Origin of the sequence: Geobacillus sp. BK01 (genome assembly GCF_052220245.1) — a bacterium.
Lineage (GTDB): Bacteria > Bacillota > Bacilli > Bacillales > Anoxybacillaceae > Geobacillus.
This window is the reverse complement of record NZ_JBQPTH010000008.1, coordinates 1-53,337: the sequence shown is the minus strand read 5'-3', so window position 1 is coordinate 53,337 and position 53,337 is coordinate 1. Positions and strand designations below refer to the sequence as shown.

Genomic DNA, 53,337 nt, shown 5'->3' with positions numbered 1-53,337 from the left:
ATTGATTGGGTGCAGTGCATCAGGTATGATGGAAATGGAAAGGCGAGGTGAGAGCGGTGATTTGCATTAACAATCATTGTTACGAACTCGTTGAAAACGTCAAAAACGCCTTTAACGAGGAAGTATTTCGCGCCCGGTACGCCGATATTTTAGGGAAGTACGACTACATTGTCGGCGATTGGGGATACAATCAGCTTCGCCTGCGCGGGTTTTTCGATGACCATAACCAAAAGGCGACATACGACACGAAAATCAGTACGCTGTCCGAGTATTTGTACGAATACTGCAATTTCGGCTGCGCCTATTTTGTATTGCGCAAAGTGAAGCGGTAAAGGCGGCAGCCGCCCGCTGCCGGGCGGCTGCACATCATTCGCTTTCATTGTACGGAAACTGTTCGCTTGCGCGCGGATCGTCGTGCGGCGGGTGGGAGGCCGGGTCGCGCCTTGGGATGTTTTGGTGGAATGACTTGAATTCATAGTTAAAGGCGCTGTAATGCCGCTGCCCTTCTTCCCACGGCGTGCTTTTGTTTTCGACCGGGGCGTCGTCGCGGCGCGGCGAGCCGTACGGCCCTTCCGGGAATTCTTCGGCGGTTAAAAAGTTGCGCTGTTTTTCGACGACGGAAAAGTCGGCATATTGTTCCCGTTCCGCCATTCGTCTCACCTTCCTTGCTGCCGGGGTGTTTCATAAGATGCCCAAAACCGCGGAAGGTTATGAAAGACATTCGTCCAAAAAGGCGCGCAAATCGTCGGCGTCTTGTCCGTCGAGCGCATAGGCGTGTTCGATATAGCCCGGTTCCTCCAAATCGTCGCGGCCGAGAATGGCAAAGCGGTTGCTTTGCAAATCGAGCACCAAATATTTTCCGTAAAAGCGGTCGGTTTCAATTAACGCCAAATCGAACCGCTGCCGTCCGCCGACAAAGCTGACAAACCGGACCGCCGCTTCGACCGTGTCATCGTATAAGTAAAACCGTTCACCCATATGCATTCCTCCTCTGTTTTTCGTCTATGTCCATCATAGCAGACGAACGGCCAAAAAGGGAGGAAATATGGGGGAGAAAAAAGGAGGAGACGCCATGTATTTTGTCGACCGAAACAAAATGGAAGAGCGGCTTCGCTGCATGGAGCAACTGATGGTGCACTGCAAAGCGCAGCACCGCTGGGACGGCGCGCTCGAGCGGCTGGCGCTTGAGCGGATCGCCCACGTCCTCATCGAGGCGGTGCTCGATGTCGGCAACGCGATGATTGACGGCTTTATTATGCGCGACCCGGGAAGTTATAACGACATTATTGACATTTTGGTTGACGAGCGGGTGATTGCGGCCGAGGACGGCGAGCGGCTGAAAGCGTTCATCGCCCACCGGAAAGCGCTTGTCCACGACTATACGAATATTGATCATGCGAGCCTGCTCGCCGATTTGAATGCGCATTGGCCGGCGCTTGAGGCGTATCCGAAGGCGGTGCGCCATTACTTGGAAAGCGAGCTCGGCCCGGTGTCGGCGTTTGGCAATGAATCGATGGCCGGAAAGGAGAAGGACAACCGTTGAAACGATACAAAGGCTATTTGCTCGACTTGGACGGGACGATGTACCGCGGCACGGAATGCATCGCCGAGGCGCGCGAGTTTGTCAATGAGCTGTACCGCCGCGGACTCCCGTATTTATTTGTGACCAACAACTCGTCGCGCACGCCGGCGCAAGTGGCGGAAAAATTGCGCTCGTTCGGCGTGCCGGCCGATGAGAAGCACGTCTTTACGACGAGCCAGGCGACGGCCAACTACATTTTTGAACAAAAGCCCGACGCGTCTGTTTATGTCATCGGTGAGGAAGGGATCCGCACCGCATTGGCGGAAAAAGGATTCCGCTTCGCCGGAGAGGATGCAGACGTGGTGGTCATCGGCATCGACCGGCAGCTGACGTACGAGAAGCTCGCCGTCGCGTGCCTTGCCGTCCGCAACGGGGCGATGTTCATTTCGACAAACGGCGACATCGCCTTGCCGACCGAGCGCGGGCTGCTGCCGGGCAACGGCGCCATCACGTCGGTTGTCGCCGTCTCGACGCAAGTGAAGCCGACATTTATCGGCAAGCCGGAAAACATCATTATGGAACAGGCGCTCAAAGTGCTCGGCATCCCGAAAGAGGACGTACTCATGGTCGGCGATTATTACGAAACGGACATTTTAGCCGGCATGAACGCGGGCATCGATACGCTGCTCGTCCATACGGGCGTCACGACAAAAGAGATGCTCGCCCGCTACGAACGGCAGCCGACCTATACGGCCGATTCGCTCCGCGAATGGATGGAGCGCCTGTAACGAAACGCCGCCCCCTTTTTCACAGGGCGGCGTTTTGTATGGGATGACTGGCGTTTGTTAGACGGGCGTTGCGGATGGCGGAACGGGCCGCGTCTGGCATGGGCGTCTGCCGCTTCGCGCTTTCTCGCGATAGCCGCTCGGCCGCCGCTCACTCGGCGTTGGCGGCCCGGTGTGCGAGGCGGCTGGACGCCGCCGCGGCGATGGCGCCGACGATGTCGTCCAAAAACGTGTTGCACTTGCCGTTCGATTTGTCATTTAAATATTGCAAAATGCCTGGTTTTTGCTTGTCGATATAACCGTAGTTCGTAAACCCGATCGATCCGTATACGTTGACGATCGAAAGGGCCAAAATTTCATCGACCCCGTACAGTCCTTCATCGCGGCGGATGATCGATTGCAGCGGCTCGTCAAGCCGGCCGTCCTCGGCGAGCCTGTCGAGCTGAATGCCGGTCAAAATGGCGTTTTGCACTTCGCGTTTCGAGATGACGCGGTTGACGTTTTCGGTGCATTCGTCCATCGTTAAATCCGGGTGGTATTTTGATTGCAAATAATACACAAGCTCTGCAATTTTTTCCACCGTCACCCCCCGCTCCTCGAGCCAACGGCGGGCCGTCTGTTCCAAATTATTCATAATGAATTCGCTCATAACAGTCACCTGTTTCTTTGAAAAAGTCGTTTTTTATATATATGTATCATGTCATAAAACAGTCCGTCATATAAAGAAAAATGCTCATCGGCTTTTTTGGCGCCCGCTGTCATATATAAACAATAGCCGCTCTTGTCGCGGCGCGGGCTCGGGAATCGGCGCACAAACGTCCGTTCCCGCCCGGGCGGCATCGGGGCGGCGCCAACATGGCGGGCTGAAGAAGGCAGGCCAAAAAGACGAAGGAGGCGCGGCCATGGAAACGTGGGTGTATGACCAATATAACATGCGCATCGGGCGAATGGAACAGCGGGGGGCATCGACGGTCGTTTGGTGTGAGCAGGAGCGGTTTCTCATCGTGCCGGCGGACGGGCGGAGCGAGGCGGAGTTGGAAGAGCGCCAACAAATGAGCCGCTATTTGCGGGCAAAAGGGGTGGACGGCGTCGGGGAGCTGGTCAAAACGAAACATGGGACGTATATCGCTATGGATCGCGGCCAGCCGTTCGTTTTCATCCGCGCGCCGCTTCCGGCCGCCCGCCTTCGTTCGCTTGGCCGCGAGTTGGCGCTCATGCATGAATACGGGCGCTCTTGCCCGCTGCCGATCACATCTTGCCGGCGCATCGGGCAATGGCGCGAACTATGGGCGAAGCGAATCGACCAAATGGAGGCGTTTTGGGCGAACATGCTGGCAGCGGGGCCGGCGTCGCCGTTTGACCGCCTGTTTCTTGAATCGTTTCCGTATTATTTAGGATTGGCGGAAAACGCGGTGCAATATGTGGCCGACACAGAGCTTGATGACGAACCGCTCCGTGTCGATTATGCGGCGTTTTGCCATGAGCGGCTGCCGCAAGCCGGCTGGGTTGAAGGAACGGAGGCGAAGCTGCCGCTCGATTGGGTGTACGACCATGGCGCCCGCGATTTGGCCGAGTGGGTGCGTCATTTGTATCAGCGGCACGGGAAACGGTGCCAACGGGCGGTGCGCCAGTTTCTCCAAGATTACGGGCATTTGGCGCCGCTGTCGCCGTTTGCCTGGCGGCTAGTTTATGCGCGCCTGCTGTTTCCGCTTCCGTATTTTGAATGCGTCGAGGCGTATTATACGGCGGCGGACCGCAAAGAACAGGCGAAACAGGAGCGCGCGCTGCGGCAGCTGCTTGACGCGTCGCGCGAGTATGAACAGTTTTTGGCGTCATTTGCCGAGATCGCCGGCATCGCCAACCGTATCCGGCTGCCGGCCGTTGAATGGCTGCCGCCGGCGCGATGAACGGGGAGGTGACTTCCCGTTTTTTCAGCCGAAGCGGGCGGGGGGTGGTTTTCTTTCACCGGAAAGGAAACACCCCGTTTTTTTAGCCAAAGTGGGCGCTCGTTTCCATTCGAGGGAAAGGGGAACAGTTCATTTTGTCAGCCGAAACAGGTGCTCGTGTCCTTGCGAGGGCAAAGGGTTTTCGTTTTTTCAGCCGAAGCGGGTGGGCGCTCGTTTTCTTTCGGTGACAGGAGCTTTTTTTCGTTCGTAACGGACGAGCCTAGTTTCCCGGTCGATGGTATGGACAACTTTCCGTTTTTTTTCAGCCGGAGTTGTGATAAGATTTAGAAAAAATGGGATGGAGGGCTGTTTCATGACGAAACCGTACGTCTTTGTGACGCGAAAGCTGCCGGACGATGTGCTCGCCCCGCTCGCCGCCGTCGCCGAGGTCGGCGTGTGGCCGCATGACGACGTGGCCGTGCCGCGCGAGGTGCTGGTGGAAGAGGCGAAAAAGGCGGCGGCTCTTTTGCCGATGGTGTCCGACCCGATCGATGAAGACGTGCTGGCGGCCGGTTCAGGGCTTAAAGTCGTCGCCAACATGGGCGTCGGCTATGACAACATTGACGTGCCGGCGGCGACGAAGCGCGGCGTTCTTGTGTGCAACACGCCGGACGTGCTGACCGATACGACCGCCGATCTGACGTTTGCGCTTTTATTGGCGACAGCCCGCCGCCTTGTCGAAGCGGCCGAATTTTTGAAAGAAGGAAAATGGAAAAGCTGGAGCCCGTTTTTGCTGGCGGGCGCCGATGTCCATCATAAAACGGTCGGCATCGTCGGCATGGGCAACATCGGTCAAGCGGTGGCGAAGCGGGCGAAAGGGTTTGATATGAACGTGCTGTATCACAACCGCTCGCGCCGTCCGGAGGCGGAAGAGAAGCTGGGCGCCGTCTACCGCCCGTTCGCCGATTTGCTTGCGGAGAGCGATTTTGTCGTCTGCTTGACGCCGCTGACCCGCGAGACGCGCCATTTGTTCAACCGTGAGGCGTTTCGGCACATGAAAACGTCGGCGATTTTCATTAATGCGGCGCGCGGCGCGGTCGTTGACGAACAGGCGCTGTATGAGGCGCTCACCCAAGGGGAGATTGCCGCCGCCGGGCTTGACGTGTTTGAACAAGAGCCGGTCGCCGCCGATCATCCGCTCGTGTCGCTGCCGAACGTCGTTGCCTTGCCGCATATCGGCAGCGCTACATACGAAACGCGGCGGGCGATGATGACGTTGGCGCGCGACAACATTATCGCCGTCTTGGAAGGCCGGCCGCCGTTGACGCCGGTCAACCGGCCGTCGTAAAAATTTTCATTGCCAAACGGCCGATCGTCTTTTATAATGTCTACTATAAAAATACAAATGTCTACGGTGAGTAAACAGAAGGGGCGGGAAGGATGGAAAAACCAATTTTCGTTGGACTGCTAGGATTAGGAACGGTCGGAAGCGGTGTCGTCAAAATTATTGAAAACCACCAAGAAAAACTGATGCACCAAGTCGGCTGCCCGGTGAAGGTGAAAAAAATTCTCGTCCGCGACGTACATAAGCCGCGCGACGTCGCCGTCGACCCCGCGTTGTTGACGACAAGCGCCGCCGACGTGCTCGACGATCCGGACATCGATGTCATCATCGAAGTGATGGGCGGCGTCGAAGAGACGAAAGCGTGGCTGCTGCGCGCGCTCCGCCAAGGGAAGCACGTTGTGACGGCGAACAAAGACTTAATGGCCGTCTACGGATCTGAATTGCTGCGGGTGGCGGCGGAGCACCGCTGCGATTTGTTTTATGAAGCGAGCGTCGCCGGCGGCATTCCGATTTTGCGCAGCTTGGTGGACGGGCTGGCGTCCGACCGGATCACCAAGCTCATGGGCATCGTAAACGGGACGACGAACTACATTTTGACGAACATGTCGCAAAACGGCGCTTCGTATGAAGACGTGCTGGCGGAAGCGCAGGCGCTCGGGTTCGCCGAAGCCGATCCGACGTCAGACGTGGAAGGACTCGATGCGGCGCGGAAAATGGCGATTTTGGCCCGCCTCGGCTTTTCGATGGACATCGATTTGGACGATGTGCAAGTGAAAGGAATTACGGAAGTGACGGAGGAAGATTTGAACTACGGGAAGCGGCTCGGCTATACGATGAAATTGATCGGCATCGCCCAACGCGACGGACAGAAGGTCGAAGTGAGCGTTCAGCCGACGTTTTTGCCGGATTCGCACCCGCTTGCGTCGGTGCATAACGAATACAACGCCGTCTATGTGTACGGCGAAGCGGTCGGGGAGACGATGTTTTACGGGCCGGGGGCGGGCAGCCTGCCGACGGCGACGGCCGTTGTGTCCGACCTGGTCGCGGTGATGAAAAACATGCGCCTTGGCGTCAACGGCCACTACGCGGTCGTCCCGCAATATGAAAAACAGTTGAAAGCGCCGGCGGAAATTTTTTCGAAATACTTTTTGCGCATTCATGTGAAAGACCAAGTCGGTGCGTTTGCCAAGATTACAACACTGTTCTCGGAGCGCGGGGTAAGCTTTGAGAAAATTTTGCAGCTGCCGCTGAAAGAAAACGGCTTGGCGGAAATCGTGATCGTGACGCACGATGCGTCGCAGCAAGACTATGAAGACATTTTGCAGCAGCTGGGCGATTTGGAAATCGTCGAGCGCGTCCAAAGTTCGTATCGGGTGGAAGGGGAGAAACGGTAATGGCATGGAACGGGCTGCTTGACGCCTACGGCGAGTTTTTGCCGCTCACGGCGGCGACGCCGAGGCTGTCGCTTTGCGAAGGGAATACGCCGCTCATCCCGCTGCCGCGCCTGTCGGAAGAGCTCGGGATCACCTTGTATGTCAAAGTCGAGGGGGCGAACCCGACCGGTTCGTTTAAAGACCGCGGCATGGTGATGGCGGTGGCGAAAGCGAAAGAGGAAGGAAGCCATACGATCATTTGCGCCTCAACCGGCAATACGTCGGCGTCGGCGGCCGCCTATGCGGCGCGTGCCGGCATGCGCTGCCTCGTCGTCATTCCAAACGGGAAAATCGCGCTTGGCAAACTGGCGCAAGCGGCGATGTACGGGGCGGACATTTTCGCCATTGACGGCAACTTTGACGAAGCGCTGAAAATGGTGCGCCGCCTGAGCGAAACGGCGCCGATTACGCTTGTGAATTCGGTCAACCCGTACCGGATCGAAGGGCAGAAAACGGCGGCGTTTGAAGTGTGCGACCAGCTCGGCCGCGCGCCGGACGTGCTCGCCATTCCGGTCGGCAACGCCGGCAACATCACCGCCTATTGGAAAGGGTTTAAAGAGTACCACGCGGCCAAAGGGACAGGATTGCCGCAAATGCGCGGCTTTGAAGCGGAAGGAGCGGCGGCGATCGTCCGCAACCGGGTGATCGAACAGCCGGAAACGGTGGCGACGGCGATCCGCATCGGCAATCCGGCCAGCTGGGAAAAAGCGGTCGAGGCCGCCAACGAATCGCGCGGGAAAATTGATGAGGTGAGCGATGCCGACATTTTGGCCGCCTACAAGCGGCTCGCCCGGACGGAAGGCGTTTTTGCTGAACCGGCGTCATGCGCGGCCATCGCCGGCGTCATCAAACAGCGCGAACGAAACGAAATCGAACGCGGCAGCCTCGTCGTGGCGGTCTTGACCGGCAACGGCTTAAAAGACCCGGCCGTCGCGCTGGAGACGGCGGCGATTGAGCCGGTCGTGCTGCCAAATGATGAACAAGTCGTCTTGGAACATTTGCAAGGGGTTGTCCGCACATGAAGGAAGACGAGATGTTGAAAATCGTCGTGCCGGGAAGCACGGCGAATTTAGGGCCCGGCTTTGATTCGGTCGGGCTCGCCGTCAACCGTTACTTGACGCTTGACGTCCGGTTGGCGGACGAGTGGTCGTTTGCGCCCAAAACAGCGGAGGTGCGCGGCATTCCGCGCGGGACGGACAATTTGGTGTACCAAGTGGCGGACGAGGTGGCGGATGCGCACGGCCGGCAGCTGCCGGGCTGTGCGGTCGACGTGTACAGCGACATTCCGTTTACGCGCGGGTTGGGGAGCAGCGCGGCGGCGGTCGTCGCCGGCATTGAGCTCGCCGATGCGCTGCTTGGGCTAGGCTTGTCGCGCGAACAGAAGATGGAATGGGCGACCCGCTATGAAGGCCATCCCGACAATGTCGGCGCCTCGCTGTACGGGGGGCTGGTCATCGGCTGCTACCGCGAAGCGGGGGTGGATGTCGTCCATGTGCCGGAACTGAGTGTGGAGCTCGTCGCCATTATCCCCAGTTACGAGCTGGAAACGAAAAAAGCGCGCGGACGGCTGCCGGAACAATGGCCGCGGCAGCGGGCGGTCGAGGCGAGCGCCGTCAGCAACGTCCTTGTCGCCGCCTTGCTCACGAAAAACTGGAAGCTCGCCGGCCGGATGATGGCGGCCGATTTGTTCCACCAACCGTATCGGAAACCGCTCGTTCCAGAACTCGAGCGGGCCGAGGCGCTCGCTGCGGAATACGGGGCGATCGGCGCGGTGCTGAGCGGAGCGGGGCCGACGGTGCTCGTCGTTGCCGAGCCGGGGGCAGGCGGGCGTCTCGAACGGCAGCTGCGCCCGCATTTCCCGGCGTGTGAAGTCGCAAGGCTCGCGGTCGAGCCGCACGGCAGCCGCGTCTACAAGCTGGCGCTCGAGGCATAAAAAAATCCGAACAGCCCATCGCTGTTCGGATTTTTATGGGATTAAAACACTTGTTCGACTTCCACGACGCCCGGCACTTCTTCGAACAAGGCGCGCTCGATTCCCGCTTTTAACGTGATCGTCGAGCTCGGGCAGCTGCCGCACGCGCCGAGAAGGCGGAGTTTGACGACGCCTTCTTCAACATCGACAAGTTCGCAGTCGCCGCCGTCGCGAAGCAGGAACGGGCGGAGTTTATCTAAAACTTCTTGCACTTGTTCTTTGATTTCTTGATCCGTCATTTCCATCGACTCCTTTCCTTACTTTTTATTATAATCATGGTGACAGAAAAAATCTAATGATAAATTTTGTTTTTGAAAAGGGTGACAATGATGACGTTGAAGCCGATTGAAATTTGTGTGTATGGAGCGGATGTCATTTGCTCGTCATGCGTGCAGCTGCCGTCGTCGAAAGAGACGTACGAATGGCTTGAGGCCGCGCTGCGCCGCAAATATCCCGATCAGCCGTTTCGGATCACGTACGTCGACATTTTCGCGCCGCCGGCTGACGATGAGGCAAAGCGGAAACTGGCGCAGACGATCGTCGAGGAAGATTGGGTGTACCCGGTCGTGGTCGTGGAAGAGGAAGTCGTGGCTGAAGGCAATCCGCGGCTGAAGGCCATTTATGCGGAAATGGAGAAACACGGCTACCGTTCGTCGTAGCAGCGAGGACGCAGGGCGGAAAAACGAACGGGCGGCGGGGGATTCCCGCCGCCTTCCCGGTTTGCCGGCTGTCCGGATGGCTTAATAGCCGTTATGGTATTTATACATCCAAAGAACACCGGACTTTAAAAGGCGCGGCACCCGGCCGGTGAGCGGGCGGTCGGCGACGAGACCAAAGCCGTGTTTTTTGCCGAGCGAGCCGAGAATGCCTTTGAGCTTGATCGGCGGGAATTCGCTCGGCGGCTCTTCGCCGTTCCAACGCTTTTGCAGCACTTGAACGATTTGCTCCGCCTGCCCCTCGGCGAGCTGGGCGCTCGGCGAATGCGGCAAGCTCGCACAGTCGCCGACAACGTATGCGTTTTCATAGCCGGGGATGTGGTGTCGCTTTGTCAAGACGACGCGGCCTTGTTTATCTTTTTCTACGTTCAGCTCGCGGACGACGCGGTTCGGTTGAATGCCGGCCGTCCAGACGATGACATCGCATGTGATCGGCTCGTCATGGTTGTACAAGACGCCCGGCTCAACTTTCGTGACGTTCGAATGGCGGACGATTTCAACGCCATGTTCGACAAACCATCCTTCGACATAATCGCTCAGCCGTTTCGGAAACATCGGCAAAATGCGCTCGCCGCGGTCAAACAGCTTAATGTGCAAATCCGGGCGGCTTTCCGCCAATTCGCTTGCCAGCTCGACGCCGCTCAACCCTGCGCCGACGATGCCGACCGTCGCGTTGGGCGGCAAGTTGTTCAGCGCCTCATACGCGGCGCGCGCTTTGTCGATCGACTGAATGCTGTACGTGTAGGCATCAGCGCCCGGCACCCCGTGGTATTTGTCTTCGCAGCCAAGTCCGATGACAAGATCGTCATAACGGACACTGCCTCCGTCTTTCAGATGGACGAGCCGCTTGTCCAAATCGATCGAGACGACTTCGCCGAACTGGTATGTGAACTGCGGATGATCCGGAAACGGGACGCGAATATGGTGATCGCTGATCGTCCCTGCCGCTAACGCGTAATATTCCGTTTTTAAACAATGGTATGGAACGCGATCAATGAGGATAATATGAATGTCGTTGGGCAATGCGTCCGGGAGGAGGCGCTGCAAAATGCGCATGTTGCCGTATCCTCCGCCAAGCAGTACAAGTTGTCTCATCGCAAAAAATCCCCTTTTGTCCAGTTTCTTAAGCCGCCAATGCCATAAAAAAGTATAGCGAAATTGTGACAAAAGAACAACAATTTTTCTGCCCGGCTTTCACGTGAGCATGTTCGTTGACGCCGCGCCGCAAAACGGCTACGATGGGAAGCAGGAAGGTGAACAGGCGATGATGTTGCCGATCATTGAATTTTGCATCAGCAACTTGGCGAGCGGATCGCACAAGGCGATGGAAATGCTCGAAAAAGATCCGAATTTGGATATCATCGAATACAGCTGTTTAAGTTATTGCACGCGCTGTGCGGAAACGTTGTTTGCGCTCGTCAACGGCGAATTTGTCAGCGGCGAGACGCCGGAGCAGCTCGTGGAAAATATTTATAAACATCTGGAAGAAAATCCGATGTTTTGACCGAAAAAAGGAGGATGCCTGCAAGCGGCATCCTCTTCAATGTATATGAAAAAACGGGGGATATTCCCATTGTGTCCAAGGACCGGTATCGTTATACATAAGAAAGCTGAAAATTTTTCAGGAGGGATCTCGCGTGTGCTCATTTTCGTTCACCAAAATGCATGGGTTGGGAAATAGTTACATATATGTCGATATGTTTCGTGAAACGCTTCCGGAAGACGAGCTGCCGGCGATCGCCCGCCGCGTTTCGGATGTCAACACCGGCATCGGTTCGGACGGGTTGATTCTCATTTGCCCGTCGGATGAGGCGCCGGTGAAAATGCGCATTTTTAACAGCGACGGCTCGGAAGGGAAAAACTGCGGGAACGGCTTGCGCTGCGTCGCGAAATATGCGTATGAGCACGGCCTCGTCGGCGACCGCTCGTTTTTGATTGAAACGCTCTCCGGGCTTGTCGAGGCGGAAGTGACGGTCGAACATGGCAAGGTGACGAGCGTGACCGTCGATATGGGCGAGCCGCGCCTCGCGCGAAGCGCCATTCCGATGACCGGACCGGAAGCGGCGCAAGTGGTCGCCGAGCCGTTTGCCGTAAACGGGCGGGACTATGCGATTACCGCCGTTTCAATGGGCAACCCGCACGTCATTTTTTATGTTGAGGATATTGAAACAGCGCCGGTGACAACGCTCGGCCCGCTCGTCGAAAAAGACCCGCGCTTTCCGGAAGGGGTGAACGTCGAATTTGTCGAAGTCGTCAATGAGCGCGAGCTGCATTTCCGCGTCTGGGAGCGCGGCTCGGGCGTGACGCAGGCGTGCGGAACCGGGGCGTGCGCGGCCGTCGTCGCTTCGGTGTTGAACGGCAAAACGGCGCGCGGGGCGGAAACGGTCGTCCATTTGGCCGGCGGGGATTTACAAATCGTCTGGGGGCACGACGGACGCGTGCGGATGACCGGACCGGCGGAGACGGTGTGCACCGGCGTGTACTATTATCAAAACAGGCAGAACGGTTGAGCATTCGGAAGATAAAACAGTATACTATAAGTAAGGTGGAAATGAAACAAAACGAACGAGCTTCCGGGAAACCGGAAAGAAAGGAGAGAGTGCCATGACTGAAACGATCGTGACGTTGACGGAAGCGGCGGCGTTTCAAATTAAAGACATGATGAAGGAGCAGGAAGAAGAACACGCCTACTTGCGCGTCGGCGTTCATGGCGGCGGCTGCAGCGGGCTGTCGTACGGCATGGGCTTTGAGCATGAGCGGGGCGAGGATGACATTGAATTGGAACAGCACGGGATTAAAATATTGATCGACCGCGACAGCGCCCCGATTTTGCAGGGCACGGTCATCGATTACAAACAGTCGCTTCTTGGCGGCGGGTTTACGATCAACAACCCGAACGCCATCGCGACATGCGGCTGCGGTTCGTCGTTCCGCACGGCGACGAACGCCGGCACGCCGGAGCAATGTTAGCGGAATGGCATGAAAATGCGCTGTTCAACGCATCCATCGTTTCCGGCACGCCGGGGCCATGCCGGGCGAACGGATGGCCATTTCGGGCGGCGGACGAACGGCTGAAGACGCCCGCCGCCGATGGCTGTTTCTACACAGCCGACAAGGGGAGGGAAGATCGCCCATGAAAGGACAGTTGAATTTGTTGCTGGCGCTCGCGTTGGCGCTCGTCGTCGCGCTGCTGGCGGTGGCGAACGTCGAGCAGGTGACGGTCCGTTACTTCATCGGCGAGACCCGCCTGCCGCTTATTATCGTCATTTTCGGGTCGGCTATTGTTGGCGGCCTTGTCGTCGGCATGCTCGGCTGGGTGCGCTTGTTCAGCTTGCAGCGGCAGTTGAAGGCGGCGGAAAAGAAAAAGGAGGAGCTGGCGGCGCTTTTGGAGCAAACAGAGCGGCCGGAGACGGCGGCTGCGAAAGAATAGCGCGATCAAAAACGCGCCCTGCCGCGAGCCGGGCGGCGGTTTCCGCCTGGGCTTGGCAGGGCGCATTTTTGGCGTCTGCCGTTTCGTCCCGTCGTCGTCCGCGCGGGCTGTTGTTTTGGCAGACGCTGTTTTTGCGTTCGCGATATAGGCGGCTCCGTTTCGGCGGCCGCCGCTTTGTTGCCGCTTAAAAGAGCGACGACGAGTGCGCCGGCTGCATCCGCGCCGTCGGGTCGATGTACGTTTTTGCGCTGCTGATGGCGATCGGCGCTTCGCCGAAGCCGCAGGCGATCAGCTTGATTTTGCCGTCGTACGTGCAAATGTCGCCGGCCGCATATACGCCGGGGATGTTCGTTTCCATGCGCGAATTGACTTTGATCGAATTTTTTTCGATCTCAAGCCCCCAGTTTTTGATCGGGCCGAGCGACGAAATAAAGCCGTAGTTGACCACGACGGCATCGACATCGACCGTTTCTTTCGCGCCTTCTTTCACATGCTCAAGAACAACTTGGCGGATGCCTTGTTCATCGCCGATGAGCTCGACCGGCACAAACGGCGTTTTCACGTGCACGCTTGATTTCATCAGCTGTTCGACGCTATGTTCATGGGCGCGGAATTTGTCGCGGCGGTGAACAATCATGACGCTTGCGGCGATCGGTTCGAGCATGAGCGACCAGTCGACGGCCGAGTCGCCGCCGCCGCAGACGAGCACGCGCTTGCCGGCAAACTGTTCTAAGTCGCTAATAAAGTAATGCAAGTTTTTCCCTTCGTATTGGGAAGCGCTCTCAAGTTCGAGCCGACGCGGCTGGAAGGCGCCGTTTCCGGCGGTGATGATCACCGTCTTCGAATAATGCACTTCTTGATCGGTCACCAATTTGAGCGTCCCGTCGTCTTGTTTTTCCAACATTTCAACCGACTGATTTAAGCAGACGGTGGGTGAAAACATGCTCAGCTGTTCTTTCAGCTGATTCACGAGTTCTTGGGCGCGCACTTTCGGGAATCCAGCGATGTCGTATATGTATTTTTCCGGATATAAAGCGGCCAGCTGTCCGCCTAGCTGCGGAAGGCTTTCGATGATTTTCACCTTCATTTGCCGCAAGCCGCCATAAAACGCAACAAACATCCCGGTCGGCCCGCCGCCGATCACCGTTACATCATACACGTTTTGATCTTCTCTCACCGATATTCCTCCCCGCATATAAATAAATCATGACACTACAAGTTTATCTTACCATAAATGTGCGCCGTTATAACGGCGAATTTTTGCCGAGCCGGCGGAAAAAAGGGCTTGAAAAGAGGCCAAAAAAGAACTAATATGGTTGTGGAGAGATTGTTAATTTTTTGTGACAGTCTGTCAACATTTTTTTGGAGGTTAACGTGAATAGTTTCACAAACTTCGCTCAATAAAAACGGGGGCAGCAGCAAAAGCTATAAGAAACGTGTGGGAAAAAATTAAAAAGGGTGGAAGTGATTCAGGTGAGAAAACCAAACATCGTCATTTTAGGGGCTGGTTATGGCGGGCTCATGACGACCGTCCGCCTGCAAAAACTCGTCGGGGTGAACGAGGCGAACATTACGTTAGTGAATAAGCATGACTATCATTATGAGACAACTTGGCTTCATGAAGCGTCGGCCGGCACGTTGCACCATGACCGTGTCCGCTATCCGATCCGCGATGTCATCGACCGGAATAAAGTAAAATTTATCCAGGACACTGTCACCAAAATCGTTCCGAATGAAAAGAAAGTGCTGCTCGAAAATGGCGAATTGGCGTACGATTACCTTGTCATTGCCCTCGGGTTTGAATCGGAGACGTTTGGCATTAAAGGATTGAAAGAATACGCGTTTTCGATCGCCAACGTCAACGCGGCGCGGCAAATCCGTGAGCATATTGAATATCAGTTTGCGACGTACAACACGGAAGAGGAAAAGAAAGACGAGCGGCTGACGATCGTGGTCGGCGGGGCCGGGTTCACCGGCATCGAGTTTTTGGGCGAGCTCGCCAACCGCATTCCGGAGCTGTGCCGCGAGTATGACATCGATCCGCACAAAGTGCGCATCATTTGTGTCGAAGCGGCGCCGACCGCGCTGCCGGGCTTCGATCCGGAGCTTGTCGAATACGCGGTGAGCCAGCTTGAGCGCAAAGGGGTCGAATTTAAAATCGGCACCGCCATTAAAGAATGCACGCCGGACGGCATCATTGTGGCGAAAGGCGACGATGTCGAGGAAATCAAAGCCGGCACAGTCGTGTGGGCGGCGGGCGTGCGCGGCAGCAGCGTCCTTGAAGAATCCGGCTTTGAAACGATGCGCTCGCGCATTAAAGTCGACCCGTTCTTGCGCGTGCCGGGGTATGAAGACATTTTCGTCGTCGGCGACTGTTCGCTTGTCATAAATGAGGAAACGAACCGTCCGTATCCGCCGACGGCGCAAATCGCGATGCAAGAAGGCCAACTGTGCGCGAAAAACTTGGCGGTGCTCATCCGCGGGCAAGGGGAGCTTGAGCCGTTTCAAGCCGATATTAAAGGGACCGTTTGCTCGCTCGGCCATGACGATGCCATCGGCGTTGTATTCGGCAAAAAATTGTGGGGAACGAAAGCGAGCTTCATGAAAAAAGTGATCGACAACCGCGCCTTGTATTTGATCGGCGGCTCGTCGCTCGTCATGAAAAAAGGGAAATTCAAGTTTTTCTGATGAAGACCGAAAGCTTCCGCGCCGGCGGAAGCTTTTTTGTATGGCGGCTGACAGGGAACGGCCGCTTTTTTGTCGAAATACAAACAAGGATAACAACGGGAAAAGGATGAGGACGATGAACCACAAACGCGGAAACGTATGGATTGCGGCGGCCGGGCTTGTCATCAATGAAGCAGGCGAATGGCTCGTCGTCAAGAAAAACTACAGCGGGCTGAAAGGCAAATGGTCGCTGCCGGCCGGGTTCGTCAAGCCGGGGGAGATGCTCGACGAAGCCGCTGTTCGCGAAGTGAAGGAAGAAACGGGGATCGAGGCGGAACCGGTCGCGTTTCTCGGCTTGCGCACCGGGGTCATCGACGGAAACATCAGCGACAATATGGCCATTTTTCTCCTTCGGCCGCGGTCGCAAGCGATTACCGTGCAGGAAGATGAGCTGCATGCGGCCGCGTTTTTAAGCAAAGCGGCGCTCCGCGACGATCCGGCCACATCGGGGCTGCTTCGTCATTTGTTGGCGCTTGAACCGTTGGCTTCCCTCCCCCCGTACGATGGCTTCAACCCGGGCGACCCGTTCGGATATACGAAGTACCGCCTTTATTTCAAATCGTCAAAATTGTAAGAATGATTGAGAAAATGAACGGAAGCGCTCGATGTATTCGCTTACACGGGCGAAAATACGGAACAACCGCCGTTTGTTTTTTACAGAAAATTTTGATATATTAACAAAAAAGAAGTGGAGGGGAATACAGATGGCACAAACGGCGACGACGACCGCTTGCTCGTACTGCGGCGGGAACGGATACGTCCAGCTTTTGCTCGGCGGCTCGGAAACGTGCTACGGCTGCCAAGGGACGGGAAGCGAGCAGGAAGAAGACGGCGAGCATTGACTGTCATCCGCCCATCCAGTACACTGAAAAAGGGTGTAAGGGAGGTTGAGGGCGGATGCAAATGAGTTTGCCGGTCGTACTCATTTCGATGCTTTTATTTTTCGTCTTATTTTTCGGCATCGGGTTTTTGTTAAATATGTTGCTGCGCATGACATGGATTATGGCGGTTTGTTTTCCGGTCATTGCGGTGTTCATTATTGATGACGTGCCATGGACGCAATATTTGACCGAACCGTCGGCCTCGTTTTCGGCGCTTGGCCGGAAAATCGCTTCATTGGCGGCCGCCGACTTGTTGATTTTGGCGAGCGGCTTTGCGGGCGCCCTTTGCGCCGGCTGGACGATTCGGACGTTGCGGGCAAAAGGATATCAAATGTTCTAAGGCGTCCCGGATCGATCGCGTTGCTCAATCGGTTGTATGTTTCGCGAAAGGGCATCAAAGGTGGTAAAGCGCCTCCGCGCAAGCGGGGGCGTTTTTTTTGTTTTCCGTGCCTATGCGCCTTGGCTTGCCCCCTTCGCGCCCGGTGGAGACGAGGACCGGCCTATGGATCTTTTCGGTGAACAGGCGCGCGCCTTGAGTTTCTAGTTTTAGGACAGACGGGAAGCTGGCTCATGGACGTGTTTGGGCAAACAGGTTTTTTCGTTTTTTTGTCTCTTTGGCAATGAATATTTCGATTTTGGATGGAGATAAATAGAGGTGTGAGAGGAGTTGAGATCATTGAACAGGTTCAGGCAGTTCATGCGCCGGACCGCGATGACGATATTGTTTCTTCTCGCGTTCATCGCGACCTTTCAATCCGTTTCCGGGGTCGAGGCGAAAACGGTCCTCCGTCCCTTTTCAAGCGCGTTATGGCTCGAGCATGAGCCGAATGACGGGACAAACGGCCGAGCCAAAAACAGCAGCCGCTCCGCTCCGCGGCTTGAGGATCAGTTTGACTGGTCGAAATACCCGTCCGTCGAAGTGGTGGCGACCGGCTATACGGCTGGCGTCGAATCGACCGGGAAAACGCCCGATCATCCGGAGTATGGCATTACGTACTCCGGCGTGCGCGTAAAGCGCGATCTTTACTCGACGATTGCCGCCGATTTAACCATTTTTCCGATCGGCACGATTTTGTTCATCCCCGGGTACGGATTTGGCGTCGTCGCTGACAAAGGCGGGGCGATCAAAGGCCATCGCATTGATTTATACTATGAAACGGTCGAAGATGTCTATAAATATTGGGGAAAAAAGAAAGTGCAAGTGTATGTTATCCAAAAAGGAGATGGCACGCTGTCGGAAGAGGAGTTGACGCGGCTGAACGAAGATGAAACGATGCAAGTGTTCCGGCAGCAATATTTGGAATCGAAAAGCTGAAAAAGGGCTCCCGCCCGTCAGCGGCCAAGAAGCGGGTCGCTGCCGTCAGCGGGAGGAAACAGCGCCGGATGCAAAAGCGGCGCCAATTTTTTTAATCCGACTAAAAGGCGCGGCGACGGCCGGCAGTAGAGCGCTTCTTCCAACACGTGGATGCGCCCGGTGCGGACCGCCTCGGTCTTGTCGGCGTGCGGGCGCGCGATGACGGCGTTGGCGTTCATGTTGTTCGTCTGCACGCCGACCCAAACGAGCAGCACGTGCGACGGGTTGCGGCTGACGACGTCTTCCCATTCCGTCTGGACGCTCGCTTCCGGACGGTCGGCGAACACGTTGCGCCCGCCGGCGAGTTCGCTTAGTTCGCTCAGCCAGTTCGCCCCGCCCGGCGTGAACACGGGCCGCGGCCACCATTCCCAATAGAGGCGGGCCGGCTCCGCCACCGTTGCGGCCCGTTCGCGGTATTCGCCGAGAAATGCGCGGTAGCGGCGGACGAGTTCGGCCGCTTTTTTCGTTTCGCCGAGCGCCTCGCCAAGTTGAAGGAGATCATTGGCAATATCCTCGAGCGAATTCGGCGCCAGGACGAGATGCGGGAGCCCGCGCCGTTTGAGCTCCTCGACGTTGCGCTCCATGCCGGGCACGCTTAAAGAGGCGACGACAAGATCGGGCTTGAGCGCCTCGACGCGGTCCATATCGATGCGCAAATCCGGCCCGACGTTCGGCAGCCGCTTCACCTCGGGCGGCCAGTCGGACGAGTCATCGACGGCGACGACATCGTCAAGGCGGCCGAGATAGGCGAGCAGCTCGGTGTTGCTTGGACATAAGGAAACGAGTTTCAACGGCATCGCTCCTTTCTGCATCGGGATATCGTTATCCATTCGCCCCGTCTTGCCTTTTTCCTTCTTTCATCCCTTTGTTTTGAAATATGGCGAACCCATCCATTAGATGATCGAAATAATTTGCTTGTTTCGCTATAATGAAAAGCGGAAAGGCATAATCATAGAAAGGATGAGACAATGTTTACGGTAAAGCCATTGCCGTCTGTCGAAACGACCGAGGAAGCGCTGGTCATCGGCTTGTTTGAAGGGGGGAAGCCGTTTGCCGGCCTCGCCGGCGAGTATGACACCCGCCTTGGCGGACAGCTGTCCGGGCTGTGGAAAGAAGGCGACATTTCCGCAAAACGGGGGCGCATCGCCGTGGTTCATCCGTTTTTGCCGTCCGGGGCGAAACGGCTCTATTTTGTCGGCCTCGGCAAAAAAGAGGAGCTGACGTTTGCGCGCTTGCGCGAGGCGTTCGGCAAGCTGTTCGGCGCGCTCAAGCAGGCGAAGCGGACAGAGGCGTCCATCGTGCTTGATGCGTTCACCGCCGGGGACGTCGATGAAAACGAAGCCGCGCACGCGCTTGCCGAAGCGTATTATTTGGCGACGTATGAGTTTTCGGGATACAAGCAAAACAAGCGGGAGCGCGACTATGAGATGAAATCGCTCACCGTTTATACGGCGGCGGACGCGGCGGACATCGAGGCGAATTTGTTCGTCGGTTCGGTGTACGGAAAGGCGACGAATTCGGCGCGCACGCTCGTCAACACGCCGGGGAATTTGCTGACGGCGTCCGATTTGGCGGATTATGCGGCAACGCTCGCCAACCGGTTTGATTTCGACTATGAAATTTTAGAGAAAGAAGACATGGAGCGGCTCGGCATGGGGGCGCTGCTCGCCGTCAACCAAGGGTCGAAGCAGCCGCCGAAATTGATCGTGTTGAAATATCAAGGGAAAGAAAAATGGGAAGGCGTCATCGCTTTGGTCGGCAAAGGGGTGACGTTTGATACGGGCGGCTACTGCCTGAAGCCGCGCGACAGCATGCTTGACATGAAAACGGACATGGCCGGCGCGGCGGCCGTGCTCGGAGCGATGGAAGCGATCGGCGAGCTGCGGCCGGAACAAAACGTGCTCGCCGTCATCCCGGCGACCGACAATATGATCAGCGGTGAGGCGTTCAAACCGGACGACGTCATCACGTCGCTGTCCGGAAAAACGATCGAAGTCCGCAACACGGACGCCGAAGGGCGGCTCATTTTGGCCGATGCGGTGACGTACGCGAAACAATGCGGCGCGAATTGCATCATCGATGTCGCCACGCTGACAGGCGGGGTGATCGTCGCCCTTGGCACGGACAAAACAGGGGCGATGACGAACAACGAGGCGCTGTTTGAGCAGCTGCTTGAAGCGTCCGCCGAAACCGGGGAATTCATTTGGCGGCTGCCGATCACCGAACACGACCGCGAGCGGGTGCGAAGCAGCAAAATCGCCGATTTGAACAACTCCCCGGGGCGCGAAGGGCACGCCATTATGGGCGGGGCGTTTATCGGCGAGTTCGCCGAAGACACCCCGTGGGTGCACTTGGACATTGCCGGCACGGCGACCGCAAAGAAAGACGGCGACCTCGGCCCGGCCGGGGCGACGGGCGTCATGGTGCGGACGCTCACCGCGTTTGTCGAACGGTTTGAATAAGCAAGACGCAAGCGGCCGCCGCGCTCCGGATAGAGCAGGCGGCCGCGCGCTGTCGAACGGGGGAGCCGAAGCAAACATGCATAGCTTCGGCTTTTTTTGGCACGCTACATAGTAGGAAACGCGAACAAAATGTAAAGACAATGTAAATTTCGTGTAAAGTTTATCTTTTTTTATTGTAAATAAAGGGTAAATTGCTACAATAAATAGCGGTGATTTTTGATTCCAATGATGGAGGGTGTCCGGTATGATTTTTTCACCGAAAAAGGACGTTTTCTTCGATATGTTGTTTACCATTTCGGAAAATGTGAAGGAAGCGGCCCAATATTTTGTCGAGTATAAAATCCAAAGTGTGAGCGACTTGAAAGAATTCGCCCGCGTCATGAAAGAGTATGAACGGAAAGGCGATTCGTTCATCCATGAGCTGGTCGTCCAATTGAACAAAACGTTCATTACGCCGATTGAACGGGAAGACATCCATCAGCTGGCGATGAAAATGGACGATGTGCTCGACGGATTTGAACAATGTTCGGCCCGGTTTGAAATGTTCTCGTTCACCGACATTGACGAACATATGGTGAAGTTTTTCGACTATATTTACCAAAGCACGATCGAAATCGTTCATGCGCTCGAACTGCTGTCGCACAAAAAGCTGCTCGACATGCGCCAGCACGCCATTAAAATCAAGGACTACGAAACGAAATGCGACGAAATTTTGCGCGCCTCGATCAAAAACTTGTTTGTGACGCAAAAAGACCCGATTAAGCTCATCCAATACAAAGAGCTTTACGAAATGCTCGAGGAAATCGCCGACAGCTGTGAAGATGTCGCCAATACGTTAGAGACGATCATCATGCGCAACGCATAAGAGGGGACGTTGTTTTTATGGATATGATTTTAGTTTTGACGATATGCATTGTGATTTTCGCGCTGGCGTTTGACTTTATTAACGGGTTCCACGATACAGCGAACGCCATCGCGACGTCGGTGTCGACGAGGGCGCTGACGCCGCGCAAAGCCATTATTCTCGCGGCGACGATGAACTTTATCGGCGCGCTCACCTTCACCGGTGTCGCCAAAACGATTACGAAAGACATCGTCGACCCGTTCGCGCTCGAAAACGGGCCGGTCATCATTTTGGCGGCGCTCACGTCGGCGATCGCCTGGAACTTGATTACGTGGTATTACGGCATCCCGAGCAGCTCTTCGCACGCGTTGATCGGTTCGATCGCCGGAGCGGCGATTTCCGCAGCCGGGGTCGGGATTTTGAACTATGGCGGCTTTTTAAAAATTTTGGAATCCCTCATTCTTTCTCCGTTTTTGGCGTTAGGGGTCGGCTTTGTCATTATGAGTCTTTTTCGTTTGATCTTTAAAAACGCCAACTTGTACAGCACAACGCGGGGATTCCGCCTGTTTCAAATCGTAACTGCGGCATTGCAGTCGTATACACATGGAACGAACGACGCCCAAAAGGCGATGGGGATTATTACGATGGCGCTCATTGCCGGCGGGTATCATGCGACGACCGATATTCCGGAGTGGGTGCGCATTTCCGCCGCCTTGGCCATGGGGCTTGGAACGGCGGTCGGCGGTTGGAAAATCATCAAAACGGTCGGCGGGAAGATTATGAAAATCCGCCCGATCAACGGCGCGGCGGCCGACTTATCGTCCGCGCTCGTCATTTTCACGGCGACGACGTTCCATTTGCCGGTCAGCACGACGCACGTCATTTCGTCGGCGATCATGGGGGTCGGCGCCGCCCAGCGCGTGAAAGGCGTCAAATGGGGTGTCGCCCGCCGCATTGTGCTCACTTGGATCATCACCTTGCCGATTTCGGCGTTAATGGCCGGTTTTCTGTACCAGCTGTTCAATTTGTTTTTGTAATGCCAAAAGGGTGTCCCAAACGGTTCGGGACACCCTTTCTTATGGCTGTATGCCGCAAGTTTCAGAGGCGCTCCCTTTTTGGGCCGGCCCCTTTCGGTCAGGCCGCCGGCCGGCCGGCGGCCGAGGAGCGTTGAATCGCCCGGCAAAGCTTTGGCGCGATCACGCCGGCGACGATCGACAGAACGATGTCTTTTGGCAGCGGCGCGAGCATCCAGCCCCATACCATTCCGTACGACAAGCCTTGCGGCGCCTCCGCCCACAGTTTGTACGCCATGTACATCCAGTTCGTGCCGATGACATAGTTGAGGATCATGCCGACAAGCGCGGCGGTGACGAAACGGGCGGTTGACGCCGGCTGCGGGCCGCGGTTGATCAGCCAGCCGGTCGCATACGCGGCAACGATAAACGAAAGAATGAAGCCAAACGTCGGCTGGAAAATGATCGACAATCCGCCGCTCAGTTTCGCAAACACCGGCACGCCGGCAAGCCCGACGAGCATGTAGACGATCATGGCGACCGCGCCAAGCCGCCGCCCTAATACGGCCCCGGCCAGGACGCAGAAAAACGTCTGCAGCGTAATCGGCACGCCGCCGACGACCAAAAACGGCACCCATGACGTAATGTTGGCGCCGATCGCCATCAAGGCGACGAACATGGCGGCAAGCGTCATGTCGAGCGGGCGGAGGGCGGTGCGTTGTCGTTTCATATGTAAACCACCTCTTTTTATTTGTTGACAAAATCGTACCGAACAACCGCCGGGCTGTCAATCCTCTTTTTTCGGCGGATGATCAAGCGGCTTTGGGGAATGATAAAGGAAAAACCGCCGCCTCCCTCTCTTCATGGCGCGAAGAGAGGAGACGGGCCAATGCAAGAGGCGGAAGCGCGAAAGGAGGATGGCGATGGAACGGTTTTTTCCGGATGAGGAGCTGAAGCGGGCGAGCAAAATGGGGGCGAACGAAGACATCATCCACACAAGCAAAAACGACGACGGCTACGATTTGCGCACCCCGGCGGAAATCGGGAAGCGGCAGCCGGTGGATGAAAACGGCCATGCGTGAAAGAAGGGCGCGGATGGACGGGAAAAAACGTCTTGGATAGCTTCGCGCCGCGAGAAGGCCGGTGATGGATGAAAACGGATATCAGCCATTCATTGCGTGGCCAGTCGGGGATTTTGTCATGCCGATAATATGCGGCCGGCTCGGATGCCGCGCTCGTTTTTCACCGGCTTTTTCGAAGTGCTGCGCTTTTTAGACTACAAGGCGGTCAAGCTGACGATGTTGATTTCGTTGATCACGATCATAGTCGGGGATGTCATTTATCGACGCACGTGAGCGGATGCGCAATGTAAACGAAAGAGGCCGGCGGGCGACGGCGGCTGGTGAGTTCGCCCGGATATTGGACGGCGATGGGGCGATCGCCGTCTTTTTTCGTTCGCAAAATTCGGCGGCAAGAACCGTTTTGATGTGAAAGGAGCTGCTTTCGCGGCAAGGCGAAAACGATCATGCCGCTTCCAGCGCCATGACAGTCTGGAAGCGGCGTTGGCATGCCGCCCGACAGTTGATTCAATGCCCGGCAGGGGATGAAGTGGTAAAGACAAGGGACGAAGGGAAAGGGCTACCCGCTAACAGGCGGAAACACGTTCCAGCGCAAGCCGACGACGAGCTGGCAGCACGGGAACGCGCCGGGGGGCGGCGACAGCGTCAGGCGGATGCCGTCAGGGTTGAAGTACACATCGGTTTTCGAGCGGATGCCGAGCGAGCGGATGAGGCGCTTCACTTCTTCCGTTTTTCCTTCTTGGGCGGCCGACATGACTGTGGCGGCAAACGAGCGCGATTCGGCGAGCCGTTTTAAAATGACCCCGGCATCGTTCATGAGCGTCTGGGCGGTGGCGGCGGATTGGGAGAAGATGGCGGGATCGACCGGCGGATACGGTCTTGCCCATGACGAAGGCTGCGGGAAATAAACCATTTGTTCGTCCCCTCCTTTTCTGCGGATTACTACTTACTATACTCGCTTCGTCTGAAGGCGGTGCAACAGGACCGATGCCTTTTGCCCTTGTCAGTCGAAAGCGAAACTGTTCCGGAATGTTGCCCGTATATACGTATGCAGCGGAAGTCCGCCTCGATCCCGGTCAAACAGTTGTGCCGACAGAGGCGGAAGTTTATGATACAATACGAAGTAGGATAAGCGGGGCGATGTAGGAAAAAAAGAGGCGACATGGCAGTTGGTTGGTCAGGGAAGGAGGATGGTTGATGTTAAATTGGGCGATTGTCTCACCATTGATCGCGGCTTTATTTGTTCCGTTTTTGTCTAAATATGTCCGTTCGATCCATACCGGGTGGTTTGTACTGCCGATTCCGGTCTTATTATTCTCATATTTCATTCAACATCTCCCCCTTAAACCCTACGGGCAAACGATCCCATGGATTCCGTCGCTCGGAATGGATTTTCAAGTGTATATGGACGGGTTAGGCTTGCTCTTTTCGCTTTTAATCACCGGGATCGGGTCTCTTGTCGTGTTGTACTCCATTTACTATTTGCCAAAGGAAAAGGAAAAGCTCGGCCATTTTTATGTGTACTTGCTTTTGTTTATGGGAGCGATGCTCGGCGTCGTTCTTTCCGATAATGCCATCGTGCTTTATTTGTTTTGGGAGTTGACATCGTTTTCATCGTTTCTGCTGATCGGCTATTGGAATGAGCGCGACCGCTCCCGGTACGGGGCGCAAAAATCGATGCTCATTACCGTCTTTGGCGGGTTGTCGCTGCTTGGCGGCTTTTTATTGCTTTCGATCATGAGCGGGGGGACATACAGCATTCGCGGCTGGATCGATATGGCCGGCGCATGGCCGGAGCACCCGTTGTTTTTGCCGGCGATGCTCCTGATTTTGCTTGGGGCGTTTACGAAGTCAGCCCAGTTTCCGTTTTACATTTGGCTTCCGGATGCGATGGAAGCGCCGACGCCGGTTAGCGCGTACTTGCATTCGGCGACCATGGTGAAAGCCGGCATTTACATAGTGGCCCGCTTCACCCCGATTTTTGCCGTCTCTCCGCTATGGGTTTGGCTCGTGATGGGGGTCGGGATGGCAACGCTCTGTTGGGCGTCGTTTCACGCCGCCCGCCAGACCGATTTGAAAGGGCTGCTCGCGTATTCGACCGTAAGCCAGCTCGGGCTCATCATGTCGCTGCTCGGCGCGGGGGCGCTGGCTTTTCATGGGGATTTGTCCGACCGCCGTTTGTATACGGCGGCGGTCATCGCGGCCGTATTTCATTTAATCAATCACGCTACATTTAAGGGAAGTTTGTTTATGGCGGCCGGCATTGTCGACCATGAGACCGGGACGAGAGACATCCGGCGCCTTGGCGGGCTGCTTGGCATCATGCCGGTCACGTTTACCGTCGCGGTCATCGGTTCGTTATCGATGGCGGGCATTCCCCCGTTTAACGGGTTTTTAAGCAAAGAAATGTTTTTTGCCGCGATGGTGCAAGTGGCCAACGCCGACTGGCTTTCGCTCGAGGTCTGGGGCGCTTTATTCCCGGTGTTGGCTTGGGTTGGAAGCGTGTTTACCTTTTTATACAGCGTTTTGTTTGTCGGAAAAACGTTTTTCGGTGCGCCGAAGCCGTCCGCATGGCCGAAACAGCCGCATGAAGCCCCGGCGGGGATGCTCGTGGCGCCCGTTGTTTTGGCTGTTCTGGTCATCGGATTTGGGCTGTTTCCGAATGTGCTGTCCGAGACGGTGATTGCGCCGGCGGCGGATGCGGTCGTCAACGGTCTGCTTCGCGGCGAAGGCCTTTCGGTGCATATCAGCCATTGGCACGGCTGGACGACGGAAGTGTGGATGACGATCGGGGTCATTGCGGTTGGCGCCTTGTTGTATAAAACGTTTCCTTCGTGGAAGCGCGTTTACGGCGCTTTTCCGGAACAGCTTTCCTTAAACCGGCTGTATGACGCATCCGTCCGTCATATGGAAGAGCAGTCTTACCGTTTGACGAGCGCGTATATGACCGGGTATGTCCGGACGTATTTCGTTTATATTTTTTCTGCGATGATGGCGCTCTTGATTGCGACGATCGCCCTGAAAGTGGATTGGGGGCTTTCGTTCCGCCATGTAGCAGAAGTAGGCGTTCATGAATTGATTTTGGTGTTGGCGGCCTTAGCCGGGACGGTGACGACCGTAGCGGCAAAATCGCGCCTTGTCGCCATTATCGCTTTAGGTTCGGTCGGGTATACGGTTTCCCTCTTCTTTGTGTTGTTCCGGGCGCCTGACTTGGCATTGACCCAGCTCGTCATTGAAACGATTTCCGTTTCGCTGTTTTTGCTTTGCTTCTATCATTTGCCAAAGCTCAGCCGCCATGAGAAAGGCGTCCGTTTCCGCCTTGGGAACGCCATTCTTTCGCTCGGAGTCGGGGCGTTGGTGAGCGTGATCGCCCTTTTGGCGTACAGCGAGAAAAACTTCGCGTCCATTGCGCAATACCATATTGAAAATGCCTATGAAAAAGCGGCCGGAAAAAATATCGTCAACGTCATTTTGGTGGATTTCCGCGGATTTGATACGCTGTTTGAAATTTGCGTGCTGGCGATCGCGGCGCTCGGCATTTATGCGTTAGTGAAGCTGAAAGCTCCGAAAGGGGAGAGCGGCAAATATGAATGAACTGATTTTGCGGACGGTGACGGCCGTTGTCACGTTTATCATTATTTTGTTTGGCATCCAGCTTTTTTTCGCCGGCCATTATTATCCGGGCGGCGGATTTATCGCCGGCCTTGTCACCGCCGGCGCCCTCGTTTTGTTATTGTTGGCGTTCGATATTCAAACGGTGAAGACGATGGTTCCGGTCAATTATCGAATGCTGATTGGCGTCGGGCTGCTGTTTGCCTTAGGGACAGGGCTTGGCGGCGTTGTCTTCGATGTGCCGTTTTTAACGCACGCTCACGGCCATGTCATGTTGCCGGTGCTTGGCGATGTCTCGCTCCATACCGCTGTTTTGTTTGATTTGGGCGTGTATTTGGTCGTTGTCGGGGTCACCATGACCATTATCGAAACGATAGGAGAGGAAGAATAGATGGAAATCGTCATGATTGTCGTCATCGGCTGTTTGTTTGCCGGTGCCACGTACTTGATTTTAAGCAAAAGTTTGCTTCGGATCATTATCGGCACGGGGCTGTTGAGCCATGGGGCGCACTTGCTTTTGTTGACGATGGGCGGATTGAAAAAAGGGGCGCCGCCGCTGCTCGGCGTGCAGGCGGAACAATATGTCGACCCCGTTCCGCAGGCGCTCATTTTAACGGCCATTGTCATTAGTTTCGGTGTGACGGCGTTTTTGCTCGTTTTGGCGTACCGGTCTTATCAGGAGATTGGAACGGACAACATTGAACGGATGAGGGGAAAGGAAGACCATGACTAATGCCGTAATTTTTCCAATTGCCATTCCGCTGACGACGGCCGTTATATTGATTTTTTGTGTGCAATCATGGAAAGCGCAAAAGGCGGTTTCCGTCGTTTCGGCTAGTTTGCTGATCGCCGCCTCCCTTTGGCTCGTCCGCCTTGTTCATCATGAAGGGGTGCAGAAGCTCGATGTCGGCAACTGGCCGGCGCCGTTTGGGATTACGCTCGTCTCCGACATGCTTTCGGCGCTGTTGGTGTTGACCACCAGTGTGATTGCGCTTGCCTGCCTGCTGTATTCCTTTTTTACGATCGGCGCAAAGCAGGCGTCCATGTACTACTACGTGTTTTTTCAGTTTCTGATCGTCGGGGTGAACGGGGCGTTTACGACAGGCGATATTTTTAACTTGTTCGTGTTTTACGAAGTGATGCTCATGTCGTCGTATGCGCTGCTCGTGCACGGCGGCACGAAAATCCAGCTGCAGGAAACGATGAAATATATGGTGATCAATGTGTTTTCGTCGGCGCTGTTTGTGATTGCCGTCGGCTACTTGTACGCTGTGACCGGCACGTTGAATATGGCGCACTTGGCGGTGCGGATTCCGCAAATGGAAAATACAGCCGTATTGACGGTCATTTCTTTGCTTTTTCTCATTGTTTTTGCCCTGAAGGGAGCGCTGTTTCCGTTTTATGTCTGGATGCCGGGGGCGTATGCCGCTCCGCCGGCGGCCGTGCTTGCGTTGTTCGGGGGCCTGCTGACGAAAGTCGGGGTGTATTCGATTTTGCGCACCTTTTCGCTTCTGTTCCGCCAGGATATCGGCTACACCCATACGATTTTGGCATGGCTGGCGGTCGCGACCGTTGTGTTTGGCGTCATCGGCGCCGTCGCCTACCGCGATATGCGGCAAATCGCCATTTATAATATTGTCGCGGCGGTCGGGGTGATGGCGTTTGGCATTTCGTTAATGACCGAGGAAAGTATGGAAGGCACGATCTTTTACTTGCTGCAAGATATGGTGATGAAAACCGCCCTCTTTTTCATTGTCGGCGCCATCGCGTATGTCGCCGGGACGAACCAGCTCGGACGGTTCAGCGGCTTGCTCGGCTCGTATCCGCTGCTCGGCTGGGCGGTGTTGATCTCCGCGCTTGCGCTCGCCGGCATCCCCCCGTTCAGCGGGTTTATCGGAAAAGCGCTCATCATCCGGGCGGCGTTTGAACAAGGGCAGCTCGCATTTCCGCTGATCGTGTTGCTATCAAGTTTGCTTGTGTTGTATTCGGTGATGAAAATTTTTATCCAATCTTGCTGGGGAGAAGCGCGCGGCTGCGAACAAAAGCGGATCGCTCCGCTTTATGTGCCGATTGTGGCGCTTCTGTCGCTGGCGGTGTTATACGGCATTGGCGCCGAGTTTGTTCGCCCGTATATCGCCCAGGCGGCGGCAACATTGGCGGATCCGTCGGTGTATATCGAATCCGTGCTGAAGGAGTAGAGGCAAATGGCACAGCAATTGCTGCTGAATGTGGTACTGGCGTTCGTGTGGATGTTTCTGGCCGATTCGTTTACCGGGTCATCATTTGTGATTGGGTATCTCCTTGGGCTTGGCATCATGTTCGCACTGCGGCGATATTTTTCGACAACATTTTACGTCGTCCCGCTGTTTGTCATCGGAAAGTTGACGGTGATTTTCATGAAAGAACTGCTGCTGGCCAACTGGGCGGTGCTCAAAATCGTCCTGTCCCCGTCGCTGGACATGAAACCTTGCATTTTCGCCCTTCCTCTTGAAGTGAAAAAGGACTGGGAAATTACGCTGTTGTCGAGCTTGATTACTTTGACGCCGGGGACGTTTGTGATCGATGTCTCGGATGACAAGAAACTGATTTATATTCATACGATTGATGCCCCGGATGTGGATGAAGTGATCCGGCAAATCAAAACATCATTTGAAAAAACGATTTTGGAGGTGAGCCGATGACGATGATGTTCTATGTAGCGCTCGCACTTTTGGCGCTGGCGATTCTTTGTTTCCTTTACCGGGTTGTCAAAGGGCCGACGGTAGCGGACCGGGTCATTGCCCTAGATGCGATCGGGATTTGTCTCGCGGGGATGGTGGCGGTGCTGTCGATCGTGCTAGAGACGAGCGTGTTTTTGGAAATTATTTTGCTGATCGGAATTTTGGCGTTTCTCGGTACGGCGGCATTTGCGAAATTTTTGCAAAAAGGGGTCGTGATTGAACGTGACGGAAATCATTGAGGGATTGGTCGTGCTGCTTGTCGTCGCCGGCGCGCTCTTAACGGTGATCTCCGCCATCGGCGCCCTCCGCCTTCCCGACATTTATACGAGAAGCCATGCCATTAGCAAAAGCACCACCCTTGGCATTATGCTCATTTTGACGGGAACGTTGCTGCATTTTTGGTTTAGGCACGATCATGTCAATTCCCGTTTGCTGCTGGCCATTGTCTTTATTTTCTTAACCTCCCCGGTGTCGGCCCATTTGATCAGCCGTGCGGCGTATTATTCGGGAGTCCGCCCGTGGGAAGGGACGGTTCGCGATGATTTGGCCGAACGGAGGGAAACATTGGCGAAGAGCGCAAAAAGATGAGAGAAGGCAGCAGGATCTTTTTCTTTCGGGGCCATTCCATGTCTTTCCGACATTCGCCTCTTTTTCGCCATTTTCTGAAAAAAGAAATAAACAATCGCTTCCCCATGATATAATAATAGTAAGACGGACTGTGGCTATGCATCAGAAAGGGGGGAAGCGACGATGGACGTTCCGCAATATTTGTTTCTCGATTTTGAATTTACGATGCCGGAGTCGAAAACGAACCCGGATGGATTTTGCCCGGAAATTATCGAAGTGGGCCTCGTGGCGGTCATGGACGGGCAAATCGCAAACCAATTTTCCGCTTATGTGAAACCGCTCCGTTTCCCGCAGCTCACCGACCGGTGCAAGTCATTTCTCAACATCACCCAAGAGCAAATTGACGGCGGAATCAGTTTTTATGAGCTCGTTTCCTTGCTCCGGCAATATGACCGTGAACGCCCGACGACGGTCGTGACGTGGGGAAGCATGGATATGAAAGTGCTCCGGGAAAACTGCCAGTCGGCGCGGGTCGGGTTTCCGTTCACCGGTGAACACCGCGATTTGGCGATGGAGTATAAACGGTTTTTCGGCAACAAAAATCAAACCGGATTGCGCAAGGCCGTGCAAGAGTATGGAAACGAAGGGATTGGAAAAGCCCATTGCGCGCTTGATGATGCGTTTACCGCCTACACGATCTTCCGGCTCATTGAAAACGACAAAAAGTATTTAACGAAGACGAAGCCGCCGACGATCGGGGAGCGGATTGATTTCACCCAGCTGCGGAAAAAATTCGCGTTATAGCTGCTGCATTGGCGGCAGCTTTTTTGTGTTACAATGTGAACGGACAATTTTAACATCTTTCCGAAAGAAGTCTCCCGCTTCGAAGCGAAGGGAAAGTGGGAGATGAATGTCGGTTGGCGTTAGCCAACGAATATGATAGAATATGGCGAGAACGGACACCTTCGGAACGAAGGGAAGCGTAAAAGGTTCTTGTGTGTGGCTTACCGTTCGGCGAACACACACAAGTCGCTTGAAGCCCCCACCTCTAAGCGAAGTGTAGGTGGTGGATCATTCACGGCGGAGAGGTTGTTTACGATGTGGCCATGGATGCTTTATTTATTTTTATACTTTCCGGAAGATAAGCGTGAGTATATTCCCGCGGCAATTTCCTTTTCGGTTTTTCTCCTTATTGCCATACTGACGATGCGGCTTATCGTTTTGATTTCCCGGCGCCAGGAGAAGGAAGCGAAGCGGCTCGAACAGCAGCTGCTCGGCCAAAAGGACGAGTCCGGGCGGAAGTCGGATGTATAAACGAAGCTCCTTTCGGCAATACTGGCAGCTAACATTGGCCATGCTGGGGGGAGTGTTGTGTTGCAGAGGAAATATGCCCTTCTTTTCGCCGCGGCGCTCGTTTTATCCGGCTGCGGCCAGGAGGATGGCACGAGCCGGACGGTGGAGATGATCAATGCGGACGGCGATCCGATCGGTACGGTGGAATTGACGGAGCAAGCCGAAGGAGTGCGGTTGAAGCTCGATTTGGAAGGGCTTCCGCCGGGGGAGCGCGCCATTCATATTCATGAAAAAGGCAGCTGCCAGCCGCCTGATTTTCAGTCGGCGGGCGGGCATTACAACCCGGACGGGAAAAAGCACGGCCTTCTCCATCCGGAAGGGGCGCACGCCGGCGACTTGCCGAACATTATTGTAAAAGACGATGGCACGGTCAACGTCGAACTGACGGCGCCGAACGTGACGCTAAAAGAAGGGGAAAAAGGATCGCTGTTGACGAAAGACGGCACGTCGATCGTCATTCACGCCAAGAAAGACGACGGCATGACCCAGCCGGCGGGAGATGCCGGCGGGCGCATCGCCTGCGGGGAAATCAAGTCGTCATGAAACAAGGGGCTCGCGTGAGAGCCCCTTGTTTCATGGCCGGCACCGGAAGGCCGCCATCCCGGCGCGCCGCTTAGTTGGCAAGCAAGGCGGCCCGCGCCGTTTTTTTCGGCTTGCCGTGCCTTTTTCTTTGGCAGCTGCGCCGGAAAGCGGCTTTTCGTCGGCGCCGGCCGCGGCGGTTGTGTCCCGAAAGGGGGGCGGCGTCAGGCATTCACCTGCTTCCCCTTCCGTTACTGCCCGCCCAGCGCCACGGTCAATCGCCGCAGCCCTTCTTCGAGTGTCGGGCGCGGGCAGGCAACGTTCAGACGGATGAAGCCGGTTCCTTCCTCCCCGAATTTGCTGCCGAACTCAACGGCCAGTTTTCCTTTTTCCAGAAGCCGCCGTTTCAACTCCGCTTCCGGGAGGCCGAGGCCGCGGCAGTCGATCCAGACGAGATATGTCGCCTGCGGCCGGACGGGGCGAAGCGCCGGCAGGCGGTCGGCTAAATAGGCGGCGGTCATGCCGATGTTTTCCCGTAAATAAGCCAGCAAGGCGTCGAGCCACGGCCCGCCGTATCGGTACGCGGCTTCGGCCCCGACAACGGCGAACGCATTCAACGTAAAAAAGCCGTGCCGATGCTGAACGCGGCGGAACGCCCGGCGCCGCGAATCGTCGGGAATGACCGCTTCGGCCGCCTGCAAGCCGGCCAAGTTGAACGTTTTCGTCGGCGCGCGGAAGGTGGCGCTTTGCGCCGCGAATTCGGGGCGAAGCGCGGCAAACGGCACATGCCGGTGCGGCGGCAGCGTCAAATCGGCGTGAATTTCGTCCGATAAGACGAAGACGCCGTGCTTCAGGCACAGCTCCCCGAGCCGCTGCAGGTCTTCGTTCGTCCACACTTTGCCGCCCGGGTTATGCGGGTGGCAAAGGATGAGCAGCTTCGCTCCGGGCAGTTTTCGCTCCAAGTCGTCCCAGTCGATGGCGTAGTTCTCTTTCGTCAACTGAAGCGGACTGGAGCGGAGCGTGCGGCCGTGGCGGCGAACGAGATCAAACAGCGGACGATAGACCGGGGAAAAGACGACGACGCCATCCCCCGGTTCGGAAAACGCCTCAATGGCGGCGGAGACCGCCGGCACGACACCGTGGGCAAACACGAGCCACTCCGGGTCGATTTCCCAATCGTGACGGCGTTTGAGCCATTCGCACACCGCGTCGTTCAACGAATCGGGAATAACCGTGTAGCCAAACACCCCGTGCTTGACCCGCTGCCATAACGCTTCTTGCACCTCGGCCGGCGCCGGAAAATCCATATCGGCGACCCACATCGGCCAGACGTCTTCGTGGCCGAACACCCGCTCAACGTCATCCCATTTCACCGATGACGTGCCCCGGCGCTCAATCACGCGGTCAAATGAAAACATTGTTGCATCTTCTCCCTTCTTTTTTTAAAATCGATCGCTTATAATTTGTTATATCACATATCTAAGGAAAGAAGGTGGATGGCGGCGCATGGACGGACAACGATTGAACCGGCTGCTTCTTGAGACCGTTGGCGCCTGGGATCCGTTCGGCTGCGGAAACGGCGCGTACGAGGTGGAGGCGATCGACGTGCTTCAGGCCGTATACGACACGGATGATGCCCGCAAGCTCGCTGCCCGTATTCAGTCTATATATGAATTCGCCTTTGACAAGCCCATTCCTTTTCGCGACTGTCTAAAACTCGCCGGCCGGCTGCTCGAGCTGAAACAAAGCGCGTCTTGTTCGTTAACGTCATGACGCCCATCAGCCGGGCGGCTGATCCGGTGAAACCGTTCAAGTGGAGGGATGTTCCGTGAAACTGAGCGATAAAGAACTGGAAATTATCGAAATATTGGAAAAAGATGCGCGAACCCCGATCGATGTGCTGGCGAAAATGATCGATTTACCGGTAGACGAAACGGAAGCGCTCGTAAAAAAATTGGAAGAAGCGAAAGTGATCGTCCAGTATACAGCGCTCGTCGACTGGCACAAGGCGGACGGCCATGAAGGGGTGACAGCGATGATCGATGTGAAAGTGACCCCGAAGCGCGGCGTCGGCTTTAATGAGGTGGCGGAGCGCATTTACCGTTTTCCGGAAGTGAAATCGGTGTATTTAATGTCCGGCGCCTACGATTTGTCGGTCGTCATTGAAGGACGGTCGATGACGGAAGTGGCCCAATTCGTTTCCGAAAAACTGTCGACGCTTGATTCCGTCATTTCGACGACAACCCATTTCATTTTAAAAAAATATAAGCATGACGGTATCATCTTTGACCAAGGAGATCAAGATCGCCGCATCGTGGTGGCGCCATGAAGCCGCAAACGAGAAAAACGTATGTGTCGGAAACGGTCGCAGGCTTGAAGCCGTCCGGCATCCGCCGCTTTTTTGATCTCGCCTCCGGCATGGAGGGCGTCATTTCGCTTGGCGTCGGCGAGCCGGACTTTGTCACATCGTGGGGCATCCGGGAGGCGAGCATTTTGTCGCTCGAGCAAGGCTATACATCGTATACAGCAAACGCCGGGCTGCCTGAGCTGCGCCAAGAAATTGCCGCCTATTTGCGCCGCAAGTTTCGCGTCTGCTATCGGCCGGAGACGGAAATTTTGGTGACGGTCGGGGCGAGCCAGGCCATTGATTTGGCGCTCCGGGCGATTGTGGACCCGGGCGATGAAGTGATCGTGGTCGAACCGAGCTTCGTCGCTTACGAGCCGCTCGTCGTGCTCGCCGGCGGGACGCCGGTGTCCGTTCGGACGTCCGGCGCTGACGGGTTTCAACTCAATTTGGCGCAGCTGGAGCAGGCGATTACCGAACGGACGAAGGCGGTTGTGATTTGTTCGCCGAACAACCCAACCGGAACGGTATTCAGCCCGGCCGAGCTTGAAGCGCTCGCCCGCCTGGCCGAGGCGCATGATTTGCTTGTCATTGCCGACGAAATTTACGCCGAGCTGACGTATGAAGGCGAGTATATGAGCATGGCCGCCGTTAACGGCATGCGCGAACGGACGATTTTGATTTCCGGTTTTTCGAAAGGATTTGCGATGACCGGGTGGCGGCTTGGCTTTGCTGCCGCGCCGGAAGACATTTTGCAGGCGATGTTGAAAATCCATCAATACGCGATGATGTGCGCGCCGACGATGGCGCAATACGGTGCCCTTGAAGCGCTCCGCAACGGGGAGCACGATGTCGAGCAAATGCGCAACAGCTATCGGCGGCGGCGCAACTATTTCGTTGCCTCGCTCAATGAAATCGGGCTGCCATGCCACGTGCCGGGCGGTGCGTTTTACGCGTTTCCGTCCATTCGCCATACCGGTTTGACGTCCGAACAGTTCGCCGAACAGCTGCTTTTGGAAGAAAAAGTGGCTGTTGTCCCCGGCAACGTCTTCGGCCAAAGCGGGGAAGGCTATATTCGCTGTTCGTACGCTTCGTCGCTTGAACAGCTGCAAGAAGCTGTTAAACGAATGAAACGGTTTTTGGAACGCCTGTAACCGATGATGTTCCGCCTTGGGCGGAACATCTTTTTTTGGGTTTTCCCTTTCGGTTATGTTATAATACAGAAACGATGAATCTAACCAATAGGAGTGTTTTGCTTGTCAACGATGAAACGAGGAACGATTGCGAAAGGGAAGGTGACGGGCATTCAGCCATATGGCGCGTTCGTCCAGCTTGAGGACGGCATGCAAGGATTAATTCATATTTCGGAAATCTCTCATCAATTTGTGAAAGATGTGCGTGAGTATGTCAATGTCGGTGACGAAGTGACCGTCAAAGTGCTTGATGTCGACTATAAGGCGGGGCGGGCGAGCTTATCCTTAAAGGCGCTCGAACCGGGCGGGGAGAAGGAAAAGCGCCAGGCGCGCATGAAAATGCCCCTTGAGCCCGGTTTTCGCCCGTTGAAAGAAAAATTGCGTGAATGGATTGAGCAATCAAAGAAGGAAGATTTACCGAAAAAATAAGACACCCACCGCCAGGCGGTGAGTGTCCCGCGTTATGTGCGCGTTGCTTTCGGTTCAGTGCGCTCCAGCTCTTCGGCCGGTTTGAACAGCAGCGCTAAGTTGATCAGGCCGGCGATGCCGACGAGGCTGTAAATAATGCGCGACCAGACGGCGTCTTGGCCGCCGAAAATGGCCGCGACCAAATCAAATTGAAAAAATCCAATCAGTCCCCAGTTGATCGCGCCAATGATCGTCAACAACAAGGCAATGCGCTGCCATGCTCCCATCATGTACGCCTCCTTTGGACATTTTCTTCATTCACTTATAGAATGGGTCACCACGGTGGAAAATATGCATGATTTGTCGCCGAAGCGTCCGGCTTTACATCAATGGCGGGCATCGCCATAATAGAGGCAAAAGGAGGAAGATACATATGCAACATTTTACGTTTCGCAACCCGACGAAACTCATTTTCGGACGGGGGGAGATTGAGCAGCTGAAGCAAGAAGTGCCGCAGTACGGCAAAAACGTGCTGCTCGTTTACGGCGGCGGCAGCATCAAACGGAGCGGCTTGTACGATCAAGTGATCAACATATTGGCAAGCATCGGCGCCAAGGTCACGGAGCTGCCGGGCGTTGAGCCGAACCCGCGCGTTTCGACCGTCCGCAAAGGGGTGGACATTTGCCGGCGCGAAGGGATTGAGTTTTTGCTGGCAGTCGGCGGCGGCAGTGTCATCGATTGTACGAAAGCGATCGCGGCCGGGGCGAAATTTGACGGCGATCCGTGGGAGTTTATTACGAAAAAAGCGCCCGTCCATGAAGCCTTGCCGTTTGGAACGATCTTGACACTGGCGGCGACCGGCTCGGAAATGAACGCCGGTTCAGTGATCACGAACTGGGAGACAAAAGAAAAATACGGCTGGGGAAGCCCGGTGACATTTCCGCAGTTTTCGATTTTGGACCCGACGTATACGATGACGGTTCCGAAAGACCAAACCGTTTATGGCATCGTCGATATCATGTCGCATGTGTTTGAGCAATATTTCCACCATGTACCGAACACGCCGCTGCAAGACCGGATGTGCGAAGCGGTGCTCAACACCGTCATCGAGACGGCGCCGAAGCTGGTCAACGACTTGGAAAACTACGAGCTGCGCGAGACGATCATGTACTCGGGCACGATCGCCTTAAACGGATTTCTGCAAATGGGCGTGCGCGGCGACTGGGCGACGCACGATATTGAGCATGCCGTTTCCGCGGTGTACGACATTCCGCACGGCGGCGGTTTGGCGATTTTGTTTCCGAACTGGATGAAGCACGTTTTGGACGAAAACGTGAGCCGCTTCGCCCAGCTCGCAGTGCGCGTCTTCGGAGTCGACCCGGCCGGAAAAGCGGAGCGCGATGTGGCGCTTGAAGGCATTGAACGGCTGCGCGCCTTCTGGTCAAGCCTTGGGGCGCCCTCGCGGCTGGCGGATTACGGCATCGGGGATGACAAGTTGGACCTTATGGCCGACAAAGCCATGGCGTTCGGTGAGTTCGGCCGTTTCAAGACACTGAACCGCGACGACGTGCGCGCCATTTTGCGCGCCTCTTTATAAGAACCTTTACAAGCCGGCCCAACAGTGAGGCCGGTTTTTTCGATGGCGGCCGCACCGCAACAACGGTTTCCCGCTGATCGCTTCGCCTCGGGAAAGACCATGGCGCATTGGCTGCCGGGGAAAGCGATATGGCGCGGCGAAAATTGTCGGAATTGAATCCGCTTTCGACTAGGGGCGTCGCTTGATTTCCCTTGTCCGTTCCGCTAAAGTGAAAGAAGGCAATGATTATGGAAGAGGAGGCGGAATTGGATGACCCATATTCGTTTCGATTATTCGAAAGCCCTCGCCTTTTTTGGCGAACATGAACTTACATACTTGCGCGATGCGGTGAAAGTCGCGCACCACTCGCTCCATGAAAAAACGGGCACCGGAAGCGACTTTTTAGGCTGGCTCGATTGGCCGGTCGATTACGACAAAGACGAATTTGCCCGCATCAAGCAGGCGGCGAACAAGATTCAATCAGACTCCGATGTCCTTCTTGTGATCGGCATCGGCGGCTCGTACCTCGGGGCGCGCGCGGCGATTGAGATGCTGCATCACTCGTTCTATAACGCCTTGCCGAACGAAAAGCGAAACGCGCCGCAAATCATCTTCGTCGGCAACAACATCAGTTCGACGTACATGAAAGACGTGATCGATTTTCTAGAAGGAAAAGAGTTCTCGATCAACGTCATTTCCAAATCAGGAACGACGACCGAACCGGCGATCGCCTTCCGCATTTTCCGCAAATTGCTCGAAGACAAATACGGCAAAGACGAAGCGCGCCGCCGCATTTATGCGACGACCGACCGGGCGCGCGGCGCGTTGCGGACGCTTGCGGAGGAGGAAGGGTATGAAACGTTTGTCATTCCGGACGACATCGGCGGCCGCTATTCGGTGCTGACCGCCGTCGGGCTGCTGCCGATTGCCGCGAGCGGCGCGGACATTGACGCGATGATGGAAGGGGCGGCGAAAGCGCGCGATGATTTCAGCTCCTCGGAGCTTGAGGACAACGCCGCCTACCAATACGCCGCCATCCGCAACATTTTGTACAACAAAGGGAAAACGATCGAGCTGCTTGTAAACTACGAACCGGCCTTGCACTATTTCGCCGAATGGTGGAAGCAATTGTTTGGCGAAAGCGAAGGGAAAGACCAAAAAGGGATTTACCCGGCGTCGGCCGACTTTTCGACCGACTTGCATTCGCTCGGCCAATACATTCAAGAAGGCCGCCGCGATTTGTTTGAAACGGTGCTGAAACTCGAAGAGCCGCGCCATGAATTGGTCATCGAAGCGGAAGACAACGACCTTGACGGACTCAACTATTTGGCGGGACAAACGGTCGATTTCGTCAACACGAAAGCGTTCGAAGGGACGCTGCTCGCCCATACCGACGGCGGCGTGCCGAACTTGGTCGTCACCTTGCCGAAGCTCGATGAATACACGTTCGGCTACCTCGTCTACTTCTTTGAAAAAGCGTGCGCCATGAGCGGCTATTTGCTCGGCGTCAACCCGTTCGACCAGCCGGGTGTCGAGGCGTACAAGAAAAACATGTTCGCCCTTTTGGGCAAACCAGGGTATGAGCAGCTGAAAGAAGAGCTGGAAAAACGGTTGAAATGACAACGCGGTTCACCGCTGTCCGCCATGCCGCGGCGCGCCCCAAACGGCGGAAAAAGCGCCTCTTCCCTTTTGCGGGGGAAGAGGCGTTTTTTATGGCCTGACCCCGTCGTGAACCGGCCGTCCGGCGCCCGGGCGCGTCTATATCGCCCCTGCCGTTTTTCGCCAGGCGTCTGAAGCCGCCGCGGGCAAATAATTGCCGCCAAACGGGAAACGATAAAAAGAAAGGAGGGGTTGTCGATGATTGAACTTCCATCCCGTTTGGAAGGAAAACAATTTCAACTGCATGATTTGGAAGGGCAATTAAAGCCGATGGGGTATGTGATCGGCGGCGGCTGGGATTACGATCATGGCTATTTCGATTACAAAATCGCGGATCATGTAGGCTACCAATTTTTGCGTGTGCCGTTTCAAGCGGTCGATGGGCAGCTTGATTCACATGGGACGACGGTGGAGCTCGGAAGGCCGTTTTTGCTTGCGCATAAATACCAAAGAGGGATTGACGATTTCGCCGATGTCGGCAACGCAGGAGCAGCGTTCAACCAGTTCGCTGAACCGCAAGACCCGGACGCGACCGTTCCGGAGCCGTACATTTCCGTCGGCAAAGCGCTCGTGCAAGAACTGGAGCGCCGCCTGCTCGATTAAGGAACGAACACGAACAGGCGGTCGCCCTCTTTAATGGGGCGTTGCGGCAAAACGGAAATGTTTCCGTTGTCGCCGCGGACGACGCCGAGCAATGTCACGTTTTGCTCGAATAGTTGCTGTTGCACGGTGTGAAACGGCTGTCCGATTTGTTGTTCGTCGGGATCGAGAAGACGGAGCGTTTGTTCGCCAAAGCGGCCGAGCATCCTTTCAAGCGCGCCGGCGACTCCCGGCGAGCGAAGGCTGGCCGCCATGGCGAAACTGGCCAACAAGTTTGTCCGAATCACTTCATCGGCCCCGGCGCGAAAGGCGTTTTGGACGTTTCGGCCGGTCAAAATTTCCACGATGGCGTACACCGACGGGTTCAGGCTTTTGGCGGCAAGCAGTGTGACGATCGTATCCTTATCCGCCTCCTCTTCCGCTTTGTGCGGGTCGGCGGTAATGAGCACAAACCGGGCATGGCTGATATTGGCCTTCTTCAGCACGGCATCATCGCCAGCCGGACCTTTAATAAAGTGAACGGGAACGTCCGGCATCGGATGGGACGGCACGGTGGCATCGACGAGCACAAAACGGAGCGAGGAGTCGCGCTGTACGAGGCGAGCCAACACTTCGCGCGCCCGCTCATTCCAGCCGACAATAATGGCATGTCCCCGCTCCGTATACGGAAGTTGCCCGCTCGTATGCGCCGTTTCCTGGGCGGCGGCCGCCGCGGAGACGGAAGCGAAGTAGGCGGTGATAATCCCGGTGCCAAGTGTGATGAGCACGATGGCGGCAAGTTTTCCGGCGATCGTTTTTGGCACGATATCGCCGTAGCCGATCGTGGCGGCGGTCACAATCGCCCACCAAATGCCGTCAAAGACGGTGCGAAACGTCTTCGGTTCAATGAGGCGCATGAGTGCGCCAAACAACACGATCATGGCGCTGGCAGCGGCAAACAGACGGAGAATAGCCGGCATCCGCCAATAGGAGACAAGCAAATCTTTCGTTTTCACCATCCATCCCTCTTTTCATCGCTTCCTTCTTTAGTGTGAACCATTTTTGCATAATCATTCCTGTTTCCACGCATACTAGGAAACGGAATGCGACAGAAAGGGGGAAAGCGGCGATGGAGATGAACCGCGTCAAACAAATCGTTTCATCCCCTGCCGATATTCCGGTGTACTACAACGGGGTGTCGGTGTGGATTGACGGGTATGACGAGGAAAAGCAAATGGCGACCGTCCACTTGCGCGACGGCCGGCTCAATGAGCGCTGGGACGTACCGGTTGCCGAGCTGAAGGAAGGGTAAAAACCCGCCTCCGATTGGGGGCGGATTTTTTTTCGGCCGCAAGCTGCAGCCGACATTGGAACACCCCATGCGCTCCGTCCCATCGTGCATCGGGCAGGGGGAAATGGGGGAGCGGACGCTCTGCCTTGAAGGACGTTCCTTTTTGACATCTGACCGTTTGGTCATTAACATATAGGTAGTGACTATGAAGTCAATATCAAATGGATCTCGAACCGAAGGGGAGAAGCGCGTGGGGAAAATCATTCAGTTTTCGCTCAACAACAAACTTGCTGTTTGGATTTTGACGATCATTGTCGCGGTCGCCGGGTTGTATTCAGGAGCGAACATGAAGCTCGAAACGATCCCGAACATTAACGTCCCGTTCATTTCCGTTTCGACAATCTATCCGGGGGCGACTCCGGAAGAAGTGGCCAAGAAGGTGACGGAACCGATTGAACAGCGGGTCGAGCATTTGGACGGGGTCACGGTTGTCCGCTCCTCTTCGTTTCAGCATGCGTCGTTTGTGCAAATTGAATATGAGTTCGATAAAGACATGGAAAGAGCGCAAAACGAAGTGAAAGAGGCGCTCGGTCATTTGGAGCTGCCCGACGGGGCGCAGGAGCCGGACGTTTCCCGGATCAGCTTTTCCGCGTTTCCGGTCATCTCCTTAAGCATCACCCATCCAAATGAATCGTTGGCCGAGCTGACGGAAACGGTCGAGCGCCATGTCGTTCCGGAATTGGAGGGCATTGACGGCGTCGATTCGGTGGAGGTCGCCGGCCAGCAAATGCAAGAAGTACATATTCAGTTTGATGAACAGAAGTTAAAGCAGTACGGGCTGACTGAACAGGCGGTCATCAACGTCATTCAAGCTTCCGCCGTTTCACTTCCGCTCGGGCTGTACACGTTTGCGGATCAGGAACAGTCGGTTGTCGTCGACGGCCGTATCGTGACGGTCGAGGACTTAAAAGCGCTCCGCATTCCGATTGCCTCTGCTAATGGAGCGCTGCCATCACCGATGGCAGGCGGCGAAGGAATGGGAGCGTCCGGCCAGATGCAAGGAATCACGTCAGGTCAAGGAGCATCGGCCCAAATGCAAGGCGCCGTTTCCGGCCGGCACGGACAGGCGATGGGGGGAGCGGGGGGCAGCGCTTTCGGCCAGACGGGTGCACCGTCCGTTCCGCTGCGCGACATTGCCGATGTGAACGTCGTCGCCAAAGCGGAATCGATTTCCCGGACAAACGGCGAGCCGTCGATCGGCGTGCAAATCGTCAAGGCGCAAGACGCCAATACGGTCGCGGTCGTCAACGCCGTCAAGGAAAAAATGAAAGAGCTCGAGGCGCGTTATGACGGTTTGCGCATCATCACCGTGTTTGACCAAGGAAAGCCGATTGAAGATTCGGTCGACACGATGGTAAACAAAGCGGTGTTCGGCGCCTTGTTTGCGGTCGTTGTCATCTTCGTATTTTTGCGCAATATCCGCACGACGTTCATTTCTGTCGTGTCCATTCCGCTGTCGCTGTTGATCGCGATTTTGCTGCTGCGGGAGATGGACATTACGCTCAATCTGATGACGCTTGGCGCCATGACGGTGGCGATCGGCCGCGTCGTCGACGATTCGATCGTCGTTGTGGAAAACATTTACCGGCGCATGACGCTGCCGGGTGAGCCGCTCGCCGGGAAAAAACTGATCATTTCGGCGACGAACGAAATGTTTATTCCGATCGCGTCGTCAACGATTGTGACGGTGGCGGTGTTTCTCCCGCTCGGATTGGTCAAAGGGATGGTTGGCGAGCTGTTTTTGCCGTTTGCGTTGACGATCGTGTTCGCCTTGCTCGCCTCGCTGCTTGTCGCCGTCACCGTCGTCCCGGCGCTCGCCCACGGGCTGTTTCGCCATGGCGCGGCAAGGAAACGCACCCGGGCGCCGGAACGGAAAAGCCTTTTGGCGGCCTGGTACAAAACGGCGCTCCGTTGGTCGCTTGACCATAAACTGATCGTCAGCGGCGCGGCCGTATTGCTGCTTGCGGCCAGCTTACTCCTCGTTCCGCGCGTCGGGGTCAGCTTCTTGCCGTCCGATGAACAAAAGATGATCGTCGCCACCTACAGTCCCGCCCCGGGGCAAACGGCCAATGACGTGGAGCGCATCGCCAAAGAAGTCGAGTCGTTTTTCCAAAAGCGCGACGGGGTGGCGAACATCCAACTGTCGGTCGGCGGGGGCAACCCGATGAACCCGGGACAAGACAATGCGGCGCTGTTTTATGTCGAGTATGATCCCGATGTGAAAAGCTTTGCCGAAGAGAAGGAAACGGTGATGAAGGCGCTTGAGGGGCGCGGCGACAAAGGGGAATGGCAAAGCCAAGATATTTCCGGCACAGGCGCCTCGAATGTCATTGAGCTCAACGTCTATGGCGATCAAATGGAAGACATCGAACCGGTTGTGGAGGAAGTGGCGGACATTTTGCGCCGCCAGGAAGCCTTGACAAATGTCAAAACAAGCATGGCCGCCCGGTTTGACGAATATACGATCATGGCCGACCAACAAAAACTAAGCGAATTCGGGCTGACGGCCGCCCAAATTGCCGCGGCTTTGTCCGGCCAAGGCGAACGCCAGGCGATTGCGACAGTCCAGCAACACGATGAAGAGCTCAACGTTTACGTGGCCGGCAAAAAAGAGCAATACACCGATATTCACGATTTGCTGAAGACAACGATCCCGTCGCCGCTTGGCATCCAAGTGCCGATCGAGGACGTGGCCGAGTTGAAAAAAGGGCATACGTACAGCGAAATTCAGCGCCATGACGGCCGCGTGTATGCGAGCGTATCGGCGGAGGTGAAAACGAAAGACGTCGCCAACGTGTCGGCGGACGTGCAAAACGAACTCGACAAGCTGCGCCTTCCGTCCGGTGTCGACGTCCGGATGGGAGGGGTGACGGAAGACATTCAAGAGTCGTTCACCCAGCTCGGGCTGGCGATGCTTGCGGCTGTCGCCATCGTCTATTTCGTGCTTGTCGTCACGTTTGGCGGCGGTCTGGCGCCGTTTGCGATTTTGTTCTCGCTGCCGTTTGCCGTCATCGGCGCGCTGTTGGCGCTGTTTGCCGCCGGCGAAACGATCAGCATATCGGCGATGATCGGCATGTTGATGTTGATCGGGATTGTCGTGACGAATGCGATCGTCTTGATCGACCGCGTCATCCAGAAAGAACGCGAAGGGCTGCCGGTGCGCGACGCCCTCTTGGAAGCGGCCGGCACGCGCCTGCGCCCGATTCTCATGACCGCCATCGCGACGGTCGGCGCCCTGCTGCCGCTGGCGGTCGGCATGGAAGGCGGGGCGTTGATTTCAAAAGGGCTAGGGGTGACGGTCATCGGCGGCTTGACGAGCTCGACGCTTCTCACGTTGATCATCGTCCCGATCGTCTACGAGACGCTGATGAAATGGCGGAAAAAAGAACCGGCCAAAAGCGAATAGCGGCGTTGCGCGCGCGAAAAGACCGCGGCCGCACAGGCGGCGCAAGCCCGGAACGGACCGGGCTTGCGCTTTATTTTTACCGGATGTCCGAACGGGAGCGGAAGGGCGTAATCCCGTGAGGAGGCGAGAGACGTTTTGGAAACGAGAGGAACGGTCCGGTCCATTCCGGTCGTTTGCCGGAATGACCCGGGAGGCCCCCGCGTCCACCATCGGCAAGGGGGAAGCGGCAGCAGTCCACTTCGCGCGGCGGCCGGGAAAACGGCTGGGCTAAGCGCGGTGCGGTAGGCAAGCCTGGGCGGGATCCGCCGCGGTCTTTGCCGCGGCGCGATGTTCAGACGAGAGAGCGTTTTTCGCCGCCGGATGCGGCTTTTTAGGAGGCGCCCCAAGCGGAAGCGCCCTTTTGTTACGGCGCGGCGTCCGGTTTCCCGTAAGCGGCGCGCCGTTCAGACGGAAGAAGACGGCCCGGCCATGCGGGCGGCGCGCGCTGTCAACAACAAGGCGCAGGCGAAAAAGAGCACATCGTCGACCGCATAGACGAGACGGTAGCCGCCAATGGCAAACAGCGCGCTCCCGACCATCGGGCCGAACGCCATGCCCATATAGCGGAAAAAATTGTAGACGCCGATGGCGGTCGAGCGCCGCGCCTGAAAGACGTTCGTCAACACGGTCGTCTGAACCGGAAGCGACAAGCCTAAAAACAAGCCGAACATGGCGATGGCCAAAACTAGCAGCACGAGCGACCGCCCGGCGACGATCACGAAAAAGAAAATCGCCGCCACCGTCAAATACGCCGCCGCCGCCATGACGTGCCGGTCCGGCCAGCGCCCTTGAAGGCGGCCGCCGAGGAAGCTGCCGATGACAATCATCGACGACATGGCCAAATACACCGTCCCTTTTTCTTGCGCCGACAACCCGTAGCGGTCCGTCAAGATGCCCGGCAAAAAGACGAGAAAATTGTACAGTGAGTAATATTGCATAAACCCAAGCAAAACGATCGACGAACCGGCGCGATGGCGGAGCACCGCGGCGAAGTCGGAGAGGCGGAACGGGGCGGAGGCGGCGGTGTCCGGCTTCGTTTCCTTTAAAAACAAAAAGTTGCCGATGCCGACCAAACCGCCGGCGACAACGAGCGCCAAAAAGACGGCGTGAAACGGAAAATGCTCCGCCAACAATCCGCCGGCAATCGGCCCGATGACAGGCCCGAGCGACACCATCATTTGAAACGTCCCCATCGCCCTGCCCCGCTCTTTCCCGGCAAACAAATCGCCGATCACCGTAGCGGCGACGACCGAACCGGCGGCGATGCCGACGGCCTGCAAGGCGCGGAAACACAAAAGCGCATAAATGGAGGTGGAGAAAAAGCAGCCGAGCGAGGCGGCGACGTAGATGCCGACGCCGGCAAGCAACACCGTCCGCCGCCCTTTCCGGTCGGCGAGCGGCCCGTAGACGATTTGCATCATCGCCAAGAAAAAAGTGAAAATGGAAATCGTCAAGTTGATCCAAAACGAAGAAGTCGCCAACGCGGCTGTCACTTCTGGTAAAATAGGAGTGTAAATCGTCTGTGTAAACGGGCCGAGAAAGGCGGCAAGCGAGACGAGATAGACGACAAGCTGGCGTTTCATGTCGTTCTCCTTTCTTTGTGTTTGTACATAGTTATGATTATACTCTCGGTTTTTTCGCTTTTGGAACTGAAATGCGCTGCGAAAAAAGCGGCTTTGGACGCGAAAAAGGAATCGAAAAGGGGGGATTTCGGATGGAAAAGGGGGGATTTCGGATGGAACAATGGGTGATCCGCGATGCGACGGCGGCCGATTTGCCGCACATCGTCCGCATCTACAACGAAACGATCCCAAGCCGGATGGTGACGGCGGACTTGGAGCCTGTCACCGTTGAAAGCCGTGAAGCGTGGTTTGCAGCCCATGACCCGCACCACCGCCCACTTTGGGTCGTGGAAGACGGCGGCGCCATTTGCGCCTGGCTCAGCTTTCAGTCGTTTTACGGCCGCCCGGCGTACCGCCATACGGCGGAAGTGAGCATTTACATCGCCGAATCGCACCGCGGCCGGGGGCTTGGCACCACGCTGCTCAAGCGGGCGATCGACCAAGCGCCGGCTCTTGAGATCAAGACGCTGCTCGGCTTTGTTTTCGCCCATAACGAGCCGAGCTTGCGGCTTTTTGCCCGCTTCGGGTTTGAACGATGGGGATATTTTCCGCGCATCGCTGAGCTTGACGGCATCGAACGCGATTTAGTCATCGTCGGCAAACGGCTTGTATAGAATGGCGCCGGATGGGGCACGGATAATTATGACAATGCCAAGGAAAGAGGGAATGACATGAACGTCATGCCGATTCGGCTGTTTACGATTCAAGATGGCGAAGGATTTGTCGCCGACGCCTTTCAATGCCCGGTGACCGGCAACTTGATTTACAAATCGTCCGGCACGCCGTCGGTCATCGCGTATACCGATCTGACCGATGGGCAAATCATGCGCCTCGAAAAATACGGCTTTCGCCGGCTTGAGGCAGCGAAAGGGCGAATTGCCGGTGATGACGCCGCCCTTGAAGAGCTGCTTCCGAAACAATAGCGGCGGGTTGTCCCGCAGCCTGCACCAAAACAGCCTGTCCACACCGGACAGGCTGTTTCATTGACGGGGCCGAGACGCGGGCGGTCGGGCGTTTCGAGCCGCCATCGTCCGCCCGCACCGGTCATGTCCTCCGGCGGACGAGCCAATAGAGCGCGGCCGCCGCCAACAAACCAAACAACGTATAAACAACGGGATGGCCCGCGCGGTCTTTCGGCGCCGCCTCTTGATCGGAAGCGGACGGTTGATCGGCGCGCTGGCTGTCAGCAGACGGACGATCGGCGGACGGGCTGTCAGCGGGCGCCTCGTTTGCCGGCTTGTTGCCTTCAGGCCGCCTGTCATCAGGCGGCTGGCCCGCCCCGTTCGGCGTTGGCTTTTCATCCGCCTCGCCCTTTCCGTACATGCCCGCCCCCGTCCGTTTCGCCTCGTCCAGCGCGGCGCGGACGCGGTCTTCGTATTTGTAATCGCCATAGTCATAAAAGTCTTCCACCAATCCCGCTTTGGCGATCTCCTCTTGCAGCAGGCGGCCGTCCACCCACACCCAGGCGAGCAGCCGCTGGTACTTGTCAAACAACGTCTTCCCGTCCGTCTCAAGCGCAATGCCGCCTTTTTGCAGGCGGGAGCAGGTGAACTGGCTCGCCTCTTTTCCATACGGCTCGACGTCGATCGTGCTTTCCGGCGTATCGATGAACAAAAAGCGCGTCGTATACACGCGGCCGTTGAGGCGAAATTTCGCCGTGTCGCCGTCAATGCACTCGACAAGTTCAGCTTGATACGTGCGCCCGAGCCGAATCGTCGCTTCGTCCTCGTTCCCGCCGAGCGCATGGCCGTCGAGGTCAATGCGGTCAGGGGTGAGGTTCCGCTTGCATCGTTCATTGCCGTTGTATTTCTGAATCAGTTCGACAAGTTCTTCTTTCGTTTTCGCCTGTTTCGCGAGCGCAGTCGGTTCATGCAGCAAGTACGTGCAGTCGCTGTTGCGGAAATGTCCGCCCAATTCATCCAGCTCGCCAGGATGGGCGGCCGCATAGATCGGAACTACCATCACCAAACAACAAACGATCATGATCATCATTCGCCTCATCACGATCCCCCTCGCCAACATGTGCCGTCAAGCCGCGCCGGCTCGTTTCAAAGCCTAAATGCCGAACGGACCTTTCCGCTTGCAATCGGCGATTTTCACCCTTTTTTCCTTCCTTTTCTTCTTCCGATTAGGCAAAAATCGCGATTTTCACGCTCTTGCATCATTTGCTGCGGCGTCAAAGAAAGTTTATCAAAAAAATGGAACGTTTATAAAGAACTTTCACGTTGAAAGGGAAGGAGAGGGAGCGAATGGGGAAATTGCTTTTGGATGACCAACCGTTAATCGTGTTGCCGCAACTCGCTGTGGCGATCGGGCTGAACGAAAGCATCATCGTGCAGCAGCTGCACTATTGGCTTGAAAAAAGCGAGCACATTCACGACGGCCATCGCTGGGTGTACAACACATACAGCGACTGGCATCAACAGTTTCCGTTCTGGTCGGAAAGCACCATCCGCCGAATGATCACCAAACTGGAAAAAATGGGCGTCATCGTTTCGGCCAACTTCAATCGTTCCAAAATCGACAAAACGAAATGGTACCGGATCGACTACAGCCAACTTGCCGAAGTCACGAAACATTTGGCGGGCGAAAAATGTGAACAGACGCTTGACGGCGCCGCTGCAACGGTGTCGCACAGCGCGGCGGCCGTTCGTGAGGATGTTTTGAGCCGTCAAGGCGGCGGGCGTCGCGCCCAAAATGGCGCCTCGAGCGCCCAACTTGAACAGACGACGGGCCAAATGGACCGTTCGTCCGCGCAACATGAGCCGTCCAGCTGGTCAGATGAGACGGTCGAAGCGCTCAATTTGACAAGACCAATACCAGAGACAACAACAGAGAGGACATCAGAGAGAAAACGAGAAGAGGAAGAAGACGCGCGCGTGCGCACGTACAAAGAGATTGTCCGTTTCTGTGAGCAAAACGGGTTTGGAGCCATCGGCGGGTATTTGCGGGAAAAAATCAATATGTGGGTGGGCGATACGTCGGAGGAATTGGTTTTAGAGGCGCTGAAACTCGCGGTGGAAAACGATGCAAAACGATGGGCGTACGTCGAAACGGTCTTGCGCGACTGGGCCGACAAAGGGTACCGCACCGTCGGCGAAGTGCGCGCCGCGCGGCTTGTGTTTCGGGAACAGCGGCTGAAACAACGATCCGCCCCTTCCCCATCCGACGGCGGCCGGCCGGTGCGAAAACCGATCCGCACCGAGATTGTGCCTGACTGGCTGAACATGGATTACAGCACGCCGGAAGACGACGACTTTGACGTCGAACAGGCGCGCCGCGAGCTCGAGGAGCGGTTGAAAACATACAAAACCGGCCCGAACGGGTGAGATCGATGGCCAGGGGGGCGGGGGAATCGGAGCACCGTTTGCGCATGCCTTCCTATTCGAGGGGGAGCCGTTTCCCGAACGCGCATCAGGCTTGCCCGCCTAGAACGTGAAACCCATTGCCTGGGCGTGCTGATCCCGCCGCGGGGAAAGGCGGAATGTCAAGAATTTGACGCCCCCTAAACGGCCCAAGCCTTGGTAGTGCCATAGCGCCGAAAGAAGTCTCTCGTTCAAAACGAAGTGGAAGCGGAAGGGAAGTTCGGCTGTCTGTTGCGCTTGTTGAGCGGTTTGGTTGTTCGAAACGGAGTGAAAGCCGGAGGGGAGTTCGGCTCGAATCGCACATCGCGGGGGCATAGGGATGGCCCGCCCCATTTCCTGTCAAAGACAGCCCGCGCCTTCCGCCTCCAGGCGCAGGCGGCGGGACAATGCCGCGGGGTGACGGTTCATGGCCGTTTCCTGAGATCAGAAAAACAAAAAACCCTTGCTGCGCAAGGGTTTGACGGATGGAGCATACCGGGCTCGAACCGGTGACCTTCGCGCTGCCAGCACGACGCTCTCCCAACTGAGCTAATGCCCCGAACGATATGGATCATCTGTCCATGTTCCATTATATATAGTTTGGCGGCTGTTTGCAATCTTTTTTCATCAGCCGCTTTCAATATCGACATGGACGACGGCGTCAATGGAGCGAATGGCGTAATAAATGTCGGCGGTCGAGCGCTTTTGGTCAATGACGGCTTTTAATTTCAGCAGATGCTCATTTTCCTCAACGTCTTTAATGCGGATCGTTTTAATATTGATGCGCTGCTGTTTTAAGTGGTCAATCACTTTGGCGATGTTTTTCGCATCATCGACTGTAATTTGCAGCATCACCTCTTTTTCGCGCAGTTGCTTCGGACCGAAAAAGTTGATTAAAAATGGAATGAGTTCGACGCTGACAATAAGCAGCGCCACACCGAACGCCGACTCCCAATAAAAGCCCGCGCCGACCGCCACGCCAATCCCTGCCGCCCCCCAAATGATCGCGGCGGTCGTCAGCCCGGTGATGCTGTCGTTGCCGCGGCGCAAAATGACGCCCGCTCCGAGGAACCCAACCCCGGATACGATTTGCGCGGCAAGGCGGAGCGGGTCCATTGTAATATGATCCCGGGACGGGAAAATGTACGCCGACTCGATTGAGACGATGGTCAACAAACAACTGGAAATGGAGATCACAAGACACGTTTTCAACCCGACCGGTTTTCGTTTCAATTCCCGTTCCAACCCGATAATGAGTCCAAGGATGGCGGAAATCCCTAATTTGAGGAACGGATCAAACATCATTTTTTCTCACTCCGTTCGTGATATAATGGTTGAGAAAACGATAGGTAAGGAGATGGAAATATGAAGCCGCCAAGCACGGCGAAATCGTATGCTGCGTTATTGATCGGCGCGCTCGCGGTGTCGACATCGGCCATTTTCGTCAAATGGTCGGCGGCGCCGTCGGCCGTCATTGCGTTTTACCGGCTCTTTTTCGCGGTTGTCATCATGACGCCGTTTTTTCTTCGCCATATCCACGAACTGAAGCACATTTCCCGGCGTGACTGGTGGTTTTCGATTTGTTCCGGGGTGTTGCTTGCATTCCATTTTATTCTTTGGTTTGAGTCGCTTGACTATACATCGGTAGCGAGCTCGGTTGTGCTCGTGACGCTGCAGCCGCTGTTCGCTTTTGCGGGCGGAGCGCTCTTTTTCCGCGAGCGGTTGACGGCAGGCGCGCTCGCAAGCGCCGTTTTGGCGATTGCCGGAAGCGTCTTGATCAGCTGGGGCGATTTTCGCGTCAGCGGCGAAGCGCTCTATGGGGACATGTTGGCGTTGGTGGCGTGCGCGATGGTGACGGCGTACTGGCTGTTCGGCCAGGAAGTGCGCCAACGGTTGTCCCTCATGACGTATACGTATATCGTGTACAGCTTCAGTGCGGCTACGCTGTTTTTGTACGCCGTCTTGTCCCGGTTTTCGCTAACCGCCTACCAACCGGCCGACTGGCTTTGTTTTCTCGCCTTGGCGGTTGTCCCGACGTTGTTTGGCCACTCGGTGATGAACTGGGCCGTCAAATGGGTGAGCGCCTCGACGGTGTCGATGGCGATTTTGTTTGAACCGATTGGCGCGGCAGCTTTGGCATATTGGCTGCTCGATGAACCGATCCGCCTGTTTCAATGGATCGGTGGTATTTTTATTTTAACAGGAATCGGACTGTATTTGTGGGAGAAAAACGAAAAAGGGCCGCTAACGATACAAGAAAGCAGCGGACCCTAACGTCCCAGCGATCCATGGCAGGCGGCGAAGCGGCAGACGAAATTCATCGAAGTTGCGGGCGAATTGGGACAAATAAAGAAAATTCACCTGCGTAATGTGCGGCAGAAGGTAGGCGGACTTTGTCGCCCCCCGTTTTCGCCTTCGGTTGAGCGCAGCGATGATGCCGTCCGCTGTCTCGATGCCGATGCCATGTCCGTAAAACAAGCCATCGCCCAAGTAAATGGTGTTCTCTCCTTGCCATTGCGGTGTCAGCGGATCAACGTCCGGGTTTTTAAAATAAAGGCAGTCCCCAGGGAGAAAGTGTTCTCCCTTTTTCGTTTCGATGCCGAGGTCTTTGTCCGTATGCCAGTCATACAGAAGCAAATGGGCAAACAAACGATTGAACGCTGACACGTCAATCACCTCAAGCACCGCTTTATAAAAAACGATGACGATCGCCGTCGCGCACTCAAAAGCGTACAATTCGCTGTTGACAAAAATATCGTTAATGGCGTCAGACGGAAGAACGTCTGGCCGAAGCCGAAATCCTCCGCGCTCATCCCGCTCCCAAAACTGGCTGTTGCAGCGTGAAAAACGGAAAATGGCAAACCGCGCCCGGCTTTTCGCCAAGTCGACCGCCGCTTGGACGATGTGGCTGCGAAGTTTAATTTCAAACAGGAGCTGCTGTTCATTTTGGTACGTATATAGTTCGGGGGAAGACACAAGGGCGTGCAAAATGCGCTGTTCGCCGGGCGAAAGCGAGGACGAGTCGGCAACGTGAAAACCGGACGGAGATGACAAGATGCGAATCAACGCCAAGATGCCTCCTTCAAGAAAGTGGGGATCAAGTGAGCGATATATTATTGAAATGTATGCATCCGCCGCTGCGTGTATTCGTCTGTTTTAGGAAAACGAGTTGCCAAGGCGGCGGGCGGCGCATTCCCATCATGAATCGAACGAAAAATGGGGATGACAGCGATGTCGCAAAAAAAAATAAAAAAGGTATTGCATTTTTGTTTTTGAGGTGATATAGTAAATAACGTCGCTGCTCGGACGAACGGTTCGGACGCGACGGGCAAGAAAAAAACCGTTGACATCAAAAGGATGTTATGCTAATATAAAGAAGCTGCTTGCGAGAGACAAGTTAGTGTGGAAATGAAATCCCTTGTATCCAAGCAGTGCGATCGTTCCTTGAAAACTGAACGAAACGAAGCGTGAGCGTTTCGACACCTTCGGTGTCGACGCTAATGAAGCCAATCAACTTTCTTTTGGAGAGTTTGATCCTGGCTCAGGACGAACGCTGGCGGCGTGCCTAATACATGCAAGTCGAGCGGACCGGATCA

63 protein-coding genes, 1 tRNA gene and 1 rRNA gene are annotated in these 53,337 nt (G+C 55.9%); 48 read left to right on the top strand and 17 right to left on the bottom strand.

Features of this window, described 5'->3' with window-relative positions:
* The first annotated feature begins 56 nt into the window (after positions 1-56).
* Positions 57-332: a YutD family protein gene (locus tag ACTVDO_RS10420; protein ID WP_020961102.1), complete on the top strand. Its 276-nt coding sequence runs from the start codon at positions 57-59 to the stop codon at positions 330-332.
* 34 nt (positions 333-366) lie between these two features.
* Here ACTVDO_RS10420 and ACTVDO_RS10415 read toward each other — a convergent pair whose 3' ends face one another.
* Both ACTVDO_RS10415 and ACTVDO_RS10410 read right to left on the bottom strand, forming a co-directional pair.
* Positions 367-651 carry a hypothetical protein gene (locus ACTVDO_RS10415; RefSeq protein ID WP_020961101.1) on the bottom strand — a complete coding sequence of 95 codons (285 nt, stop codon included), beginning with the start codon at positions 649-651 and terminating at the stop codon, positions 367-369.
* A 57-nt stretch (positions 652-708) separates the two neighbouring features.
* Complete coding sequence (locus ACTVDO_RS10410; protein WP_020961100.1) at positions 709-978, bottom strand: DUF3055 domain-containing protein; 270 nt, start codon at positions 976-978, stop codon at positions 709-711.
* A 94-nt stretch (positions 979-1,072) separates the two neighbouring features.
* Between ACTVDO_RS10410 and ACTVDO_RS10405 the strand changes: the two genes are divergently transcribed.
* Positions 1,073-1,543: a DUF86 domain-containing protein gene (locus tag ACTVDO_RS10405; protein ID WP_020961099.1), complete on the top strand. Its 471-nt coding sequence runs from the start codon at positions 1,073-1,075 to the stop codon at positions 1,541-1,543.
* Entirely contained in the window at positions 1,540-2,310 is a 771-nt protein-coding gene (locus tag ACTVDO_RS10400) for a TIGR01457 family HAD-type hydrolase (RefSeq protein WP_020961098.1), read from the top strand. The genes ACTVDO_RS10405 and ACTVDO_RS10400 overlap by 4 nt, the downstream gene beginning before the upstream one ends.
* A 148-nt stretch (positions 2,311-2,458) precedes the next feature.
* Here ACTVDO_RS10400 and ACTVDO_RS10395 read toward each other — a convergent pair whose 3' ends face one another.
* Positions 2,459-2,956 (bottom strand): phosphatidylglycerophosphatase A family protein, encoded by a 498-nt coding sequence (locus tag ACTVDO_RS10395; protein WP_020961097.1) that lies wholly within the window; start codon positions 2,954-2,956, stop codon positions 2,459-2,461.
* Positions 2,957-3,209: 253 nt separating this feature from the next.
* Between ACTVDO_RS10395 and yutH the strand changes: the two genes are divergently transcribed.
* From yutH to thrB, 5 genes are all read left to right on the top strand, one after another.
* A complete protein-coding gene (yutH, locus tag ACTVDO_RS10390; protein ID WP_442901468.1) occupies positions 3,210-4,214 on the top strand; it encodes a spore coat putative kinase YutH in 1,005 nt (334 codons plus the stop codon).
* 352 nt (positions 4,215-4,566) lie between these two features.
* A complete protein-coding gene (locus tag ACTVDO_RS10385) occupies positions 4,567-5,541 on the top strand; it encodes a 2-hydroxyacid dehydrogenase (protein WP_020961094.1) in 975 nt (324 codons plus the stop codon).
* Between the two features lie 92 nt (positions 5,542-5,633).
* A complete protein-coding gene (locus ACTVDO_RS10380) occupies positions 5,634-6,932 on the top strand; it encodes a homoserine dehydrogenase (RefSeq protein WP_020961093.1) in 1,299 nt (432 codons plus the stop codon).
* Positions 6,932-7,993 carry a threonine synthase gene (gene thrC / locus ACTVDO_RS10375; RefSeq protein ID WP_020961092.1) on the top strand — a complete coding sequence of 354 codons (1,062 nt, stop codon included), beginning with the start codon at positions 6,932-6,934 and terminating at the stop codon, positions 7,991-7,993. Before ACTVDO_RS10380 ends, thrC begins: the two co-directional genes overlap by 1 nt.
* Positions 7,990-8,904: a homoserine kinase gene (gene thrB / locus ACTVDO_RS10370; RefSeq protein ID WP_442901467.1), complete on the top strand. Its 915-nt coding sequence runs from the start codon at positions 7,990-7,992 to the stop codon at positions 8,902-8,904. Before thrC ends, thrB begins: the two co-directional genes overlap by 4 nt.
* Before the next feature lie 41 nt (positions 8,905-8,945).
* On the opposite strand, the gene ACTVDO_RS10365 is transcribed toward thrB, so the two are convergent.
* Positions 8,946-9,188, bottom strand: a complete 243-nt coding sequence (locus ACTVDO_RS10365) for a NifU family protein (RefSeq protein ID WP_023817731.1) — start codon at positions 9,186-9,188, stop codon at positions 8,946-8,948.
* Between the two features lie 84 nt (positions 9,189-9,272).
* On the opposite strand from ACTVDO_RS10365, the gene ACTVDO_RS10360 reads away from it, so the two are divergent.
* Entirely contained in the window at positions 9,273-9,602 is a 330-nt protein-coding gene (locus tag ACTVDO_RS10360; RefSeq protein ID WP_020961089.1) for a YuzD family protein, read from the top strand.
* An 81-nt stretch (positions 9,603-9,683) separates the two neighbouring features.
* Here ACTVDO_RS10360 and ACTVDO_RS10355 read toward each other — a convergent pair whose 3' ends face one another.
* A complete protein-coding gene (locus tag ACTVDO_RS10355; protein ID WP_020961088.1) occupies positions 9,684-10,754 on the bottom strand; it encodes an NAD(P)/FAD-dependent oxidoreductase in 1,071 nt (356 codons plus the stop codon).
* A 169-nt stretch (positions 10,755-10,923) separates the two neighbouring features.
* On the opposite strand from ACTVDO_RS10355, the gene ACTVDO_RS10350 reads away from it, so the two are divergent.
* From ACTVDO_RS10350 to ACTVDO_RS10335, 4 genes are all read left to right on the top strand, one after another.
* Positions 10,924-11,163, top strand: coding sequence for a YuzB family protein (locus ACTVDO_RS10350; protein WP_023817730.1), 240 nt, complete (start codon positions 10,924-10,926; stop codon positions 11,161-11,163).
* Positions 11,164-11,296: 133 nt separating this feature from the next.
* Positions 11,297-12,169, top strand: coding sequence for a diaminopimelate epimerase (dapF, locus tag ACTVDO_RS10345; RefSeq protein ID WP_020961086.1), 873 nt, complete (start codon positions 11,297-11,299; stop codon positions 12,167-12,169).
* Positions 12,170-12,263: 94 nt separating this feature from the next.
* Positions 12,264-12,629, top strand: a complete 366-nt coding sequence (locus ACTVDO_RS10340) for a HesB/IscA family protein (RefSeq protein ID WP_020961085.1) — start codon at positions 12,264-12,266, stop codon at positions 12,627-12,629.
* Positions 12,630-12,792: 163 nt separating this feature from the next.
* A complete protein-coding gene (locus ACTVDO_RS10335) occupies positions 12,793-13,089 on the top strand; it encodes a LapA family protein (RefSeq protein WP_020961083.1) in 297 nt (98 codons plus the stop codon).
* A gap of 184 nt (positions 13,090-13,273) precedes the next feature.
* Here the strand turns inward: ACTVDO_RS10335 and ACTVDO_RS10330 are convergent, their stop codons facing one another.
* On the bottom strand, positions 13,274-14,272 hold the full coding sequence (locus tag ACTVDO_RS10330; protein WP_442901493.1) for an NAD(P)/FAD-dependent oxidoreductase: 999 nt from the start codon (positions 14,270-14,272) through the stop codon (positions 13,274-13,276).
* Positions 14,273-14,553: 281 nt separating this feature from the next.
* On the opposite strand from ACTVDO_RS10330, the gene ACTVDO_RS10325 reads away from it, so the two are divergent.
* From ACTVDO_RS10325 to ACTVDO_RS10305, 5 genes are all read left to right on the top strand, one after another.
* Positions 14,554-15,777, top strand: coding sequence for an NAD(P)/FAD-dependent oxidoreductase (locus ACTVDO_RS10325; RefSeq protein ID WP_020961081.1), 1,224 nt, complete (start codon positions 14,554-14,556; stop codon positions 15,775-15,777).
* 115 nt (positions 15,778-15,892) lie between these two features.
* Positions 15,893-16,390 carry an NUDIX domain-containing protein gene (locus ACTVDO_RS10320; protein ID WP_020961079.1) on the top strand — a complete coding sequence of 166 codons (498 nt, stop codon included), beginning with the start codon at positions 15,893-15,895 and terminating at the stop codon, positions 16,388-16,390.
* 130 nt (positions 16,391-16,520) lie between these two features.
* Positions 16,521-16,658 carry a YuiA family protein gene (locus tag ACTVDO_RS10315; protein WP_020961078.1) on the top strand — a complete coding sequence of 46 codons (138 nt, stop codon included), beginning with the start codon at positions 16,521-16,523 and terminating at the stop codon, positions 16,656-16,658.
* Between the two features lie 55 nt (positions 16,659-16,713).
* Complete coding sequence (locus ACTVDO_RS10310; protein ID WP_020961077.1) at positions 16,714-17,037, top strand: YuiB family protein; 324 nt, start codon at positions 16,714-16,716, stop codon at positions 17,035-17,037.
* Positions 17,038-17,373: 336 nt separating this feature from the next.
* Positions 17,374-18,012, top strand: coding sequence for a 3D domain-containing protein (locus ACTVDO_RS10305; protein ID WP_041267790.1), 639 nt, complete (start codon positions 17,374-17,376; stop codon positions 18,010-18,012).
* A gap of 17 nt (positions 18,013-18,029) precedes the next feature.
* Here ACTVDO_RS10305 and ACTVDO_RS10300 read toward each other — a convergent pair whose 3' ends face one another.
* Positions 18,030-18,842 (bottom strand): cobalamin-binding protein, encoded by an 813-nt coding sequence (locus ACTVDO_RS10300; protein ID WP_041268002.1) that lies wholly within the window; start codon positions 18,840-18,842, stop codon positions 18,030-18,032.
* A 177-nt stretch (positions 18,843-19,019) separates the two neighbouring features.
* On the opposite strand from ACTVDO_RS10300, the gene ACTVDO_RS10295 reads away from it, so the two are divergent.
* The 3 genes from ACTVDO_RS10295 to ACTVDO_RS10285 all read left to right on the top strand — a co-directional run bounded on the left by ACTVDO_RS10295 (position 19,020) and on the right by ACTVDO_RS10285 (position 22,394).
* The gene (locus ACTVDO_RS10295; RefSeq protein WP_442901466.1) at positions 19,020-20,513 is read left to right on the top strand and encodes a leucyl aminopeptidase; all 1,494 of its coding nucleotides are present in this window, start codon (positions 19,020-19,022) and stop codon (positions 20,511-20,513) included.
* Positions 20,514-20,757: 244 nt separating this feature from the next.
* Positions 20,758-21,378, top strand: coding sequence for a DUF47 domain-containing protein (locus ACTVDO_RS10290; protein WP_020961074.1), 621 nt, complete (start codon positions 20,758-20,760; stop codon positions 21,376-21,378).
* Positions 21,379-21,395: 17 nt separating this feature from the next.
* Positions 21,396-22,394 (top strand): inorganic phosphate transporter, encoded by a 999-nt coding sequence (locus tag ACTVDO_RS10285; protein ID WP_020961073.1) that lies wholly within the window; start codon positions 21,396-21,398, stop codon positions 22,392-22,394.
* Positions 22,395-22,491: 97 nt separating this feature from the next.
* Here ACTVDO_RS10285 and ACTVDO_RS10280 read toward each other — a convergent pair whose 3' ends face one another.
* Positions 22,492-23,100: a biotin transporter BioY gene (locus tag ACTVDO_RS10280; protein ID WP_020961072.1), complete on the bottom strand. Its 609-nt coding sequence runs from the start codon at positions 23,098-23,100 to the stop codon at positions 22,492-22,494.
* A 193-nt stretch (positions 23,101-23,293) separates the two neighbouring features.
* Here ACTVDO_RS10280 and ACTVDO_RS10275 point away from each other — a divergent pair, with 193 nt between their 5' ends.
* Together ACTVDO_RS10275 and ACTVDO_RS10270 are read left to right on the top strand one after the other, a co-directional pair.
* The gene (locus ACTVDO_RS10275; protein ID WP_020961071.1) at positions 23,294-23,452 is read left to right on the top strand and encodes a hypothetical protein; all 159 of its coding nucleotides are present in this window, start codon (positions 23,294-23,296) and stop codon (positions 23,450-23,452) included.
* A gap of 144 nt (positions 23,453-23,596) precedes the next feature.
* Complete coding sequence (locus ACTVDO_RS10270) at positions 23,597-23,725, top strand: hypothetical protein (protein WP_020961070.1); 129 nt, start codon at positions 23,597-23,599, stop codon at positions 23,723-23,725.
* A gap of 283 nt (positions 23,726-24,008) precedes the next feature.
* Here ACTVDO_RS10270 and ACTVDO_RS10265 read toward each other — a convergent pair whose 3' ends face one another.
* Positions 24,009-24,362, bottom strand: a complete 354-nt coding sequence (locus tag ACTVDO_RS10265) for a hypothetical protein (protein ID WP_020961068.1) — start codon at positions 24,360-24,362, stop codon at positions 24,009-24,011.
* Positions 24,363-24,646: 284 nt separating this feature from the next.
* Between ACTVDO_RS10265 and ACTVDO_RS10260 the strand changes: the two genes are divergently transcribed.
* From ACTVDO_RS10260 to ACTVDO_RS10215, 10 genes are all read left to right on the top strand, one after another.
* Positions 24,647-27,043 (top strand): Na+/H+ antiporter subunit A, encoded by a 2,397-nt coding sequence (locus ACTVDO_RS10260; RefSeq protein WP_020961067.1) that lies wholly within the window; start codon positions 24,647-24,649, stop codon positions 27,041-27,043.
* Positions 27,036-27,452 carry a Na(+)/H(+) antiporter subunit B gene (locus ACTVDO_RS10255; RefSeq protein WP_020961066.1) on the top strand — a complete coding sequence of 139 codons (417 nt, stop codon included), beginning with the start codon at positions 27,036-27,038 and terminating at the stop codon, positions 27,450-27,452. The genes ACTVDO_RS10260 and ACTVDO_RS10255 overlap by 8 nt, the downstream gene beginning before the upstream one ends.
* A complete protein-coding gene (locus ACTVDO_RS10250) occupies positions 27,453-27,794 on the top strand; it encodes a Na(+)/H(+) antiporter subunit C (RefSeq protein ID WP_020961065.1) in 342 nt (113 codons plus the stop codon).
* Positions 27,787-29,259: a Na+/H+ antiporter subunit D gene (locus ACTVDO_RS10245; RefSeq protein ID WP_020961064.1), complete on the top strand. Its 1,473-nt coding sequence runs from the start codon at positions 27,787-27,789 to the stop codon at positions 29,257-29,259. The genes ACTVDO_RS10250 and ACTVDO_RS10245 overlap by 8 nt, the downstream gene beginning before the upstream one ends.
* Before the next feature lie 6 nt (positions 29,260-29,265).
* Positions 29,266-29,742 (top strand): Na+/H+ antiporter subunit E, encoded by a 477-nt coding sequence (locus tag ACTVDO_RS10240; RefSeq protein WP_020961063.1) that lies wholly within the window; start codon positions 29,266-29,268, stop codon positions 29,740-29,742.
* Positions 29,739-30,020 carry a Na(+)/H(+) antiporter subunit F1 gene (locus ACTVDO_RS10235; RefSeq protein ID WP_020961062.1) on the top strand — a complete coding sequence of 94 codons (282 nt, stop codon included), beginning with the start codon at positions 29,739-29,741 and terminating at the stop codon, positions 30,018-30,020. Before ACTVDO_RS10240 ends, ACTVDO_RS10235 begins: the two co-directional genes overlap by 4 nt.
* Positions 29,998-30,369 (top strand): monovalent cation/H(+) antiporter subunit G, encoded by a 372-nt coding sequence (gene mnhG / locus ACTVDO_RS10230; protein WP_020961061.1) that lies wholly within the window; start codon positions 29,998-30,000, stop codon positions 30,367-30,369. The genes ACTVDO_RS10235 and mnhG overlap by 23 nt, the downstream gene beginning before the upstream one ends.
* Before the next feature lie 162 nt (positions 30,370-30,531).
* On the top strand, positions 30,532-31,152 hold the full coding sequence (gene kapD / locus ACTVDO_RS10225) for a 3'-5' exonuclease KapD (protein ID WP_020961060.1): 621 nt from the start codon (positions 30,532-30,534) through the stop codon (positions 31,150-31,152).
* Between the two features lie 294 nt (positions 31,153-31,446).
* Positions 31,447-31,662 (top strand): hypothetical protein, encoded by a 216-nt coding sequence (locus ACTVDO_RS10220; RefSeq protein ID WP_020961059.1) that lies wholly within the window; start codon positions 31,447-31,449, stop codon positions 31,660-31,662.
* Positions 31,663-31,719: 57 nt separating this feature from the next.
* A complete protein-coding gene (locus ACTVDO_RS10215) occupies positions 31,720-32,244 on the top strand; it encodes a superoxide dismutase family protein (protein WP_023817724.1) in 525 nt (174 codons plus the stop codon).
* Positions 32,245-32,471: 227 nt separating this feature from the next.
* Here the strand turns inward: ACTVDO_RS10215 and ACTVDO_RS10210 are convergent, their stop codons facing one another.
* Positions 32,472-33,638 (bottom strand): MalY/PatB family protein, encoded by a 1,167-nt coding sequence (locus ACTVDO_RS10210; RefSeq protein WP_442901465.1) that lies wholly within the window; start codon positions 33,636-33,638, stop codon positions 32,472-32,474.
* 88 nt (positions 33,639-33,726) lie between these two features.
* Here ACTVDO_RS10210 and ACTVDO_RS10205 point away from each other — a divergent pair, with 88 nt between their 5' ends.
* The 4 genes from ACTVDO_RS10205 to yugI all read left to right on the top strand — a co-directional run bounded on the left by ACTVDO_RS10205 (position 33,727) and on the right by yugI (position 36,186).
* A complete protein-coding gene (locus ACTVDO_RS10205) occupies positions 33,727-33,993 on the top strand; it encodes a DUF1871 family protein (protein WP_020961055.1) in 267 nt (88 codons plus the stop codon).
* A gap of 55 nt (positions 33,994-34,048) precedes the next feature.
* Positions 34,049-34,549, top strand: a complete 501-nt coding sequence (locus ACTVDO_RS10200) for an Lrp/AsnC family transcriptional regulator (protein ID WP_020961054.1) — start codon at positions 34,049-34,051, stop codon at positions 34,547-34,549.
* Positions 34,546-35,718 carry an aminotransferase gene (locus ACTVDO_RS10195; protein WP_020961053.1) on the top strand — a complete coding sequence of 391 codons (1,173 nt, stop codon included), beginning with the start codon at positions 34,546-34,548 and terminating at the stop codon, positions 35,716-35,718. The genes ACTVDO_RS10200 and ACTVDO_RS10195 overlap by 4 nt, the downstream gene beginning before the upstream one ends.
* Positions 35,719-35,820: 102 nt before the next feature.
* Positions 35,821-36,186, top strand: a complete 366-nt coding sequence (gene yugI, locus ACTVDO_RS10190) for a S1 domain-containing post-transcriptional regulator GSP13 (protein ID WP_020961052.1) — start codon at positions 35,821-35,823, stop codon at positions 36,184-36,186.
* 32 nt (positions 36,187-36,218) lie between these two features.
* On the opposite strand, the gene ACTVDO_RS10185 is transcribed toward yugI, so the two are convergent.
* The gene (locus ACTVDO_RS10185; RefSeq protein ID WP_020961051.1) at positions 36,219-36,452 is read right to left on the bottom strand and encodes a DUF378 domain-containing protein; all 234 of its coding nucleotides are present in this window, start codon (positions 36,450-36,452) and stop codon (positions 36,219-36,221) included.
* A 146-nt stretch (positions 36,453-36,598) separates the two neighbouring features.
* Here ACTVDO_RS10185 and ACTVDO_RS10180 point away from each other — a divergent pair, with 146 nt between their 5' ends.
* The 3 genes from ACTVDO_RS10180 to ACTVDO_RS10170 all read left to right on the top strand — a co-directional run bounded on the left by ACTVDO_RS10180 (position 36,599) and on the right by ACTVDO_RS10170 (position 40,003).
* A complete protein-coding gene (locus ACTVDO_RS10180) occupies positions 36,599-37,762 on the top strand; it encodes an iron-containing alcohol dehydrogenase (protein WP_442901464.1) in 1,164 nt (387 codons plus the stop codon).
* Positions 37,763-38,011: 249 nt separating this feature from the next.
* Entirely contained in the window at positions 38,012-39,361 is a 1,350-nt protein-coding gene (locus ACTVDO_RS10175; RefSeq protein WP_020961049.1) for a glucose-6-phosphate isomerase, read from the top strand.
* A gap of 237 nt (positions 39,362-39,598) precedes the next feature.
* Complete coding sequence (locus ACTVDO_RS10170; protein WP_442901463.1) at positions 39,599-40,003, top strand: YugN-like family protein; 405 nt, start codon at positions 39,599-39,601, stop codon at positions 40,001-40,003.
* Here ACTVDO_RS10170 and ACTVDO_RS10165 read toward each other — a convergent pair.
* On the bottom strand, positions 40,000-40,995 hold the full coding sequence (locus tag ACTVDO_RS10165) for a potassium channel family protein (RefSeq protein ID WP_041268000.1): 996 nt from the start codon (positions 40,993-40,995) through the stop codon (positions 40,000-40,002). The genes ACTVDO_RS10170 and ACTVDO_RS10165 overlap by 4 nt on opposite strands.
* A 113-nt stretch (positions 40,996-41,108) precedes the next feature.
* Between ACTVDO_RS10165 and ACTVDO_RS10160 the strand changes: the two genes are divergently transcribed.
* From ACTVDO_RS10160 to ACTVDO_RS10150, 3 genes are all read left to right on the top strand, one after another.
* Entirely contained in the window at positions 41,109-41,291 is a 183-nt protein-coding gene (locus ACTVDO_RS10160) for an H-type small acid-soluble spore protein (RefSeq protein WP_442901462.1), read from the top strand.
* A 229-nt stretch (positions 41,292-41,520) separates the two neighbouring features.
* Positions 41,521-44,736: an efflux RND transporter permease subunit gene (locus ACTVDO_RS10155; protein ID WP_020961044.1), complete on the top strand. Its 3,216-nt coding sequence runs from the start codon at positions 41,521-41,523 to the stop codon at positions 44,734-44,736.
* Positions 44,737-44,871: 135 nt separating this feature from the next.
* Positions 44,872-45,021 (top strand): hypothetical protein, encoded by a 150-nt coding sequence (locus ACTVDO_RS10150; protein ID WP_158413369.1) that lies wholly within the window; start codon positions 44,872-44,874, stop codon positions 45,019-45,021.
* Between the two features lie 158 nt (positions 45,022-45,179).
* Here the strand turns inward: ACTVDO_RS10150 and ACTVDO_RS10145 are convergent, their stop codons facing one another.
* Positions 45,180-46,358, bottom strand: coding sequence for an MFS transporter (locus ACTVDO_RS10145; RefSeq protein ID WP_020961042.1), 1,179 nt, complete (start codon positions 46,356-46,358; stop codon positions 45,180-45,182).
* A 152-nt stretch (positions 46,359-46,510) separates the two neighbouring features.
* Between ACTVDO_RS10145 and ACTVDO_RS10140 the strand changes: the two genes are divergently transcribed.
* Both ACTVDO_RS10140 and ACTVDO_RS10135 read left to right on the top strand, forming a co-directional pair.
* Positions 46,511-47,011 (top strand): GNAT family N-acetyltransferase, encoded by a 501-nt coding sequence (locus ACTVDO_RS10140; RefSeq protein WP_020961041.1) that lies wholly within the window; start codon positions 46,511-46,513, stop codon positions 47,009-47,011.
* 57 nt (positions 47,012-47,068) lie between these two features.
* Positions 47,069-47,320 (top strand): hypothetical protein, encoded by a 252-nt coding sequence (locus ACTVDO_RS10135; protein ID WP_020961040.1) that lies wholly within the window; start codon positions 47,069-47,071, stop codon positions 47,318-47,320.
* Positions 47,321-47,441: 121 nt separating this feature from the next.
* Here the strand turns inward: ACTVDO_RS10135 and ACTVDO_RS10130 are convergent, their stop codons facing one another.
* Positions 47,442-48,398: a thermonuclease family protein gene (locus tag ACTVDO_RS10130; protein ID WP_020961039.1), complete on the bottom strand. Its 957-nt coding sequence runs from the start codon at positions 48,396-48,398 to the stop codon at positions 47,442-47,444.
* A 248-nt stretch (positions 48,399-48,646) separates the two neighbouring features.
* Here ACTVDO_RS10130 and ACTVDO_RS10125 point away from each other — a divergent pair, with 248 nt between their 5' ends.
* The gene (locus ACTVDO_RS10125) at positions 48,647-49,726 is read left to right on the top strand and encodes a DnaD domain-containing protein (protein ID WP_020961038.1); all 1,080 of its coding nucleotides are present in this window, start codon (positions 48,647-48,649) and stop codon (positions 49,724-49,726) included.
* 501 nt (positions 49,727-50,227) lie between these two features.
* On the opposite strand, the gene ACTVDO_RS10120 is transcribed toward ACTVDO_RS10125, so the two are convergent.
* Together ACTVDO_RS10120 and ACTVDO_RS10115 are read right to left on the bottom strand one after the other, a co-directional pair.
* Positions 50,228-50,300: transfer RNA gene (locus tag ACTVDO_RS10120), tRNA-Ala, on the bottom strand.
* A 68-nt stretch (positions 50,301-50,368) separates the two neighbouring features.
* On the bottom strand, positions 50,369-51,046 hold the full coding sequence (locus ACTVDO_RS10115; RefSeq protein ID WP_020961036.1) for an MgtC/SapB family protein: 678 nt from the start codon (positions 51,044-51,046) through the stop codon (positions 50,369-50,371).
* Positions 51,047-51,106: 60 nt separating this feature from the next.
* On the opposite strand from ACTVDO_RS10115, the gene ACTVDO_RS10110 reads away from it, so the two are divergent.
* Positions 51,107-52,015 carry a DMT family transporter gene (locus ACTVDO_RS10110; protein WP_020961035.1) on the top strand — a complete coding sequence of 303 codons (909 nt, stop codon included), beginning with the start codon at positions 51,107-51,109 and terminating at the stop codon, positions 52,013-52,015.
* Here the strand turns inward: ACTVDO_RS10110 and ACTVDO_RS10105 are convergent.
* Positions 51,986-52,807, bottom strand: coding sequence for a protein-glutamine gamma-glutamyltransferase (locus tag ACTVDO_RS10105; RefSeq protein ID WP_041267997.1), 822 nt, complete (start codon positions 52,805-52,807; stop codon positions 51,986-51,988). The two genes, ACTVDO_RS10110 and ACTVDO_RS10105, sit on opposite strands and share 30 nt — an antisense overlap.
* 452 nt (positions 52,808-53,259) lie before the next feature.
* Here ACTVDO_RS10105 and ACTVDO_RS10100 point away from each other — a divergent pair.
* Positions 53,260-53,337, top strand: a 16S ribosomal RNA gene (locus tag ACTVDO_RS10100); the annotation flags it as partial.

What these genes read in the sequence shown, in the direction of transcription:
- ACTVDO_RS10415 (WP_020961101.1), bottom strand. Translation starts at nt 651, where the DNA reads ATGGCGGAACGGGAACAATATGCCGACTTTTCCGTCGTCGAAAAACAG.
- ACTVDO_RS10410 (WP_020961100.1), bottom strand. Translation starts at nt 978, where the DNA reads ATGGGTGAACGGTTTTACTTATACGATGACACGGTCGAAGCGGCGGTC.
- ACTVDO_RS10405 (WP_020961099.1), top strand. Translation starts at nt 1,073, where the DNA reads ATGTATTTTGTCGACCGAAACAAAATGGAAGAGCGGCTTCGCTGCATG.
- ACTVDO_RS10395 (WP_020961097.1), bottom strand. Translation starts at nt 2,956, where the DNA reads ATGAGCGAATTCATTATGAATAATTTGGAACAGACGGCCCGCCGTTGG.
- yutH (WP_442901468.1), top strand. Translation starts at nt 3,210, where the DNA reads ATGGAAACGTGGGTGTATGACCAATATAACATGCGCATCGGGCGAATG.
- ACTVDO_RS10385 (WP_020961094.1), top strand. Translation starts at nt 4,567, where the DNA reads ATGACGAAACCGTACGTCTTTGTGACGCGAAAGCTGCCGGACGATGTG.
- ACTVDO_RS10380 (WP_020961093.1), top strand. Translation starts at nt 5,634, where the DNA reads ATGGAAAAACCAATTTTCGTTGGACTGCTAGGATTAGGAACGGTCGGA.
- thrC (WP_020961092.1), top strand. Translation starts at nt 6,932, where the DNA reads ATGGCATGGAACGGGCTGCTTGACGCCTACGGCGAGTTTTTGCCGCTC.
- thrB (WP_442901467.1), top strand. Translation starts at nt 7,990, where the DNA reads ATGAAGGAAGACGAGATGTTGAAAATCGTCGTGCCGGGAAGCACGGCG.
- ACTVDO_RS10365 (WP_023817731.1), bottom strand. Translation starts at nt 9,188, where the DNA reads ATGGAAATGACGGATCAAGAAATCAAAGAACAAGTGCAAGAAGTTTTA.
- ACTVDO_RS10360 (WP_020961089.1), top strand. Translation starts at nt 9,273, where the DNA reads ATGACGTTGAAGCCGATTGAAATTTGTGTGTATGGAGCGGATGTCATT.
- ACTVDO_RS10355 (WP_020961088.1), bottom strand. Translation starts at nt 10,754, where the DNA reads ATGAGACAACTTGTACTGCTTGGCGGAGGATACGGCAACATGCGCATT.
- ACTVDO_RS10350 (WP_023817730.1), top strand. Translation starts at nt 10,924, where the DNA reads ATGATGTTGCCGATCATTGAATTTTGCATCAGCAACTTGGCGAGCGGA.
- ACTVDO_RS10340 (WP_020961085.1), top strand. Translation starts at nt 12,264, where the DNA reads ATGACTGAAACGATCGTGACGTTGACGGAAGCGGCGGCGTTTCAAATT.
- ACTVDO_RS10335 (WP_020961083.1), top strand. Translation starts at nt 12,793, where the DNA reads ATGAAAGGACAGTTGAATTTGTTGCTGGCGCTCGCGTTGGCGCTCGTC.
- ACTVDO_RS10320 (WP_020961079.1), top strand. Translation starts at nt 15,893, where the DNA reads ATGAACCACAAACGCGGAAACGTATGGATTGCGGCGGCCGGGCTTGTC.
- ACTVDO_RS10315 (WP_020961078.1), top strand. Translation starts at nt 16,521, where the DNA reads ATGGCACAAACGGCGACGACGACCGCTTGCTCGTACTGCGGCGGGAAC.
- ACTVDO_RS10310 (WP_020961077.1), top strand. Translation starts at nt 16,714, where the DNA reads ATGCAAATGAGTTTGCCGGTCGTACTCATTTCGATGCTTTTATTTTTC.
- ACTVDO_RS10295 (WP_442901466.1), top strand. Translation starts at nt 19,020, where the DNA reads ATGTTTACGGTAAAGCCATTGCCGTCTGTCGAAACGACCGAGGAAGCG.
- ACTVDO_RS10290 (WP_020961074.1), top strand. Translation starts at nt 20,758, where the DNA reads ATGATTTTTTCACCGAAAAAGGACGTTTTCTTCGATATGTTGTTTACC.
- ACTVDO_RS10285 (WP_020961073.1), top strand. Translation starts at nt 21,396, where the DNA reads ATGGATATGATTTTAGTTTTGACGATATGCATTGTGATTTTCGCGCTG.
- ACTVDO_RS10280 (WP_020961072.1), bottom strand. Translation starts at nt 23,100, where the DNA reads ATGAAACGACAACGCACCGCCCTCCGCCCGCTCGACATGACGCTTGCC.
- ACTVDO_RS10275 (WP_020961071.1), top strand. Translation starts at nt 23,294, where the DNA reads ATGGAACGGTTTTTTCCGGATGAGGAGCTGAAGCGGGCGAGCAAAATG.
- ACTVDO_RS10270 (WP_020961070.1), top strand. Translation starts at nt 23,597, where the DNA reads ATGCCGCGCTCGTTTTTCACCGGCTTTTTCGAAGTGCTGCGCTTTTTA.
- ACTVDO_RS10265 (WP_020961068.1), bottom strand. Translation starts at nt 24,362, where the DNA reads ATGGTTTATTTCCCGCAGCCTTCGTCATGGGCAAGACCGTATCCGCCG.
- ACTVDO_RS10260 (WP_020961067.1), top strand. Translation starts at nt 24,647, where the DNA reads ATGTTAAATTGGGCGATTGTCTCACCATTGATCGCGGCTTTATTTGTT.
- ACTVDO_RS10255 (WP_020961066.1), top strand. Translation starts at nt 27,036, where the DNA reads ATGAATGAACTGATTTTGCGGACGGTGACGGCCGTTGTCACGTTTATC.
- ACTVDO_RS10250 (WP_020961065.1), top strand. Translation starts at nt 27,453, where the DNA reads ATGGAAATCGTCATGATTGTCGTCATCGGCTGTTTGTTTGCCGGTGCC.
- ACTVDO_RS10245 (WP_020961064.1), top strand. Translation starts at nt 27,787, where the DNA reads ATGACTAATGCCGTAATTTTTCCAATTGCCATTCCGCTGACGACGGCC.
- ACTVDO_RS10240 (WP_020961063.1), top strand. Translation starts at nt 29,266, where the DNA reads ATGGCACAGCAATTGCTGCTGAATGTGGTACTGGCGTTCGTGTGGATG.
- ACTVDO_RS10235 (WP_020961062.1), top strand. Translation starts at nt 29,739, where the DNA reads ATGACGATGATGTTCTATGTAGCGCTCGCACTTTTGGCGCTGGCGATT.
- kapD (WP_020961060.1), top strand. Translation starts at nt 30,532, where the DNA reads ATGGACGTTCCGCAATATTTGTTTCTCGATTTTGAATTTACGATGCCG.
- ACTVDO_RS10220 (WP_020961059.1), top strand. Translation starts at nt 31,447, where the DNA reads ATGTGGCCATGGATGCTTTATTTATTTTTATACTTTCCGGAAGATAAG.
- ACTVDO_RS10210 (WP_442901465.1), bottom strand. Translation starts at nt 33,638, where the DNA reads ATGTTTTCATTTGACCGCGTGATTGAGCGCCGGGGCACGTCATCGGTG.
- ACTVDO_RS10205 (WP_020961055.1), top strand. Translation starts at nt 33,727, where the DNA reads ATGGACGGACAACGATTGAACCGGCTGCTTCTTGAGACCGTTGGCGCC.
- ACTVDO_RS10195 (WP_020961053.1), top strand. Translation starts at nt 34,546, where the DNA reads ATGAAGCCGCAAACGAGAAAAACGTATGTGTCGGAAACGGTCGCAGGC.
- ACTVDO_RS10185 (WP_020961051.1), bottom strand. Translation starts at nt 36,452, where the DNA reads ATGGGAGCATGGCAGCGCATTGCCTTGTTGTTGACGATCATTGGCGCG.
- ACTVDO_RS10180 (WP_442901464.1), top strand. Translation starts at nt 36,599, where the DNA reads ATGCAACATTTTACGTTTCGCAACCCGACGAAACTCATTTTCGGACGG.
- ACTVDO_RS10175 (WP_020961049.1), top strand. Translation starts at nt 38,012, where the DNA reads ATGACCCATATTCGTTTCGATTATTCGAAAGCCCTCGCCTTTTTTGGC.
- ACTVDO_RS10170 (WP_442901463.1), top strand. Translation starts at nt 39,599, where the DNA reads ATGATTGAACTTCCATCCCGTTTGGAAGGAAAACAATTTCAACTGCAT.
- ACTVDO_RS10160 (WP_442901462.1), top strand. Translation starts at nt 41,109, where the DNA reads ATGGAGATGAACCGCGTCAAACAAATCGTTTCATCCCCTGCCGATATT.
- ACTVDO_RS10145 (WP_020961042.1), bottom strand. Translation starts at nt 46,358, where the DNA reads ATGAAACGCCAGCTTGTCGTCTATCTCGTCTCGCTTGCCGCCTTTCTC.
- ACTVDO_RS10140 (WP_020961041.1), top strand. Translation starts at nt 46,511, where the DNA reads ATGGAACAATGGGTGATCCGCGATGCGACGGCGGCCGATTTGCCGCAC.
- ACTVDO_RS10135 (WP_020961040.1), top strand. Translation starts at nt 47,069, where the DNA reads ATGAACGTCATGCCGATTCGGCTGTTTACGATTCAAGATGGCGAAGGA.
- ACTVDO_RS10130 (WP_020961039.1), bottom strand. Translation starts at nt 48,398, where the DNA reads ATGAGGCGAATGATGATCATGATCGTTTGTTGTTTGGTGATGGTAGTT.
- ACTVDO_RS10125 (WP_020961038.1), top strand. Translation starts at nt 48,647, where the DNA reads ATGGGGAAATTGCTTTTGGATGACCAACCGTTAATCGTGTTGCCGCAA.
- ACTVDO_RS10115 (WP_020961036.1), bottom strand. Translation starts at nt 51,046, where the DNA reads ATGATGTTTGATCCGTTCCTCAAATTAGGGATTTCCGCCATCCTTGGA.
- ACTVDO_RS10110 (WP_020961035.1), top strand. Translation starts at nt 51,107, where the DNA reads ATGAAGCCGCCAAGCACGGCGAAATCGTATGCTGCGTTATTGATCGGC.